A 52,613-nucleotide genomic window follows, 5' to 3' on the forward strand; every position below is an offset into this window, starting at 1 on the left:
GCTAATGACGGTTATGAAGCCGTTCAACTAGCATTTGGTGATGCCAAGGAAAAACACATGACGAAGGCCGAAGTTGGACACATAAAAAAAGCAAATATTGCAGCTCCGAAAAAAACTCTGATTGAATTCAAAGGTTTTGAAGATGTAGCAGTTGGCGCAGAAGTAAAACTGGCTGATGTATTTGCTTTGAACGACACGGTGAAGGTAACCGGAACTTCTAAGGGAAAGGGAACTCAAGGTGTTGTAAAACGCCATGGATTTGCTGGTGGTCCTGCTGGACACGGTTCCAGATTCCAAAGACACCCAGGTTCCATTGGTTCCAACACAACTCCTGGACGAGTGTTCAAGGGTTTGAAAATGGGCGGAAGAATGGGTTCTGAACAGAGCACTGTTCGAAACCTGAAAGTAGTTAAAATTGATGCAGACGCCAACTTGGTATTTGTATCCGGTCCGGTTCCAGGAAGAGAACGCGGAATCGTTACGATAGAAAAAATCGGATAAATAGATAGGTAGAACATGAAAGCGCGTAAATACAATAAAGAAGGCGTATTCGTAAGCGAAGTGGAACTTCCGGCAGAATTATTTGCTACCGGCATTTCGCTTGGAGCCATCTATGATGCGGTAAAAGCTGAAAATGCGAACAATCGACAAGGAACACATTCTACTAAGGATCGTTCTGAAGTTCGCGGTGGGGGAATCAAACCTTGGGCTCAAAAAGGAACTGGTCGTGCAAGACAAGGATCCATTAGAGCTCCTCATTTCGTTGGTGGTGGTATCATTCATGGACCAAAACCAAGAGATTATTCCTCTAACTTGTCACGCAGCGTAAAGAAAAAGGCTGTTCTCTCCATCCTTAACAAAAAGGCAGAAGAAAACAGAATCGCGATCATAGAAGACGTAGAACCTTCTTCTTACTCTACAAAATCCATCTACAACATTTTGAAGAACATGGAAATTGCAGAGAAGGGTAACGTGGGTTTTGTGGTAGCTGGTGAAAACCAATTCCTCAAAAAATCCACTCGCAATATAGAGAACCTCAAATATGTGAACAGCAAACGAGTCGTTTGCCGAGACATCCTCTATAATAACAATTTAGTAATCTCTGAAAGCGCTTTAAAAGAGCTTCAGGCACAGTATTCTAAGAAAGGATAAGACAGTGAACCTAGAGAATGTAATCTTATCACCGGTTGTTACAGAAAAGTCGCAAGACCTTCAAACAATTGGAGAACGTATGGGAAAAAGAACTGTCAAGTATACGTTCAAAGTCCACCCGGATGCGAACAAAACTTTGATCAAACAGGCTCTGAAACAAATGTATAACGTTGTTCCAACTGCTGTAAACGTTGCCGTTTACCGTGGGAAAATGAAACGTTTTAGAAACATGCCGTCCCCAAGACCTCACTACAAAAAAGCCGTAGTGACGTTTGCTGACGGAGCAAATTTGGATTTTGCTAAGGTTTAATTATGGGAATTAGAAAACTTAAACCCACTACGCAATCTAGCCGCTTCTACTCGGTTCTAGATTTCAAAGAAATCACAGAAGTGGTTCCTTACAAACCGCTTACAGCTAACTTTTCTTATAAAGCTGGACGCGACAACAAGGGGCGAATTGCTGTTAGACGCAAAGGTGGACGTAACAAAAGAAAGTTCCGTATCATCGATTTCAAACGTAATAAATTTGGAATCCCTGCAACTGTAAAAACAATCGAGTATGATCCAAACCGTTCTGCGTTTATTGCACTTATTTGTTACGCTGATGGGGAATACCGATACATTTTAGCACCAAACGGACTGAAAGTTGGGGACAAAATTGAATCAGGACCCAATGCAGAGATCAAACTTGGAAATACACTTCCTTTAGATAAAATCCCTGCAGGAACAAACGTTCACAACATTGAACTACATATCGGAAAAGGCGGTCAAATCGCACGCACAGCAGGATCTTTTGCTGTGATCTCCGCTAAAGATGGTGACTATGTATCTCTTAAACTTCCTTCTTCGGAAATCCGTAAGGTTCGTAAAGAGTGCTTAGCAACGATCGGAGAACTTTCCAACAAGGACCATAATTTGGTCATTATCGGAAAGGCGGGTCGTAACCGTTGGTTAGGAAAAAGACCGAAAGTAAGAGGGGTCGTTATGAACCCTGTGGACCACCCACTCGGTGGTGGTGAAGGTAGAACTTCCGGAGGTCGTCACCCAGTGACTCCTTGGGGTAAACCTACGAAAGGATTTAAAACACGTAAGACGAGACCGTCTGACCGTTTTATTGTCCAAAGACGTAAGAAAAACAGGAATAGGTAGGATCTAGATAATCATGGCTAGAAGCTTAAAAAAAGGTCCGTTTATTGACGACCACCTCATGAAAAAAATCACCAAGTTAAACTCTGAAGGGAAAAAAACTCCCTTCAAGTCTTGGTCCAGAAGAAGTACCATTTATCCGGACATGATCGGTCACACGGTAATGATCCATAACGGCAAAGCGTTTGTTCCTGTATATGTAAACGAAAACATGATCGGTCACAAACTCGGTGAATTTGCTCCCACTAGAACCTTCAAAGGTCACGGTGGAGACAAAAAAGTAGCGAAGAAATAGGTAGAGTGATGGAAGCAAAAGCAGTAGGAAAACACCTCAGAATTTCTGCCAGAAAAGCTCGCCTGGTTGCTGATGAAGTTCGTGGATACGATTACAAGGAAGCGATTGATATTTTGCGTTTTACAAACAAAGCAGCAAGTTCAATGATCATCAACCTTTTGAACTCGGCAGTGGCGAACGCCATCCAAATGAATGAAAGTTTGGATCCAAGTTCACTCTACGTTAAAAAAATCTATGTGGATGACGGCCCTATCATGAAACGTTTCCGCCCAAGAGCGCGAGGACGTGCTTCTAGGATCCGTAAACGTTTGAGCCACATCACTGTTGTAGTATCTGAAATCGAAAAGAAGGTTAGTTAATTTATGGGTCAGAAAGTAAATCCAATCGGACTACGAATCGGAATCACACGTAACTGGGATTCAATTTGGTATTCCAAACAAGATTACATTAAAAATCTTCACGAAGATATCAAGATCCGTAGATTCCTTCAGAAGAAATTTAAAAACGCATCCGTTGTTAAGATCATAATCGAAAGATTTCCTGAGAAAATCAACGTGAACCTCCATACTTCTAAACCAGGTATGGTGATTGGTCAAAAAGGCCAAAACATCGAAGCGGTAAAACAAGAACTTAAGAAGTTTGCTGATAAACCGATTGGGATGAACATTATCGAAGTGAAGAAACCGGAAATCATTGCGCAAGCAATTGCTGAAACGGTAGCTCTTCAAATCGAACAAAGGATGCCATTTCGTCGAGTGATGAAAGCGGAACTTCGTCGTGCGATGCGCGGTGGAGTGGAAGGTGTAAAAATTCAAATCTCCGGACGACTCAACGGGGCAGATATGGCAAGAACAGAAAAGTATATGGAAGGACGAGTTCCTCTTCATACTCTACGTGCCAAAATTGACTTTGGATTTAAAGAAGCCCTCACGACTTTCGGTCAGATCGGTGTGAAGGTATGGACTTATACTGGTGACTACTTCCCAACCAATAAGGAAGAGACCGATGAAGACAAATACGCTGTAAAACGTAGAACGAGTTAAGAAGTACTAAAGAGATACGATAATGTTAGCACCTAAACGAGTAAAATTTAGAAAACGCCAAAGAGGGCGCTTGAAAGGTAAGGACGAAAGAGGTTCTTACGTTGCGTTCGGAGAATATGGTTTAAAAGCTATTTCTTCCGGTCGTATTACAGCGCGTCAAATCGAAGCTGCAAGGATTACTATCAACCGCCAAGTGAAACGAGGTGGGAAATTGTGGATCCGTATCTTCCCTCATCTTCCTATCACTAAAAAACCTGCCGAAACTCGTATGGGTAAAGGTAAAGGTAACCCGGAATTCTGGATTGCAGAGATCCGTCCTGGCCGCGTTCTTTTTGAGATGGCGGGTATTGATGAAGAAACAGCAAGAAAAGCTCTTCATTTAGCAGCCTTCAAACTGCCAGTGGAAACTTCATTTGTAAAGAGGAACGTTCTATGAAAGACGATTTTAAGTCACTTTCTCCAGAAGATTTGAAGAAAGAAATTCTCTCCTCTTCCGAAGAAGTTAGAAAAGCAAGATTCCAGTTTGGTGTTACAAGATCTCTTGAGAACCCTAAACTAATCCGCAATCATAAGAAGAGAATTGCCCAAGCATTGACTGTCCTTCGTGAGAAGGAATTAACAGCAAAAGGCAAACTCAAACAAATCGCACCAAAGGCTGGTTCGGCTCCGAAAGTTGCTAAAACTAGCAAAGGTAAGAAGAAGTAGGTTATGGAAGATAAAAACTCTAAAAAGTCTTTAACCATTCAGGGTGTAGTTGTGAGCGATTCTATGGATAAAACCGTAGTGATCGAAATCATCACAAGAAAAGTGCACCCACGGTTTAAGAAGATTATGACCCGTACTTCCCGCGTGAAGGTTCACGATGAGAAGAACGAGTGTCAAGTTGGTGATCGAGTCATCGCTGTGGAAACAAGACCACTTTCTAAACAGAAACACCATAAACTTGTAAAGGTAATTGAGAAGGCTAAATTAGTATGATCCAACAAGAAACTATTTTACAAGTAGCCGATAACTCGGGTGTGAAAAAAGTCATGTGCGTAAAAGTGCTTGGCGGTTCCAAAAAACGCTACGCAACGCTTGGTGACGAAATCATCGTCGCTGTTAAGGAAGCACAACCTGCATACGGTCTTCGTGACGGGCAAGGGAAGAAAGTGCATAACAAAGCGGTTCAAAGAGCTGTTGTTGTGAGAACGAAAAAAGAAGTTCGTCGTCCAGACGGAACTTACATTCGTTTCGATGACAATGCCGTTGCCATCATTGATGACAAAGGGAATCCAAAAGGAACCAGGATCTTCGGACCTGTTGCCCGTGAACTTCGCGATAAAAAATACATGAAAATTATATCTCTCGCGCCGGAGGTTCTCTAGAATGGCAGCTAAATTAGCATATAGAGGCTCCGAGCCCACTAAATTCAAAAAAACGAAAATCAAAAAGGACGATGAAGTTCTTGTGATTTCCGGAAAAGAGAAAGGGAAAAAAGGGAAAGTTCTCGCTATCGATAAACGCAAAGACCGCGTTTATATCGAAGGTGTGAACAAAAGAAAGAGATTCGTAAGACCAACCCAAGAGAACCCTCAAGGTGGTGCGATCGAAATCGAATTCCCAATCCATATCTCCAATGTGATGTTTCACGACACAAAAGCAGAGAACAAAGCGAAGCCTAAGAAGAAAATTAAGGCTGTACGCTTGGGCTTTGCCAAGAAGGATGGTAAATCCGTACGAGTGACTCGACCTGAAGGGAAAGAAGTATAAGTTATGGTACCTAGGCTTAAATCAAAATACGAGAAGGAAATCCGTCCTACACTCCAAAAGTCACTCGGCTTTCAAAGTGTAATGCGAGTTCCCAAACTGGAAAAAATCGTAATCAACGTTGGTATGGGCGAAGCTCACACCAACCCAAAAGCGATGGAAGCTTGTTTGTTAGAAATCGGCCAAATTACTGGCCAAAGACCGGTAAAAACTTTCGCTAAGAAGTCCATTGCGGGTTTCAAAGTGAGAGAGGGAATGGTGCTTGGTTGCAAAGTTACCCTCCGTGGTCATCATATGTATGAGTTCCTTGACAGATTCATTAACGTGGCTCTTCCACGGGTTCGTGACTTTCGCGGTGTAAACCCCAAAGGTTTCGATGGTCGAGGAAATTACAATCTGTCCGTAAGAGAACAGATCATCTTCCCTGAGATTCATTTTGATAAAATCAATACGATCTACGGGATCAATATCACTTTCGTAACGAACACGGAAGTGGACAAAGAAGCGTTCGAATTATTCCAAGCCTTCGGTATGCCTTACCGTTCGGCAGGTAAGTAGGAGATTATTCATGGCGAAAAAATCAATGATGGAACGCCACGCCAAAGAGCAAAAATTCAAAGTGAGAGAGTACAATCGTTGCCCTCTTTGTGGTCGATCACGCGCTTATTTGCGCCGCTTTGATATGTGTCGTCTTTGCTTCCGGGACCTTGCTAGCAAGGCTCAGATCCCCGGTGTGAAAAAGTCCTCCTGGTAATTAGGTTAAGGTAAGATATGAGTCTTTCAGATCCAATCGCAGATATGCTAACAAGAATCAGAAACGCACAACAAGCTAAACATGAGCTTTGTGTGATTCCTGGTAGCAAAATCAAAAAATCCATCCTAGATCTTCTCAAAGAAGAAGGTTTTGTAGATGATGTTCAAACTGTAAAAAATGGAAGTTTTGATGACTTCCAAGTGAAATTAAAATACGACACGGAAAAGAAACCGGTAATTCGTATGATCGAGAGAGTATCCACTCCAGGTCGTCGAGTTTACATCCAATCCGGAGAAATCAGACCGTTCCGAAATAACATCGGAACACTCATCCTTTCGACTTCGAAAGGGGTGATGACTGGAAAACGTGCTCGAAAACTCAGAGTAGGAGGGGAAGTTCTCTGTAAGGTATTCTAGAGAACGATAACACCATGTCTCGAGTTGGAAAAAGTATTATCAAATTGCCTGCAAAGGTAGAAGTGAAAGCAGAAGCTGAGGCTCTTACGATTAAAGGGCCTTTAGGGGAATTAAAAACTCCGCTTTACGAAGGTGTCAGCGCAAATGTTGAAAACGGCGAGTTGGTTTTTACTCGAAAAAGTGAAGACCAAAAGACAGTGGCTCTCCACGGTCTCGTTCGTTCTCTTGCGATGAACTGCGTAAAAGGTGTCACTACTGGTTGGGAAAAAAACTTAGAAATCACAGGGGTTGGTTATCGTGCACAAAAACGCGGTAAAGATCTAGTGATGGCTCTTGGTTATTCACACGAAGTGGTTTTCCCTGAACCTACAGGTATCAAAATTGATGTCGCAGATCAGCTAAAAATCAAAGTATCGGGAATTGACCGACAACTGGTTGGACAAGTTGCGGCTGACATTCGTTCTAAAAGACCTCCTGAACCGTATAAAGGGAAAGGGATCAAATATCAGAACGAATACATCCGTAGAAAGGCCGGAAAGACCGGTAAGAAGTAGAACGTCATGATCAACAAGACAGCTAAAAATACGAAAAGATTGAGACGAGCGGAACGAGTTAGATACAAACTCCGCTCTACATCGGAAAGACCTCGGTTGGTTTTCAACAAAACAAACCGTTACCTCACGGCGCAAATCATTGATGATGCGAAAGGTGTAACACTTGTTTATGCAACCACTTTAGAGAAAGATTTTCCGAAACATGAAAATTCAAAGAAGAGTAAATCGGCAGCGACCGAACTCGGTAAAGTAGTCGCTGATAAGGCGAAAAAAGCAGGAGTTTCCCAAGTGGTTCTCGACCGTTCTGGAATGGTTTACCATGGAAGAATTGCCGCTTTTGCTGATTCTGCCCGCGAAGGTGGATTGGAGTTCTAAATGATGTTAGAAGAAGAAACAAAAGAATTTACTGAGAAGGTCGTTAAAATCGACCGAGTTGCCAAAGTAGTGAAGGGGGGACGTCGTTTCTCCTTCAACGCACTTTCAGTTGTTGGTGACTCTAAAGGAAAAGTAGGAATTGGATTTGGAAAGGCGAATGAAGTTCCAGATGCAATCCGAAAGTCCATTGAATCGGCAAAAAAGAATTTAAAATCCATTCACTATATCGGTCATACCGTTCCTCATGATGTTGTGGGACAGTTCAAATCCGCTCGAGTGATTTTGAAGCCAGCTTCTCCGGGAACGGGGATCATCGCCGGAGCTTCTGTTCGTTCCGTTTTGGAAAGAGCAGGAATCCAAGATGTTTTGACTAAGTCATGGGGTTCTTCAAACCCGATGAACATTGTGAAAGCGACTATGGATGCATTACAACAGTTGGAAACACCGTCAATGGCGGTAAAACGACGTGGTGTCAGCCTCAAACACTTGTTTGGGCAAGATCTATAAAAAGGAATCTGACTATGGAAGAAGTGATCGTAACGCAAGAAAGAAGTTCTATTGGCATCATTCCGATGCACAAAAAAACTCTCATTGCACTCGGCCTTAAAAAGAAAGGTCAATCCAAAAAACACAAAATGACTCCCCAATTGAAAGGGATGTTACGACAAGTAGGTTACTTGTTGAAAGTGGAAAAGGTATAATTGTATGGCACAAGACAGAATTGAACAAGGTCGTGGATTCGGTGCAAAACGTCCGAAAAAATCCACATCTCTAGGAAACAAAAACTTGGTTCCCGTTCCGGAAGGTGCAACAACCTCTCCGAAACGTGTGGGACAAGGTCCAGGATCCGGGATGGGAAAAACTTCCACTCGTGGTTCCAAAGGACAAAGAGCTCGTGCATCTTCCATGAAACGCGGTTTCGAAGGTGGACAGATGCCTCTCCACAAACGTTTGCCAAAACGTGGTTTTACTAATATTTTCTCTGTGGAATTCCAACCAGTCAATTTGATCTCCTTAGCGAAAGCGGGTCTTTCTGGGGAAGTAACTCCTGCCATTCTCAAAGCCAAGAGTTTGATTAAGTCCGAAGTAGGACCTATCAAGTTACTCGGTACTGGAGAAGTGACCCAAGCCATTACCATTACGGTAGATGCTTTTTCTGCCTCTGCAAAAGAGAAAATTGAAAAAGCGGGTGGAAAAGTCATCATTAGAGAAAAGAAAAAAGAAGAGAAAAAAACTAGATAACCTATGTTTCAAACCATCGCTAACATCTTTCGAATCCCGGAATTAAGATCTAAAATCCTATTTACGATCGGTATGTTGTTACTTTTTAGAATGGGAACTCACGTAACCATTCCTGGTATCAATAGTTTGATCGTAACGGGCATTACTGCCGATCCGAGTGAAGGTTTCCTCGGAATGGTGGATTTGTTTGCAGGTGGTGCTCTTCTCAAATTTTCTATTTTTGCACTTGGGATTATGCCTTATATCTCTTCCTCCATCATTATGCAATTAGTTATGGTTCTCATTCCTAGTTTGCAAAAAATGCAAAAGGAAGGAGAAGAAGGCAGAAAAAAAATCCAACAGTACACTAAGTATGGAACCCTCATCCTTTGTGCAATCCAGTCACTTGCGGTGATCCAATTGGCAAATTCTTGGTCTACTGGATCAGGAACGGCCCAAGCAAAGTATCCTGGTCTAATCAATCCATCCGTGGAAGGTTACTTTTTACCGATTGCGATGTTATCCATCACTACGGGAACCGTACTTCTTATTTGGCTTGGGGAACAGATTACGGAACGTGGAATTGGAAACGGAATCTCTCTCATTATTTTTGCAGGGATTATTGGCCGTATGCCGGAAGCGCTCATTGCCATGTTCACTTCCGATACTTCAGATGCTCTTAGCATTCTTATCCTGATCATCATTTTTATTGTTCTCATCTCACTCACAGTGATTTTAACCCAAGGGGTTCGCCGGGTTCCGTTAAATTATGGAAAACAAATGGTGGGTAGAAAGATGGTTCAGGCTCGTAGCCAGTCCATTCCTTTTAAAGTAAACAGTGCCAATGTAATGCCAATTATCTTTGCATCCTCTTTGATTTTATTTCCACAAACAATTGTTCAGTGGTTATCATCTAAGGGTGGTCAGTGGGCAGGTTGGGCAGTGATTATGGACTATTTTAATCCATTTTCACAAATTTGGTATCATGCCCTTTTTTACTATGTGATTTATACATCTCTAATCATTTTCTTTGCGTATTTTTATACAGCGATTCAGTTCAATCCACAGGAACTAGCTGATAACTTGAAAAAATATGGTGGGTTCATTCCAGGAGTTCGTCCAGGAAGCCAAACAAAAGATATGATTGAGAAAATCTTGAATCGAATCACCCTACCGGGTGCTCTTTTCCTTGCTGGTCTTGCTCTTGCTCCGTATCTCATCATTAAGTTTTTAAACCTCGGTTCTAACACCGGTGGGGGAACCTTAGTGTATACTTTCGGAGGAACTTCTCTTCTCATTATGGTGGGTGTGGCTCTGGAAACTTTAAAACAAATCGAAGCCCAACTCCTTATGAGAAATTACGAAGGATTCATGAAGAAGACTAAAATCAAGGGAAGAGTGTAACGAATGAAGAGACTCATTTTTATGGGCCCTCCAGGTGCTGGAAAAGGGACCCAAGCTGATATCATCAAAGAGAAATACCAAATTCCTCAAATCTCTACTGGAGACATACTCCGAGCTGCCGTAAAAAACGGAACCCCTATGGGGATTGAAGCAAAAAAATATATGGACGCTGGAGACCTTGTTCCAGATGCTGTCGTTATAGGCATAATTCGCGACCGTTTGGTCGAATCTGATTGTGCGAATGGATTCATTCTGGATGGATTTCCTAGGACGGTGGAGCAAGCAAAGGCTCTCTCGGAAATCCTCAAAGAGCTCCGCATGGAGCTCGACTCCGTTGTCAACCTAGACGTTCCTGACGAAGAACTCGTCAAACGGTTGCTAGGTAGAGCGATCAAAGAAGGACGCTCGGATGACAACGAAGAGACCATCAAAAACCGTCTGCATACTTACAACACCAAGACGTTGCCCCTGATAGACTTTTATAAAGGCTCTGGGATCCTTCGGCAAATCAATGGTTTGGGAAGTATGGAAGAAATCACTAACACTATTTTAAAATCGATCCAGTAGGAGATAGACCCTGGCTAAGGAAGAAGCAATCACCATCGACGGAACCGTTTTAGAACCGTTACCGAATGCCATGTTCCGTGTGGAACTGGAGAACGGTCACAAGGTTCTAGCACACATTTCGGGAAAAATGCGTATGCATTATATCCGTATATTACCCGGCGATAAGGTTACTGTAGAGCTTTCTCCTTATGACTTAACCAAGGGCCGAATCACTTACAGAAAGAAATAGGGAACTATAATGAAAGTTAGAGCATCAGTTAAAAAAATCTGTCCAGAATGCAAAGTCATTCGCAGAAAAGGTGTAATCCGAGTGATTTGCACGAACCCAAAACACAAACAAAGGCAAAGATAGAAAGATATGGCACGTATCGCGGGTGTTGATTTACCATCAAACAAAAGAATAGTGATCGGTCTTACATACGTATTTGGTATTGGTAAGACATCCTCTCAAAATATCCTGAAAAAAGCAGGAATTGACGAATCTATCAGGGTGAAGGACCTTTCGGACGAACAAGAAGCCGCGATCCGACGAGTCATTGAAGAATCATACCAGGTAGAAGGGGATCTTCGTTCTGAAGTTAACCTTAACATCAAACGATTGATGGACGTAGGTTGTTACAGAGGTTTCCGTCACAGACGAGGACTTCCAGTCAACGGACAAAGAACAAGAACCAACGCTAGAACCCGTAAGGGTGTCAAGAAGACTGTTGCCAACAAGAAAAAGGCACCAGGTAAATAGAGGATTGATCCATGGCTGAAAAAGACGCTAAAAATAAAAAAGATACCAAAAAGGTTAAGAAAAAAGAAAAGAAGAACGTTCCTCGAGGTAAGGTATATATCCAAGCTTCGTTTAACAATACAATTGTATCGATTACAGATATGGTTGGAAACGTTCTTTCTTGGTCTTCTTCTGGAATGATGGGATTTCGTGGATCAAAAAAATCCACTCCCTATGCTGCACAAGTAGCAGCTACCAATGCTGCCGAAAAAGCAATTGAAGCTTCTGGTCTTTCCGAAGTTGATGTGATGGTTTCTGGTCCAGGAATTGGAAGAGAATCTGCCATCCGTTCTTTAACTACGAAAGGGCTTGCAATTAAGCTCATTAAAGACGTAACTCCGCTCCCTCACAATGGGTGCCGACCACGAAAAAGAAGAAGGGTGTAGGAATTATATATGGCACGTTACAGAGGTCCAGTTGTTAAATTGATGAGAAGAGAGGGGCTTAACCTCTTTCTCAAAAATAGTCATACATTACATAAAGAAAAATCTTCCCTTGAAAAGAGAAAGTACCCACCAGGTCTTCCTCCAAAGAAAAAAGGAAAGGTTACTGAATACGGAGCGCAGCTTCGTGAAAAACAAAAAGTAAAACGCGCTTACGGAGTTCTTGAAAAACAATTCCGTAGATACTTTGAAGAAGCAACACACACTCCAGGGATTCCTGGTGAGAACCTACTTCAATTCCTCGAAAGAAGATTGGATAACGTTCTTTATCGTATGGGTTTTGCTGTGACTCGAAGACAAGCACGTAACTTTGTTGCACACAGACATATCTTAGTCAATGGCCACCGAGTAGACATCTGTTCTTACCGAGTGAACATAGGTGATAAAATCGAAATTCGTGAGAAATTCCAAAAGTCTCCGTTTATTGAAGAAAATATCAAACTAGCTCAAGCAATCAATCGTACTGCTTCTTGGGTCAGTGTAGATTATACCAAGTTCTCCGGAGAAGTGTTATCACTTCCAACAAGAGATCATATTGATATCCCTGTGAAAGAACAGGTAATCGTAGAGTTGTACTCGAAGTAAGAATTTAGAGAAGAAGGATACGACATTGTCTCCAAAGAATTTATTAAAAGGTTTCAAAAGACCCAAAAAAATCGAATTCACTACCGATGTGAATACACCAAACTATGGTAAGTTTGTTGCAGAACCTTTCGAAAGAGGAATTGGTACAACGATCGGTAACTCCCTTCGTCGTACGCTTATGTCCTCTATCGAAGGAGCGGCAATTTCCGCGATTCGAATTGAAGGAGTCTCACATGAGTTCTCTTATATCGAAGGTGTTGCAGAAGACGTTACTCGTATCATTCTTAACTTAAAACAAGTTCGAATCAAATACGAGCCTGAAGACAAAGAAGCAAGTAAAGTAATCCACTTAGAACTAAAAGGTGCAGGTTATTTTCGTGCAGCGGATCTCGCTGTAGATTCTTCTATTGAAATCATGAATCCAGACCTTCATATTGCAACTCTCAATGAGGATGCAAATTTGATTATGGATTTGGAAATCCAAAGAGGACGTGGTTACGTTCCTGCTGAGGACAAAAAGAAAGATATCGAAGTTTTGGGAACAATTCCAATCGATTCTATCTTTTCACCAATCCAAAAAGTATTGTTTGAAGTATCGGAAACACGTGTAGCACAACGGTCTGATTACGAAAAACTGACTATGGAAGTTTGGACTGACGGTTCTGTATCTCCAGAAGATGCGGTAGCGCAAGCAGCGAAAATTTTAAAAGATCACCTAACTGTTTTCATTAACTTTGAAGAAGAAATTGAAGAAGAAGAAGAAGAGTTGGATGAAGCTGACGAAAAACTAAAAGCAGCTTTATCTAAACATGTGGAAGAATTGGAACTATCTGTTCGTTCTACTAACGTTCTTCGCAGTTTGGAAATTGACTTCATTGGAGAACTCGTTAAGAGATCAGAAGACGAAATGACTAAATCAAAACATTTCAGCGAACAAAGTTTACAAGAGTTAAAAGCAAAACTTTCCTCTATGGGACTTTCGTTCGGTATGAGAGATTTTTAAGATGAACAAACGTAATAAAGTTAAACAACTCAACAGATCCGCAGATCATAGAAAAGCTATGATTCAAAATATGGTTATCTCTCTTCTTCGTCACGAAAGGATTGAATCTTCCGTTGCGAAATTGAAGGTAGCTCGTTCTTATGCAGAACGAATCATCACGAGAGCAAAACGCAACTTAGATGCTAACCTTGCCAATCTTGATGAACAAAAGAAAAATGCAGCAATCCTGCACAATACACGATATCTTTATAGCCATTTAGGTGACCAGGAAATCGTAACAAAACTTTTGAAAGATTTGGCAAATCGTTATGCAGAAAGAGTAGGTGGATACACTCGAATCATTCGTTTGGTAAACCGTCCTTCTGACAACACCGCCATGGGAATTTTGGAACTTGTGGATCGCAAAACTCAAGATGAGTTAAAAGCAGAAACAAAGGCAAAACGCGAAGAAAAAAAACCCGCTAAGAAAGAAGAAAAACCCAAAAAAGTCAAAAAAGAAAAAGTAGCTTCTAAATAAGATACCTAGACTTTTCTGATTGGGAACAGAGCCTACTCAAACGAGTAGGCTTTTTTTTTATTGCATTCGTTCGGATTTTAATTTAAATTCTACATTCCAAACGCATGACTCCTTCTCTATCCACATCCGATTCTATATGGCATACAGCCTTTAGCTCTAGTCCTATTGGGATGGCTCTCACCGATATGGAGACAGGCCTTTATGTCGATGCCAATGATGTCTATTGTACTTGGCTTGGTCGTACAAGAGACGAGGTCATTGGCAAATCAACTCTTGATTTAGGCATATATTCTAATGCGAATGATCGGGAATCGATATTAGCTGGTTTAAAGAAAGATGGTTATGTGCTGAACTTAGAAGTTCCCCTCATTACAAAACTTGGTGCAACGGTCACTATTCTATTCAGCGGGCGTATTGTGGAAAATGGAAAGTACCTACTTTCTGCAGGGCAAAACATCACAGCCTTAAAAGAAAAAGAATACCTTGCTGCTGTTTTACAGAACGAACTCATCCTTAGCAAAGAGTTATTTGAAAGTGTCTTCCGCTTGAATCCTGCTGCGGTCAGCCTCTCGAATGCGGAGACTGCTGTGTATGACGACGTCAACGAAGCCTATTGTCGACTCATCGGGTATTCGAGAGAAGAGATTATTGGACGTGCCTCCTATGACCTAAACATTTGGATTACCAAATTTGATCGTGCTCGATTGATGGAAGAGCTTATGAAGAAAGGTTGGAGTACGGGAATGGAAGCCAGCATTCGAACAAAGTCTGGAGAAATCCGACATGTAATTTCTGGTAATACCATTTTGCAAACCAAAGGACGGCCTACACTACTTGCCATTCTCATTGATGTAACCGAATCAAAACAAAGTAAAGAAGCCCTGGAATTTGCAGTAAAAGAAAGAACAAAAGAACTCAATCGTATTTTAGAAGACTTACAAAAAACTCAGGATCAGTTGATCCTTTCTGAAAAAATGGCCACCTTGGGACAGTTAGTTGCCGGTGTTGCTCATGAAATTAATAACCCTCTAGCTGCCATTGCTGCCTTTAGTGATCAAATCTACAATCGAATGGGAAATTTTGGCAGTCGGTTGTTTCAAATTAAGGAATGTTTCTCAAAATATTCTGATGAGGAAATCAATGAGATTGTTGCATGGATTATAGAATTATTTACAATCAAACCAAAATCTTATAATTTTTCTGATGCAAGAAAAGCCAAAAAAAACTTAGAAAGTATTTTTATCAATTTAAAGATTGAATCTGCATATGATATGGCAGACCGAATAGTGGATCTTGGAGTTTCTGAATTTTTTTTGGAAAATGAAAGATTTTTACCTTATTTCAAATCCTCCGTACTTTTAGAGTTAGTGTTATCAGAACTAAATACTTTGAGAAGCATTGAGTCCATTCGGTTAGCAGTAGAACGTACTTCAAAAATAGTATATAGTTTGAAGAATTATGGTAGATTTGATCGTAACGAAGCAAAATCGGAAATCAATTTGGTAGATACAATTGAAACGGTTCTTACGCTTTACCAAAGCAAAATGAAATCAGGTGTGGAATGTATTCGTTTGTACAACGTAAAGCCTATCATTGCAGGTTATCCTGATGAACTGATACAAATTTGGACCAATCTCATTTATAACGCATTACAAGCTATGGCTTTCAAAGGTACTTTAACCATCCAGGTGGAAGAGTTGGAAAAGGAAGTGGTGGTACGCGTGAAGGATACTGGCTCAGGAATTCCACTGGCCATTCAAAAGAGAATTTTTGAACCTTTTTACACTACCAAAGAAAAAGGGGAGGGAACGGGGCTTGGTCTAGGGATTGTAAAACAATCTGTAGAAGAAAGACACCATGGCCGGATCCAATTTCAATCGGAACCCGGCAATACAGAGTTCCAAGTGACCCTTCCTAAAACCTAGCCAACTGCATTTGTAACTTTTCGGCAATCAAATCGAAGTCTTCGTTTTGAATTACTGTTCGGTAGGCCGCGGCTACAATTGGATGTCTTTTTTCGTCTAGTTGGATGAGATTGGGTAATACTTTTAATCCATAGAAGCCGTTGGTGATTTTTTCCGGTCTTGTTCCGTATGCCAAATCATACCCATACTTTCTATCCCTTGTATCGGATCCGAAACAAGCCAACATAAAGTCTGTCATCCCCGATAATCCGTTGAAGGTAGTAGGATCCCCGCCTAATAAAACTCCAATCGACACCATTTCATTAAAAAAACGATTACTCAAATGAAATAGTGTATTATCAACATTCCCACCTAACTCTCGTTTGAAATATCCTTCCACTAGACCCATGGCAAGAGCATAAATTGTTTTTAGAGCTCCACCCAATTGAACACCTTTTGTATCCCTAGAATTGATAGCAGTTCTTGTAAAAACATAGTTATTGGTGAGAAGTTCTTTCAGTTTGGGGATGAGTGAGTCTTCGAATGCAGAAATTTCAAATCCTGAAATTTTACGTTCCATAATTTGGTCTGGGTAACAAGCACCTGAAACAACCGCAAGGCGATCCCTTTCTATCAGTAACAATTCATGAAGGTCCTCTAAAATGAGGCCTTTTTTGGAACCGGTAAATCCTTTGATCACATTGACCATAGGGGATTTGTTTTTTTGGAGGTAAGTTCTGATTTTGGAATAAATGGAATCAAATTCCCAAGGATTGGTACCTTGGATGAATAGTGTCGCTGATTCCAAAACTTCTGGTTTGTCCGAAAACTCGATATTTGGTGGTAGTTTGTATATGGGGTAATGGATCACATCTCTTCTTTCTTCATTACTTTGTTTTACCATTTCAGAATCTGGACTATAGATAGTGACTTTCACGTTTTTGTTTGCCATTACACAAGCAAAGGCAACAGACATATTGGAGGATCCAATGATCACCACATGTTCCTCAGGTTTTTTCGAAATAGTGATGAGTTGGTTGGTTTCTCTCACATCTCCTTTGTATAAGTTACGGTAGGTTCCGTGTTTGTGTTTGTTTAAATTACTTCCTACAAGTAGGGCCAGGTTATCAATGATGAACTGTTTTTTGTCTCCGGTTCCTGGAAAAGAAATTTGTTCAATGTGAGAAGGAAATGTTAACATTTCCTTTTTTGTGAGTTCCCCCACAAGGACTGGTTTTCCAATCACAAGTTTTCCTACAGCTTGGTTAAACAGTAACCCTTCGATTGGGAGAATTTTTTCTGTTCCTTCTAATGAGATGGGTAAGATGACTTTATTAGCAACATAATGGTACACTGTGTCCACAAATGGCATAAGCCTTCCATCGCGAGACCTGGTTCCTTCAGGGAATATTGAAATTACTTTTCCATCGGACTGCAATTTCTGCGAATTACGGAAAGCTCGCATATTGATTTTGGTCATCACATCGGAAAGGGATGGATTGTCTGCCATATCCTTTTTAGAACAAACAAGAAGGGTTCCAAACATATAGAGTCCAAGGCGTGTGAAGTCTGGTTCGAAAGCCAAACGTCCCGCAATGAAGACTAAGGATTCAGCAATCTTTCTTCCTTCAGGACCTGCATTGTACAAAAGAGTAAAAATCGCCGGTGCATCTAGATGACTTAAGTGGTTGGAAATCAGAGTGACAGGATACTTTCCAATGACTCCATCGAGGAGTTTTAAGTTTTCGATGCCTTCTACTTTGAATTTCTTCATGATGGGATCGAGAAACTTCAACATAAAGTCGCGAGGTTCGGGACGAATGTCCGTATATACACCAATTTCTTCCAATCGTTCTGGTTCTTGGAAAATTTCCATGACCTTTGGTTTCGGTGTGCTTTGCGAAAGAACTAAAAACTCTTCTAAAATGGACTTTGCTTCAGATTCGGTGAGTCCCGATTTTACAAATAGGTGGATGTTCTCAAAAAATTCTTTATGCCAGCGACCCAAAGTGGCTTCTTTTTCTGTCATGTATGCCTCTAAACCGACATTAAATTACTGAAAACTTTCGATTTGTCTATTCGATTTTTACAATTGATTGCGTAAATCCAGGATTTCTCTAAACTGACTTCTTGGGTGATCGAGATCCCGGTATGAATCAAAAAAACAAATCAATTTCCTCGGAACAAAAATGGATTCCGGATGGATTTCATTTTTTAGGCCCCGAAGAAAGCAAAAACCGGCGGATTTTACTACAAACATTTTCGGAACTTTTTGAGAAAGAAGGGTATTCCGAAATCAATCTTCCTTCTTTTGATTATTCTAATTCTTTTCGCTCTCATTTGGATCATGGTCTAGAGAGTTTGCTAGTTGCTAAAGATTGGGATGGGAACGAACTCTCTCCTGGTGTTGATCTAACTCTACAAGTAGTGAAGGGAATGGCAGCTCGTTCCCATTGGGAAGAGAACCAAAATGTGTTTTACTTTGCTCGTAAGATTCGTGACCACAAAAAACGAAATGCGTCCAGAAGAGAGATCTTACAAATCGGAGTTGAGTCTTTAGGAAAGAGTGACCCAAAACATATCATCTCACAAATCCAAATCTTAAAAAAACTTTGGATAAGTTCTGTACCGAAAACTCCATTTACCATCGTATTTGGGCATTCCTCTTTTTTCAGATCCGTCTTGGAAATTTTAGGTTGGAATGAAGAACAAACAAAGGTTCTACGCCAACTCTTATATACAAAGAATGTTCCTGAACTTGTCTCCCTAGCAGCAAGAGAAAACACAACGGAGGCACATATGCAGATGATCCAGCTGCTCCTTCGTCCCATCCCAGTGGCTGAGATGGGAAAATTCAAAGAAACGCTGCAAAAGATTTTAAATCCCAGAGAGTGGGAAATTCTGAAAGTTGATTTAGACTCGATCATTTCATTTTTTGGAGAATGGACTCGGTCTATGGAAGGAATACCGAGCATTTGGGATCCATCTCTTGTTCGTGATCTTTCTTATTATACTGGCTTTATGTTTCAAGGATATGTAGACCGAGATCCAGAACCGGTCTTTGCCGGTGGTGTTTATAACGAATTATATGAAAGTTTTACCGGAATGAATAGGGATGCCTGTGGTTTTGCCCTACATCTCGATTCCATTGAAGAAATAGTAAATAAAGTTAAATGAGGGAATTATGCCTGCAAATTTAGTTGTCGGAGCACAATGGGGTGATGAAGGAAAAGCAAAGGTAATTGATTACCTTTCGAAAGATACAGATATCATTGTCAGATACCAAGGCGGAGCGAACGCCGGTCATACGGTGGTGGTGGGTGGAAAAAAATACATTTTCCATCTTGTACCTTCGGGAATTATTTATGACAATACCACTTGTGTGATTGGGAACGGGGTTGTTCTCGATCCTGAATATTTTCTTAAAGAGTGTGCTGATTTAGAATCTCACGGATTCCGAGTGAAAGAAAAATTGCTCATCAGTGATTCTTGTCACATTCTTTTGCCTTACCATCGTTTGATTGATGAAGCAAGGGAAGCTGGGTCTTCACCAGAAAGAAAGATAGGTACCACAAAGAAAGGAATTGGAATGTGTTACGCTGACAAGATGCTTCGTAACGGAGTTCGTGCGGGTGACCTTCTCGATAAAGAAAATTTAAAAAGAAAACTCACCCACATCTTGGAAGTGAAAAACCAAGAATTAGTGAAGTATTATGATTTGGAACCAGTGAATATCAACGAAATGTATGATTTTCTTTTGGACTTCGCTGACAAAATCGGCAAAAACATCGTTAACACAGTATATTACCTAAATTCTGAATTAGAAAAAGGAAAACGAGTTCTTTTAGAAGGAGCCCAAGGGACTGGTCTTGATATTGATTTTGGAACCTATCCTTATGTAACTAGTTCCAATCCCACTACGGGAGGAGCACTTGCCGGTTCTGGAGTAAGTTTCCGCTATTTAAAAGATGTGATTGGGATTACCAAAGCCTATGCCACTCGAGTAGGAGAGGGACCATTCCCTTCCGAAATTTTTGGAGAACCAGGTGACGTCCTACGGAAGTTAGGCGGTGAGTATGGATCCACTACAGGAAGACCAAGAAGATGTGGTTGGTTTGATGTACAAATGATCAAACACGCTGTAACTGTGAATGGAATCAATTCTCTTGTACTTACAAAAATTGATGTTCTCAGTCATTATGATTCAATTCCTGTTGTGATTGGTTATGAACTCAAAGGTAAGAAGTTGGATTTTTTCCCATCCCAAGGACTAGAAGACGTTAAACCGTTGTTTGCTGACTTCAAAGGTTGGAAAGATGATATTTCTGGAATCAATTCCTTCTCTAAGTTACCTCCACTTTGCCAAGCATATATCAAGTCCTTACAAGAGTTGGTAAATACTAAGATTGGTATTGTTTCGACCGGACCAGATCGCGAACACACGATCATCATGGATTAAAAAAAACGAGGCGCTTTGAATCTTTTTTTTAAGTAGTTGTTGACCGAGAAAGGTCGTTCGATATTCTTGGCTACAGAACGAGTCGTTAGCTCAGCTGGTAGAGCAATTCCCTTTTAAGGAATGGGTCCGGGGTTCGAATCCCCGACGACTCACATAAGAGTTCTTAAAACTCTGTTTACTTTGTTCTCAATCGGTGCCATCGTCTAATGGTTAGGACACAAGGTTTTCATCCTTGCAATCGGGGTTCAATTCCCCGTGGCACTACCAAACATACCTCCTTCAAATAACATTCTTCACAAACTCGCTTCTGATATGATGCTTTGCATTTCTCAATAATGCCTACCCTTGTTAGATAGAAGTCGTATAACAAAGGATCGTCGGGTTTGATTTTTAGAAAAAAATCTTTAATGAGATAGGCATCACTCGATCTAAAACTTTTTCGAGAGGTGATTCCTAAAATTTGGATTAACTTCTGGATATGTACATCTAAAGGAAAAGGGATTTGGTTTGGTTTTATCTTTTGGTAGATTCCGAAATCAGGATAAGACGTTCTTACCATCCATCTTAAAAATAAGGATAGGCGTTTTTTGGGGGATTTTGTAGTGGATTTTCCAACTAGAAATTGCAGTCCATAAGTCAGCGGTTTTTTTCCCAATGTGGTTTGGAGTTCTTTCTCCCAAAACCTTTGAAAATTTTGAAGGGAGGATTCTTCCTGGAACTTGCCCGCCTGGTCTAAGAATTTAGATTCCCAAAGGGGCGATTTGTTATTTGATTCCGAAATTAACCTAACCAGCGTTTGAAAGAAGGTTTGGTTGTCTTTTTTTGTTTGGAACCGGTAACCTTGCATTTTTTGGAGAAGGGTTTGGTAATTGGATCCAGCTTCCCGTAAGGTTTGGAAAGGAGAAGGGCCAAGAAGTGTAAACAATGGCCTTAAGAACCCTTGGATACTTTTTACATTCCCATAAGCAAATAAACAGGAAATCAATGAAACCACTTCGATATCCAATGGGTCTTTGTATTGTTTCGGAAAACAAATGGGATCTGTTTCTAAATACGTAAGGTTTTGGTATTTGTTTTTAAGAGCTTCTAACTTCGAATGTAGAAGTTCAAAGTCAATCTGCATTCTTCATTGCAACATAAGTTCTGGAAGTTAATTTTCTTCCAATCCTTTCTTCCATAAACTGGCTTGCCTGAATGACAGAACCCAATTGAATCCCAGTATTATAACCTTCTTTATGTAAAAAATAAACCAAATCCTCTGTGGCTACATTTCCTGCTGCTCCTTTGGCATAAGGGCAACCACCGAGTCCACCTGCGGAACTGTCGAAACTCCGAATACCCATACTCAGTGCTTGTTTGATATTCGCGATTGCCATTCCGTAAGTATCATGGAAATGTCCTGCAAAGTAAGAGTCTGGGATTTTTTTTAAGAGAACTTCTAAAAGTGTTTCTACTTCCGAAGGAACTGCTACCCCAATGGTTTCTCCCAAAGAGATTTCATACACTCCTGCCTCTAGCAGACGTTCTGCGATCTCAAGTGTCTGTTCTGGTTTGATTTTTCCTTCGTAAGGGCAAGCAATCACAGTAGAAATATACCCGCGCACTTTGATCCCATCTGTCTTTGCCATTGTAAAGATCGGTTTAAAAAAATCTAAACTCTCTTGAATTGTCATATTGATATTTTTTTTGGTAAATGTTTCTGATGTAGCCGTGAAGACGGCAACTTCTTTAAAACCGGAATCTTTGGCTCCTTCATAACCTTTGGCATTGGGAGTGAGGCAAGAAAATTGGACTTGGTTTTGGAACTTAGGAAGGACGAGGTCCGCAAGTTCTTTAGCATCTCCCATTTGGGGAATTCGGTCTTTACGGACAAAGGAAGTGAGTTCTATATTTTTGATTCCGCTTTCTACTAGACGAGATACGAATTCGAATTTATCCTGAGTAGAGAGAATGGTTTTTTCGTTTTGCAGTCCATCCCTTGGTCCTACTTCTGTGATTTTAATTTGTTCCAATTCCCAAATCTCCTTCTCTTTATACTCCTGCTTAAAAATTAGAAACGCAATGATTTTCTGGAGTGAAACTTATGTTTGCTCTTAAAAATATTTCTGTTCGTGTGTCAGGTCGTTCCTTATTACAAAATATCAACTTGAGTGCGGAACCCAAAGAGATCACGGGACTTATAGGAAAATCAGGATCAGGGAAATCCACTTTGTTTCGTTTGGCCCTTGGACTCCTAAAAAAGGAAGACGGTTATGATTGGGAAGGGTCTATTTCGTGGAAGGGCGAAATTTTATCGATCAAACACAATCCAAAACTCCAACCAGTATTTCAAGACCCATTGGCAAGTTTTTCTCACATAGGCACTATGCGAGAGTTATTACTCGAACCGACTCGCATCAGAAATCAATTTTTCTTAAATAAACAACAGAAATCTATAGAATGGGAACGGATAGAATCTTTCTGTGAAAGGTTTGATCTTCCGAAAGAATTATTAGATAAAACAAAACAAGAATTAAGTGGCGGTCAGTTGCAAAGATTTGCTATTCTTCGTGCCTTACTCACGGCACCCGAATACCTGCTTTTAGATGAACCAGTTACAGCACTTGATGTGCTTGTACAAAAAAAAATTGCAGAAGAATTAAAAGAAATCAATACGAAAGAAAATCTTGGAATGTTTTTTGTTTCCCATGATTTAGGATTTTTGTCTTATATGTGCGATAAAATTTTTGTTTTGGATGGAGGTGAAATTGTAGAATTTGGCCCGACAAAAGAAATACTTTCTAATCCAAAATCAAAACTATTGCAAAGTTTACTTGTGGCAAGAAATCATTCATTTGCCGGTGCTGCTTCTTCTTCCGAATCATCTAACTGAGTTCGTTTGGCCTCAGCAAATTTTTTGGCAATGTCTCTTCGTCTCGCAATTACTTTTGAAGATACTGTCGCAAAAAAAGGATCATTGGTAAAACTTAGCATCTTTGTATATTCTTCTTCCGCAGTTTCATAATCCGTTACCTTGGACGCTGTTTCTGCAAAATAATAATGAAATTTTTTATCGTAAGGTTTTGGTTTTCCTTCTGCTGTAGTGAGAGTAGTTCTGTTAAAAATTTTATAAGCGATATGGAAATTTCCTTTTTCCATTTCCAAACGAGCAAATCCTAATTTTACATTGGGACTTTCTTCTTCGATCGTTAGTGCTTTTTTTAAATACAGTAAGGCTCGATTCTTTAATCCTGTAGCCAAATAATGATCAGCAAGACGAATTAAGGCTTCCGTATCATAAGGATTTTTTTCAACAGCTAATTTGTAATTGAGGATGGCATAATAAACTTGCCTTGTGATTTCCGATAGAATGGCGATGTGAAGGTAGGTTTTGAAATACTCCGGCATTTCTGCTTTGGCATATTCAAATTCCACTATTGCCAATTCATACTTCATCTCTAAGGAATAGAGTCTTCCTAAATTGTAACGGAAGGGAAAAAATTGGGGATCAAACCGAACCCCAGCTTCCAGGCGTTTGATCACTTCTGCCCTGGCATTCGGTTTCCCGTTGAACAAAAGTTCCATTGTGTCATTGTTCCATTTCCCCGAATTGGTAATGGTATCTGTTCCGTAAGTGAAACTACCGTTGGATTTTGGCGGCTCCCCTTGGAAGAGTTTTCCACGTGCGAGAATGAAATCTTCTTTGTGGTAGATAAAGGAACCATTGGGAAAATCCGAGGTATCAAATTCCTGGTCTTTACCCCAAAGGATCTCAGGGTATTCCTGGTTCCCTATGAGTTTTTGTCCCCAAATCAGTGTAGGGAATAAAAACAGAAGTGCGAGACTGAAGCTATGGAAGAACATGGTGTAGAATGAACCAAACCCTTTTGGAAACAAAAGCGCTTACTATTACTGTCGGCGAAAAGGTCTTACTGAGAGAGATCAATCTTTCTTTTTTTCAGACTGGGCTTGTCGCAGTTCTTGGTGAGAATGGTGCGGGAAAGTCCACCCTCTTAAAAGAAATCTATCACCACTCACTTTCTTCTTCAAAATGGGATTGGACCCAAGGCAAAAAAAAAATAACCTATCTTGGTCATGAACTTGGATTTTATTCCTCTCTCAGTTTAGAGGAAAATTTGGATTATTTTTCCAAGTTAGATGGATTGCCTCCCGATCTCAGGAAACGAAACCTACTTTTAGAAGCTTTTCGTTTGCAAAAAAGAATTTGGGATCCAATCCATACCTTTTCGCGGGGAATGAAACAGAAAGTAGCCATTCTTCGTGCCTTACTATCTTCTGCAGAAGTGGTTTTATTTGATGAACCATTTACAGGTTTAGATGCAGAATCCTCAAAAGTTTTGAGTGCACTTTTAAATGAAGAATCAAAATCAAGACTCATTCTAATTGTTCTCCATTCCGTTCCCAAAGAATTGCAATGTAGCAAACATTTACAAATTGAGAAGGGGAAAGTGTTTGTTACTGACCTTACTTAAAAAAGAATTTTATCTGATTGGCCGTTCGCTTGGGGGAGTGGTTTCCCTTTTTACCTTAAGTGTATCCGTTGTATTTATTTTTTATACCTCGATTGAAGTGAATGAAATGTTGTCCGAAAGAAGCATTCGCGGAATCAAATGGGCCATTATTTTTTTACTCAACTTCGTGATTGTAAGCCAAAGTCTTTGGGAAGAAAGAGAATCCATGGGTTGGGAGGCCAGTCTTTCCTTTGTCAGTCCCATTTCTATGTATTTGGCTAAATCCCTTGCCATTTGGTTTTGTACCATTTTAGTGAATGGAGCCCTTGTCCTTGTTCTTTCTGTTTTCTTTCAAAATATGAGTATAGAAAGGTATTGGGGAGAGTGGTTATTTGCCAACTTGGGAAGTGGGTGTTTGGTCTTTCTTGGAGTTTCACTCGGACTCATTGCCTTTGAAAGTCGTTTGAAAGAAATTATCATTCCTCTTTTACAACTTCCTTTTTCCATCCCCCTGTTCCTATTCGGATTGGAAGCGGAACATCGGTATTGGCTGGAACCAGGGTTTTACCTACCTTCCGTGGGGTTACTTTTGTTTTTTATGTTATTTTATGCTACACTTGGTTCGGTGATGATTGAGATTCTTAGGAATGAGCATTAAGACCTTGTTTTCTCCTAGAATTTCTTTCTATCTCTGAAAATCTGGAAAAAAATGGAACGTAAAATTCGGATATTTCCCCCTGTTATTGACATTGGTTTTTATCTCGTCGTTTGTACGTCGCTTATCTTTGCCGTCATTACTTCGTTAGTGTACCCTAACGTCATTTTGGAGCAGGGTTTAAGTCACAGGATATTTTACTTTCATGTTCCAGTCGCCTGGGTTGCGTTATATGGCCCCATACTTTCCTTTGTTTTTTCTTTGATTTTCCTTTTCACTCGGAATCTGCTTTGGGACAGGCTTGCTTTTACGGCAAACCAACTTTCTTTTTTATTTGCCGTTGGCGTTTTGTTTTCTGGTCCTATTTGGGCGTATAGTGCCTGGGGAGTTCCTTGGGATAAAACAGATGCTAGGTTGCAGTCTTTTTTTATTCTTTGTATTTCTCTTTTAAGTTATTTTATCTTTCGGTATTTAGTTCCTGCTAAAAATAAAAAAGCAATCCTATCTGCTTATCTTTCTGTACTTTGTGCAGTGAGTGCCATCCTTACTTGGGGAGCCATTCGATGGATCGAAAACCCAGGGAACCATCCAGGGAGTGTGCTCGGGAAAGGGGGAATGGATTCGGATATGAAACAAAGTATGTGGCTTGGCGTCTTAGCCTTCCACTTCCTATTTCTTTTCCTTTTTCTTGTTTCCAACCGCACTGAAAAAATCCAAGATATCAGATCCAAACTGAAATCGGAATTGGAATAAACCATGGGCACAGAAGAATCGGCGCATACCATCCTCATCGTAGATGATGTTCCAGAAAATGTGGAACTTTTGAAATACCTTTTGCAACAAGAAGGTTTCAAAACCTATACCGCATTTTCTGCAGAAGAAGCGCGCCTTGTTCTATTAAATACCGCCATAGACACACTTTTGTTAGATGTAAATATGCCCGTTCAGGATGGGTTTTCCTTTTGTCGGGAACTTCGTACGATGGATCAGTTCAAACTGCTTCCAATTCTATTTATCACATCGATAGAAAGAGAAGTGGGATTTCAAGAAGCGATGAAAAATGGTGGGGATGATTTTATCAACAAACCATTTAACAAAAGAGAATTGGTAGCAAAAATTCATTCCGTGATTCGTTTGAAAGATTTACAGGACGAGTTGTACAGACAAAAAAGTAAATACGAAAAAGAATTACAAACTGCAAGAAGAGTCCAAGACCAACTAATTCCCGAAAAAAGTTTTATTTGGAATGGAATCAAAGCTCAAACTTTGTTTCATCCCTATTTACAAATTGGTGGTGACTTTGTTGATTCTTGGATCGAAGAGAAAAAACTCCACATTGTGATTGCTGATTGTTCGGGGCATGGACCAAGTGCAGCCCTCATTGGTGCCATGTTTAAGATGCAACTTTTTAACTTGGTATCTAGTATGGGACTACGGGAACGTGTGGAACACCTGCGAAAAAATATGGAGTTAGTTTTACCAGAAGACTATGCCATTACCTTTTGTTATGCGATCCTTGACCAAGATTTGAAACTTTCTTATATTAATGGCGGGCATCCCGCACCGATTGTATATATAGATGGAGAAACCAAATTCTTAAAAGGAATGAGCCCTATGATTATGGGTATCAATTTTGTGACCAATGATGAAGTACAAACCGTTCAGTTAAAAACTGGATCTTTGTTTTTTATGTATACGGATGGGGCAAGTGAAGCAATGAACCCAAAATCTGAATACATTACAGAAGAGGGAATGAAAGAGATATTCCATGAATCTGTAAAAGTTGGTACTGATATTTTACCAACCGTACAAAATAAGATTTTAGAATTCTGTGGATCTTCCACTCCAAGTGATGATATGGCTATGGTGTGTATACAATTATGATTCCAACTCCCAGTTATAAGGGTAAAGTAAGAGATGTTTTTGATTTAGGAGATTCACTCCTACTTGTGGCCACTGACCGTATCTCTGCCTTTGATGTTGTGTTTGAAGAGCCCGTTTTAGATAAAGGAAAAATTCTAACACGAATTTCCACAGCTTGGTTTCGCCAATTTCCGAATATTGAAAACCATTTGATCACAGATGATTTCACTCAGTTTCCTCCTCCTTTCCAAAAAGAAGATTCCCTCCAAGGTAGATCAGTTCTTGTCAAAAAAGCAAAACGGATCAATTTCGAATGTGTGGTGCGTGGTTATTTGACTGGATCCGCTTGGAAGGAATACAAATCGGAAGGAACCATTGCCCATGTTGCTTATCCAAAAGGCCTACAAGAATCGTATCGATTTGAAACACCTATCTTTACACCGGCTCGGAAAAATGATTCCGGCCACGATGAAAATGTAAGTGAATCCACCATGGAAAAAGAAGTAGGAGAAACACTCTATTCTGAACTGAAAAGTCTCTCTCTTGCTATTTATAACAAAGCCCATGTTCTTATGGCAAAACAAGGAATCCTTCTTTGTGATACTAAATTTGAATTTGGACTCATCGATGGAAAACCGATCCTCATCGATGAAATCCTCACCCCAGATTCGTCCAGGTATTGGGACGCATCCACTTACGAACTCGGAAAAACTCCCGCCAGTTTTGATAAACAAATCCTCAGGAATTGGCTCGAATCGACAGATTGGGACAAAAATCCACCGGCTCCCCATTTGCCCGAATCCTTGATCCTGGAACTACGTAAAAAATACTTGGAATTGGAAGATAAAATCACGCTATGTTTGTCGCAAAAATAAATGTTACCCTCAAAGAATCCGTTCTTGATCCGCAAGGACAAACGGTTCTCCGCACCTTGCATGACCAAGGGAAAAATACTGTTACCGACTTAAGAGTGGGAAAATACATCGAAATGAAAATCGATGCGAGCTCTCAGTCAGTGGCAGAAGCACTTGCAAAAGAAATTTGTGAATCTGTGCTCGTCAACCAAGTGATTGAGGCCTACCGTTTGGTTGTGGAGAAATTATGAAGGTTCGGGTGGTCACCTTTCCTGGTTCCAATTGTGATAAGGATGTAGGGACAGTACTTGCCACAGAATTTGGTGCTACCGTAGATTACACTTGGTATAAGGATTCTTTTACGGACCTTCCGGACCTTGTGGTCCTTCCCGGTGGATTTTCTTTTGGTGACTACTTACGTTGCGGTGCCATGGCTAAATTTTCCAATGCTATGGAATCAGTAGTTTCTTATGCAAAAAAAGGGGGAAAGGTTTTAGGAGTTTGTAATGGATTCCAAATATTAACAGAATCGGGACTGCTTCCCGGTGCGCTCCTACATAACAGAACCCTAAAATACATTTGCAAAGATGTAGAACTCATTCCTGTCGCAGAAAACAAAATTGCGAAAGGTCTTCAGGGGCATTTAAGCATTCCCATTGCTCATGGAGAAGGTGCCTATTTTGCTGATTCAGAAACATTAGAACGATTAGAAAAAAATGGCCAAGTGGTCTTTCGTTACAAAGAAAATCCAAATGGATCCTTACATGATATCGCAGGGATTTGTAATGAAGCGGGAAATGTATTAGGTATGATGCCTCATCCAGAAAGAGCAGTGAATCCCTATACGGGAAAGATGGATGGAAAACAAATCTTAGAAGCTCTATTAAAAAAATAAAAATTTTGTAACCTTTTCTTGCTTTTTCGTCTGATTGAATTACAAGGGAAGGTATGCGATTTCAAGAAGACTCAATAGATTGCGTGGACTTCATCCTAAAGAAGGATGAAGTATTGACCATCATCTTAGGTGGAGGGAAAGGAACTCGTTTATTACCACTTACGGAAAAAAGATCCAAACCTGCTGTGAGTTTTGGAGGAAAATACCGACTCATTGACATTCCCATTTCTAACTCACTTAACAGTGGTTTTGAAAAGATTTTCATCCTTACCCAGTTCAATTCCTATTCTCTAAACCGCCATATCAACAGAACTTACGCAACGAACAACATCCACCAAAAGAGTTTTGTGGAAATCATAGCTGCCGAACAAACAGTATCAAGTGCCAATTGGTTTGAAGGAACAGCGGATGCCGTAAGGAAAGTCCTTCCTTATATCAGAGAACAAAAACCCAAATACGTTCTTATATTGTCTGGGGACCAATTGTACAATATGGATCTTTCTGATTTTATGCAGAGTCATTTGATGGATCCAGAAACAGAAATTTCTGTGGCTACCAATGCCATTGCGGAAGACCAAATTTTTGGACTTGGCATTGTGAACGCGGGAGTGGGTGGGTTCATCCAAGAATTTATAGAAAAACCACAAGACCTAACCCAAGTGGAATCATGCCGCACTAAAAATGGATCCTTCCTTGCCAATATGGGGATTTATATTTTTAATACCTCCACATTGATTGATGTATTAGAAGATCGGAATATGGCCGATTTTGGAAAGGAGATCCTTCCTAAGGCCATACGAGAAAGAAAGGTAAAAGCGTATACTTACGACGGTTATTGGGAAGATATCGGAACCATCAAAGCTTTTTACGAAGCCAATTTGATGTTAACAGACCACATTCCTAAGTTTAATCTTTATTTGGAAAAAACTCCTATCTATACAAGAGCTAGGGCACTTCCTCCTTCCAAAATCATCCAAGCTGTGGTCAACCAAGCTCTCATTTCGGAAGGGACCATTCTTAACCAATGTGAGGTGCACCGTTCCATCATTGGGGTGCGCCAGCTCATCGCTTCGGGAACCAAAATCTATGACTCCATCATCATGGGCCTTGATCACTACGGATACTTCGATCGTAAGTCAGGAAAAATTCCTATTGGAATTGGACCTAACTGCGAAATACGACGGACAATTGTCGATAAAGACTGCGCTATTGGAGCCAACGTTCGGCTGTTAAACGAACAAAATCTGCAAGAATATGAAGATGAGTATGTGCGGATTCGGGAGGGAATTATTGTCGTTCCGCGCCATACTGCCATTCCCGACGGTTATACAATCTAAGTCAAATTGACATATTTCGGGCAAATGTACGTCAAAATTACCTGATATTGTCTCAAATTTAGGGATTTTGACTTGTCAGTTTTGAACTTAGTTCTAGTCTGGACGAAAGGGAACCATGTTCACAACGGAATCAACGGAAGGAAACCAGTTTTGGAACGAGACATACTTTGTCCCTCATTTCCAACCCATCGTCAATGCGATCAATCGCTCGATTTCTGCCTACGAAGTACTGGGTAGGCAGTTCAATCCGGAAAAAAACACCTACCACTCTTTAGGTGGGCTTTTCCACAATCGGGACCAGGATCCGGTTCCGGTCTACAATATTGACCGCATCCTTAGGGAAAAGGCAGTACAAACCTTAAAAGAAAGTTCGTTACGAACCAAACTATTCTTCAATATGATGCCAAACTTTCTTTCCCGTGTGCATCATACCGATCTATTTGCAGAAAACTTCCATATCATCCAACTCATCGAAAAGTATGGAATTGATCGCAACCAAGTAGTGATTGAAATCACGGAAGATGAGTTTGATGGATCCATAGATCGCCTCATTCAAATTGTCCAAATCTTTCGGGACTACGGTCTGAAAATTGCCATCGATGATTTGGGGACGGGATTTTCTAATTTAGAACGGATTGGATACCTTCACCCTGATATCATGAAGGTGGACATTCGCATTATGAGAGAAAGTTTGAATAAAAATTCATTCAAACAAGTTCTCGGTGCCATTTCAGAAATGTCTCAAAAGCTTGGAAGCCAACTTCTTTTTGAAGGGATTGAAACAGAAGAAGAGGTGAACCTTGCCCTTTCTATGGGAGCAAATCTTTTGCAAGGTTACTATTTCTCGACCCCAAACCCACACTTTCTAAACCGTAATACTTTTTCTGATAAAATGAAAACAGTTTTAGAAAACTTCTCTAGTGTTCGGTCCCGGGAACTTCGGGAAAAGGGTGTCAGGGAACAAAGGATCATTGACCAACTCCAAGACCTTTTTTACGAACTTTCGGATACCAAAGAAGATGATTTTTCCTACCGATTTGGCCAAATCCTTGGCTCGTTGCCAAGAGAAATCCTAAAGGTCTTTGTTTGTGATGCAGAAGGCTATCAAATCACTCCCACTTACGATTTGGATCGAATGAACGGCGGGTATTTGGAACGTTCTCGTCAAATTGGAAACAATTATGCTTGGAAACCTTATTTTCTCAAACACAAAGAGGAATCGGAACGGTTCCGTAAAAAATGGGGTGTCACTTACCCTTTGTATGATATTTCGAACCAAAACCAATATGTGATTTTTACCTTCTCGCTTATGGATGGAAAGATCCTGATTGCCCAGGTAGGTTGGTCGGAATAGAATCTTGTTTTTTTTGAGTGGTGCTTTTTCCTGGTAGAAGGGATTCGTCTAAAATATAGAATCATTCTAAATATATACAAAACAGGATACCACCTTGTCCGCTATTCTCGAAATTAAATCTCTACATGCCAATGTAGGGGACAAAACGATCCTCCGGGGGGTTAATCTGACCATAGGTCCTGGCGAAGTCCATGCCATTATGGGACCCAATGGATCTGGAAAGAGTACTCTTTCCAATGTCATTCTCGGCCATCCGAAATATTCAATTACTTCTGGAGACATCCTCTTTCGGGGGGAGTCCATTTTAAATAAAACAACAGATGAAAGAGCAAGGCTCGGATTATTTTTATCCTTCCAATACCCAACTGCCCTACCGGGTGTTACTATCGGAAATTTTTTAAAATCCATCCTCAAGGCACATAGAGGAAAAGACGTTCCAGTAAAAGAATTCAAACAAGAATTAAAACAATCCATGGATCTACTCGAAGTTCCCCAGTCGTTTATCGGTCGTTATGTGAATGATGGTTTTTCTGGTGGCGAAAAAAAACGGGCTGAAATTTTACAAATGAGTTTGTTAAAACCAGTTCTTTCCATTTTGGATGAAACTGATTCTGGTCTTGATATAGATGCTCTTCGTATTGTTTCGGAAGGAATTAATTCCAACAGAAATCCGGAACGTTCCATTTTACTCATCACTCACTACCAACGTATGTTGAACTATATTGTGCCGGATTTTGTACATGTATTTGCAGATGGAAGAATTTTAGAAACTGGTGGCAAAGATCTTTCCTTAAAATTAGAAGAAGTGGGTTATGATTGGATTTTGGAGAGAGAAGGAGTCAAATGAATTCCTCACTCACGAGAAATCGATTGGTTCTCTCAAAAGAACGAACAAAAGTATTTCGCAAGTCCATTTTAGAAATTTGGAACCAATTAGAAATTCCGACCGATTCCAATGAGTCTTGGAGAAAATTTCCCTTAGGTGCAGTGGATTGGAAGGAATTACAATTTGATCCCAAAGATATTTTTTCCGCGTCTGAAGAAAACTCCACAGAATCTTTGTTATCCGAGGAAGTGATCGATGGAATCCTTTCTGATATTTTAAAATACATACCGAAAGATTATTTTGCTTATTTAAGTTTGCTTGCCGCACCAAGTTATGAACTCATTCTTGTGGACGAAGGCGAGAGTGAGTTTGGTTTTGAAGAATTGGGAGATTTGCCAAAGTTTTCTGTTCGTATCTTTTATTTGAAATCGGGTCGAACTGCAAAAACGGAAATACGATTAGAAAACATTCACGAAACTGACGCCCTACATATGACTTCTTCTTTAGACTTTTATATCGCAGAAGAGTCGTCCTATTGGGAAATTTTAGATAGAGAATCAAGTGATTTAGATTTATACCGGTTTCGTAATGTTTCGATACTCTCTCGATCTGACTCTCAAGTGAAATTTCACCATTTCCCCATCGGGGGTTTTCGTTCGAAATTGTTTTTACATGCCCACTTACTGGGAAAAGGTGCGGAAGTGATTGTGGATGGAGTTTCTGCCCTTGGGGGAAGAAATCTCAAAGATTTGGAAATGGAAATGTACCACCATGCGGATCATACCACAAGCAAAATCAGTTATAAGGCAATCGTTACAGACAAATCTCACCATATTTTTACAGGAAATTTGATTATTCCACCAAACTTAAAAAAGGTGACTGCACACCAAGAATCATTTAATCTTTCTTTAAATAAAAAAGCAAGAGCCGAAGCAAATCCAAAATTGGAAGTGCTCGCAGAAGATGTATCTTGCACTCACGGAGCCACAGTGGGTGATATTGATGAAGAACAGTACTTTTATCTTCTTTCTCGTGGTTTAACTCCTGCCGAGTCCAAGTCCTTACTTGTGACTGCTTTTTACGGTGAGACCATCCATTCCATTGGTTTTTCTGAAGAAGTGAAATTGTCATTGGAATCTCAGATCAGAGAGATTCTTGTAGGAGGCAAATAATGGCCTTTAAAAAGTTAATCTCTGTAACGGATGTAAAGGAAGGTAGTTTGGTCGTTGTCAAAACCCGCCATTTCCCTGTAGTAGTGACTCGAGTTGAGGGAGAATATTACGCCTTTGAAGATTCTTGTACTCATGATGGAGAAGAAATCTCTTGTGGAAAATTGGAAGGTTGTGTTATCACTTGCCCCAGACATTTTGCGAAATTTGATGTCCGCAGTGGAGAGGTATTGGCCCTGCCTGCTACAGAACCACTGGTGATCTTTCCTGTTCGAGTAGTGGGTGATGATTTGGAAGTGGATTTGGAGGCTGTATGAGTTTAGATCCTTACCAAATACGAAAAGACTTCCCAATTCTTTCTCGCATTTTACCAAACGGAAAACCCCTGGTGTATTTAGACAATGGGGCATCCTCACAAAAACCAAAATCGGTCATTGATGCAACTAACGACTATTATACAAATGATAATGCTAATATTCATAGAGGTGTGTATTACCTTTCTCAACATGCCACCGAACTTTTTGAACGTACAAGAATCAAAACTTCTCATTTTTTCCAGGCTCAATGTGCCAAGGCAATTATCTTCACTCGTGGAACAACAGATTCGATAAACCTCGTCGCACAGGCCTGGGGTAGAACCAATATTGGAGAAGGGGATGAGATTGTTTTATCTGTCCAAGAACACCACTCCAATTTAGTACCTTGGCAAATGTTAGCCTTAGAGAAAAAAGCTTTTTTAAAATTCATTCCGATTCAGGAAGATACCACTTACGACTTATCAAACCTAAATGAGATCATCACCAAACGAACAAAACTCGTTGCGATAAGCCAAATGTCCAATGTGACAGGTACGATCCACGACCTAACAAAGATTATCGATCGAGTTCGGCAAGTGGGAGCCAAAATTTTGGTCGATGGGGCACAGGCTGCCTGCCATATGCCAATTCATTTGGTAGATATGGATGTTGATTTTTATGCTTTTTCTGGCCACAAAATGCTCGGTCCCACAGGTGTCGGAGTGCTCTTTGGCAAAGAAGAAATTTTGGAAGCAATGCCCCCTTGGCTTGGTGGTGGGGATATGATTGAATCTGTGGAACTAGAAAGTTCTACCTATGCGGCTCTCCCTGCAAAACTGGAAGCTGGTACTCCAAATATCGCAGGTGTGATTGGATTTAGTCATGCATTAGATTATTTACAAAAAATAGGAATGAAGAATATCAAAGAACACGAACGGATGTTAACCGAATATGCCTTAGAAAGGTTAAATCTGATTGGTGGACTTCAAATTTATGGAACGGAAGATTTAGACAAAAGAGGGGGAGTGGTTTCATTTACTATGGATGGAATCCATCCACATGATGTCGGCTCCATCTTAGACGAGGAAGGAGTTGCCATTCGAGTGGGTCACCACTGCTGTCAACCACTGATGAAACAATTAAACATTCCTGGAACCTGTCGTGCTTCGTTCTATCTTTACAATACAAAAGAAGATATCGATGCCTTAGTTCATTCTATTGATAAAGTAAAATCAATATTCGGTCGTGTCGCAAGAAAGTAACTTAGAAGATTTCCTGCGTTGGAAATCCTTTGCAGTTTGGAAAAAACCAGAGGGAGAACATCGAATAGTAAAAGGACTGAATCCTCTCTGTGGGGATGAAATTATATTTTACTACCAATGGGAAAAGGACAATTCCCTCCAAATTTTAGGAATCGGTGGTGAGTCTTGTTCGATTTGTTCTGCGGCTGCAGGACTCCTCTTTAAAAATAAAACAGCACTTAAGCAGAAGGATTTTCAGTCTTACTTACAAGAGAGAAAAAATTTTTTAGATGGGGTGGATTCTCGCTTGTTTCAAGATCCAGAAGAGATATCCTTTTTTAAAACCCTTCGAACCCATCCTGGTCGTTATCGTTGTGGGCTTTTGCCCTGGCAAACCTTAGTAAAATTGAGTGAGGAAATGATATGATACGTGATCCTGAAACAGAAAAAGAATGGGAAGTATTCCATAGTGTTCGCATGGTAGAAGATCCAGAAATTGGAATTTCACTGATTGAACTAGGTCTTATTTATGATATCAAAGTGGAAGGGGAAAAAGCGGACATCACCATGACCTACACTTCTCTTGCTTGTCCTGCAGGTCCGCAGATGAAACAAGACATTGAAAACCATGCACTCCGTGTAGACGGAATTACTGAAGCTGTTGTCCATGTGGTTTGGAATCCGAAATGGGAACCTCGTGCCATGGCAAGTGAAGAAGCTAAAATGCAAATGGGGATCTTCGATTGAATTTTAAATTTGGAACTAGGATTCTACTGGTTCTCTTACTTTCGTTTAACGGTTGTGAGTCGATTTCTTTCCTCCAAAATTCGTTTCAATCCAAACCTACAAATGCTTTTGTTATTCCACAAATTGAAGGTGCTTCTGATAAACGCGACCGGTATGAATTTACTGGAAAAGAAATCATTATCGCTTCAGACCATCCATTGGCTTCTCAAGCAGGAATGGAGGTTTGGAAACAAGGTGGAAATGTGGTGGATGTATTTGCCGCTGCAAGTTTTGCCATCTCTGTCCTTCGTCCTCACTCTACAGGGTTATTTGGCGGTGGATTTGCTGTTGTTTATTTACCATCAAAAGGGAAGTGGGCCTATGATTTTCGGGAACGTTCCCCAAAAAAAGGTGTATCCTCATTTTATTTGAACGAGGATGGGACTGTCATCCCAGAGAAAACTCTAAAAGGAGCTTATAGTGCTGGAGTTCCAGGAACGGTGCAAGGGATTTTACAAATCCAGAAACAACATGGAAAACTACCATTAAGTTCTGTTATTGCACCTGCAATTCGTTATGCGAGAAATGGGTTTTCAGTTTATGGGGATTTAGCTTTTGCCGTCTCTAAAACTTGGTCTCAAATGAACCCGACCATGCAAATCGTTTTTGGGATTGATAACCGTCCCATAAGGGAAGGAGAACTTCTTTTGCAAGAAGATCTTGCCAAAACATTAGAACGAATCGTTGAAAATGCAGAAAAGGAATTTGTGGATGGGAAAACGGTTCAGTTGGTTTCAGATTACTATTCCGAGTTTCAAGAATTTATCACAGCCGAAGATTTTAAAAATTACCAAGTAAAGGTAAGTGAACCTTTGGCAAGTAATGTTTGGGGACATACCCTTCTTACCATGCCTCCCCCTAGTTCAGGGGTCCATCTTGTGACAATGATGCATTTGTATTCCGAAATGCAAAATCGTAATTCATTTCCCAAGGGAGATGTAGGAGAAATGATTCGTATTACGGAAGCTATGCGAGTGGCTTACCGAGATCGTGCGGAACTTGGTGGAGATCCTCTATTCACAAATATTCCTGTTTCTAAACTTTTGTCGCAAACATATGCCAAAGAGGAGACAAACGAAATTGAAAGGAAAGTTGTTTCTGGAAGTTGGCCTTCTCCGAGTGATGAAACGAAAAAACCAGAATCTTATAACACCACGCATATCTCTATTCTTGATAAAGAAGGAAATGCAGTTTCTACAACCCAGTCTGTGAATGGAATCTTTGGTGCTGTCCAAATGGTCAAAGGAACAGGACTTATTTTAAACAATACCATGGACGATTTTGCCGTGGCTCCAGGAGTGCCTAACCTGTATGGCCTAGTTGGTTCTAAAGCCAATTCAATCGAACCTGGGAAAACTCCCCTCTCTAGTATGAGTCCAAGTATCCTTCTCGAACCATCGGGAAAAACAAAGATAGTGATTGGTGCCCCCGGTGGTTCTCAGATTCCTACTTCTATTTTTAATACACTCTACCGGTATTTGATTCAAAAACGTGATCTTTATGAAAGTGTTTCCTATCCACGGATCCACCACCAGTTTAGGCCCGATCGGATTTTTTTGGATCCGGAAATAAAAGACAGTTATCCTCAGTCGGAATTACCCTTTTATCAAGTCCAATATATTAGGCATCGTGCGAAAGTATTTGCCATAACGAGAGAGGGGGACCGCTTGATCGGCGTGTCTGATCCCAAAGGGGAAGGAGTCCCTTTAGGTTTTTAAACCATGAAACGAAAGTTATTAACATCAACAAAAAAGAATTCAACCAATAGTTTATTATCAAAAGAATATAGAGCCTGTTTGCTAAGCGCCAAACATGGATTAGAAAGGGAAAGTGTGAGGGTGGATGGAAAATCGCAAATTTCGCAAAAACCACATCCAAAAGCCTTAGGATCAAGCCTTACTCATCCGTTAATCAAAACGGATTTTGCCGAAGCGCAAATTGAGTATGCTACCAATATTCACAAATCCATTCCCGATGCCTTAAAAGAACTTACTGAGTTACATGCCTTTACTGCAAAGAACTTAGAATCGGAATACCTTTGGCCATTCAGTATGCCACCAATTTTACCTGCTGAGAATAAAATTGAAGTAGGAAATTATGGAACTTCAGCAGAAGGGCGGAAAAAAACCATCTATCGCAATGGCCTTGGGCATCGGTATGGAAAAAAAATGCAAACCATCTCTGGGGTTCATTACAATATCTCTTTCGATACTTGTTTATTGTCCATTGTCTCGGAAAAAAGATTTAAAAAACCATTAACTCCTGAAACAAAATCACAAATCTATTTTGATACCATTCGGAATTTTTATAGAATTTCTCCCGCATTATTATATTTATTTGGTTCATCAAGTTTAACAGACATAACATTTACGGAAGAGAATAAACAGATTAAAAAAAGTGATTCAAAAACCCTCAAAGCTCCATTTGCAACTACACTGCGATTGTCTAGCATTGGTTATACGAGCAAAGTCCAGGGGAAATATCCTATCTCCGTTAATTCTTTGGAAGAATATGCGTATGGGATGTGTCATGTAGTTTCCAAGTCCTATTCTCTCTACAAACAGTATAATGGGAAACCAACGAACCAACTCAATGACCATATTTTGCAGTTAGAAAACGAATACTATTCTCTCGTTCGACCCAAACAAGTTCCGAAAGGAGAGGAAAGGGTAGTGGATGCACTTGTGGAAAGAGGTGTAGAGTATTTAGAAATCCGTCTTTTGGATTTGGATCCATTTTCACCCATTGGTGTTGAAGAAAACCGCCTTTATTTTTTACATTTAGTTTTACTCTATTGTATGTTAAATGAATCACCTAAATCTGATTTGGCGGAAATGGCAGATTGGAGAAAAAACCAAGAAGTGACCACTTGGTTTGGAAGAAAAGAAGATACAAAGGTTCAATTTTTAGGAAAGGAAATCCCATTACGGGAATTGGTTTACCAACTTTTTGTGGAAATCCAACCCATAGCCGACCTTTTAGATGAAAATGATGCAAGCGGCCCCTTTAGTAAAGCTTGGGAGGCACAGTGGGAAAAATGGGATGATCCTAGTCATTTAGGGTCAGAGATGTCTGAGTTAGATTTAGAAATTCATAAATCAAGTTTCCGTGAGTTTGGGCTCACACTTGCCAAATCACATAAGGAAGAATTGTTACAGTATTCCCTTTCTCCTAACAAAATCAAATACTTCGAAGACCTAAGTGTTCAGTCGATTTACGAACAACAAAAGATCGAAACATTGGAAGGAAGCCATTTAAAGAAAAATCAAAAACCCATCCAAATCAAACCTTTAAAACTGTGTAGTGGAGTTTGAAAAAGTGAACGATACAAAAGCCTTGCCTTCTGGTTTTGAAGATTTAGAAATTTCCACACAAATCATCATTCGGGATGCAATGGCTCGGGGCATTACAGTTGAAATGGTAGATAGAAAAGAAAACTTTCTACGGCTGAAACAAGGGTCGCATATAGAATTTGTCAAAGAGGCAAGTAAAACCCGTTTAGATAGCCTTATGACTTATCTAGTGATGGAGAATAAAATTGCCTCCAAATTGGTGTTAGATGAAAATGGGATTCGTGTTCCGATAGGAAGAAATTATTCTTCATTAGAAGATGCGCTTAAAGATTATGAATTCTTTTTAGACAAAAAGAAGGTGATCAAACCTGTTACCACTAACTTTGGATTAGGAATTGGAATTTCTAACCCAGGGGATTCCAAAGAAAAATTTACAAACTTCGTGCAAGTGGCCCTCGGACTTTCCAGTTCCATTATCATTGAGGAATTTATTGAAGGCCCTGAGTATCGGTTTTTAGTATTAGGTGAAGAAGTGATTGCTGTTTGCAACCGAGTGCCAGCCAATGTGGTGGGTGATGGGAAAAGCTCCATCAGGCAATTGATTGTTAAGAAAAATGAAGATCCCAGGCGCGGGGAAGGCCACAAAACCGCTTTGGAAAAAATACAAATGTCTGCTGTGGAAGAAGCCATCTTAAAAGACCAGGCTTTGGATTTTGACTCGATTCCAGATTTGGGTAAACAAATTTTTCTTAGGAAAAATTCCAATATTTCTACAGGCGGAGATTCCTTGGATATGACCGATGCAGTACATCCAGAATTCAAATCCATTGCTGTTTCTTGTGCAAAGGCGGCAGGTGCTGTGATTTGTGGGATTGATATCATTTCCTCACAAATAGAATTGAAACCGGATCCAAAAACTTATGCCATTCTTGAAATCAACTTCAATCCGGTTTTATACATCCATGAATTTCCTTATTCCGGCAAACCAAGGTTTGTGGGAGATAAGATCTTAGATTTACTTGGATTTACTTGATCTTTTATATGCTGACTTAGAATCTTTAAGTTTGTCTGTTTTTTTTTAAATAGATTCTAGAGAGGATATGCACTTAAGGTTTGTTTGTTGATGGATTCAATTACCAAGACCTAGTTTATTTTTTAAGAATATTTGGATCTGAGGTAGGCAATGATATCTGCGGATTCATACATTTGTACAGACCCATCCACAAGAAAAGGAACTTGGGACTGGCCTCCGAGTCGTACCACTTCGGCCCTGCCCGGTGTCCCGTAGGATGCCTCTACAAATTCTATATCCTTACCCAAGACAAGCCCAAGGGATTCGGCAGCGCGAATCACTCGTTGGCAGTAAGGGCAAGTGTCATACTGGTAGAGGCGAATCATGAAATTAGCCCGCTTTTTTTGTTAGTTCACCCGACTGGGCCATTTGGATGGTGATGTCATGACCACCAACAAATTCACCCTTAATATAAAGTTGAGGGATGGTGGGCCAGTTGGTGTATTCTTTAATTCCTTCTCTGATTTTCATATCAGATAGAACATTAAACGAACCGAAAGGAATTCCAAGTTGTTTTAGGGTTGTTACAACACCTGCAGAGAATCCGCATTGTGGCATTTCTGGTGTTCCTTTCATAAAAAGAAAAACATTTTCTGATTTTATTAAGGATTCAATTTTATCCTTTAACTCTTGTTCCATGGTTATTCGCTCCTAGTTTCCAATGCCAATGCATGGATTTCTTCTTTTAATTCATCTTTCAAAGTGGCATAGACCATACGGTGTTGTTCTATGAGACCTTTGCCAGTAAATCCGGCAAAAGTAACCACAGCTTTGATATGGACTCCATCCCGATAGGGATCTAAAATTTCCACTTTGCAGCCAGGTAGGCCATCTTCAATTTTCTTTTGGATTTCAGGGATTGTCATCCTATAGCTTTCCTCCCATCCAAGATTGGTGGGCTTTGATAAATTCAAGATATTCCTTAGGCACTTCCGGTAAAACAGAATTCTTTACCGATGGCAGTGAAAGTAGAGTTTCACTCCATTTTTGGATTTTTGGAAAATCTCCAAGTAAATAGAATTCTCTGTTATGGTCTGCCAAAAATTGCATACGCATAAAGAACGGGGCGAAGGCAGTGTCTACTAAATGCATTTTGGAACCAGAAAAGTAAAAGGTCGAACCAGTGGGCGTGGGAAGTCCTGCTTCTAAAATTTTGAATTTGGAAAGGAGTTCGTCCCTTTTTTTATCTGAGTCTATTTTTTCTTTGGCCATTGTCCATCCGTACTGGTCCACAAGAAGGGCACTGGCAAATTCTGTCCAGGAACGGTGTTTGGCTCTTTGGATGGGATCTGTCGGGTGAAGCGCTGGTGTATTGGTTTCATCTAAATATTCATTGATCACTGCTGATTCAAAAATCACATCGTCTCCTATCTGTAAGACGGGAACTTTTCCAAAAGGAGAAATCTTTAAAAACCACTCTGGTTTGTTTGTTAGGTCAATGTATTTGATATCGTAATCTACTTTTTTCTCTAAAAGATTAATCACAGAACGTTGGACAAAAGGGCAAAGTTTAAAACTAACAAGAACGGGTTTGGTCATATCAATTAGACTGGTGTTCGGGAGAAGATAGATCCATTTCTAATGCGTGGAGGCCTTTTTTAAATTCCTCCCCAAGTTCGGCGTAGACCGCTCGGTGGTTTTCCACAGTGGACTTACCTATAAATTTGGAGGAGACCATTTGCAATCGGAAATGGGTTTCCTTGGATCCTTTTGTCATACCGGGATGTCCCGCATGTTCCAGGGAAACATCGGTAAGACTAAAACTTTGAGGTGCAAATTGATTCTTTAGGATGGATTCCATCCGAGTTTGTCTTGATTCTTTAGTTTCTGATTCCATAACCAATTTTCATTAACCTCACATTGATAAAAAAGAGTACAGCCGAAAGTAAAATGATAAAGCCAAACGAAAAATATAAATTCACATCAGTAACCCCGATAAATCCATAACGAAACAAATTTACCATATAAAGGATAGGATTACAATAGGAAACGGTCTGCCAAAATCCAGGAAGGTTTTTTACAGAGTAAAACACACCGCCGAGGTACGTTAAAGGGGTGAGGATAAAGGTGGGGATGATGGTGACATCATCAAATTTTTTGGCAAAAAGAGCATTAAAAAATCCACCAAGGGAAAACAAAATCGATGTCATTAAGACTGTGAATAGGATCACTAAAGGATTATGAAATCTAAGGTTTGTAAAAAATAGGGAAGTAAGTGTAACTAGAGATCCCACAAAAAGTCCCCGAACCACACCACCAAACGTATAACCTATTACGATTGTATATGGTGAAGTGGGTGATACGAGTAACTCTTCTATATTTCTTTGAAACTTACTGGAAAAAAACGAGGATACAACATTGTTATAGGAATTGGTGATGACACTCATCATGATAAGACCTGGTACAATAAATTCAATGTAAGTGAAATCTCCCACTTTTCCAATTTGGCGTCCGACTAGCTCACCAAAGATTAAAAAATATAAAGCCATCGTGATGACTGGTGGGATTAGCGTTTGGACCCAGATACGGATGATGCGAATCCATTCCCTTCTAACAATGGTTTGTAAAGCTGTAAAGTTACTTTTCCACATATTTAGTTTTTTCCTGTAAGAGACAAAAAAAGTTCTTCTAATCGATTGGATTTGTTTCTAAGACTCAAAACTTCCAAATTCAGTTTGGTAAGTTCAGTAAAGAGTTGGTTCACAGATGCTTTTTTATCCAATTGCACTTCGAGAGTATGGTCATCCAACCATTCCCAATGAAATTTTTTGGACATAGGTTTTGATTTGAAGGATTTTTTTAAATCAATGATTAAGGTTTCTTTATCCAAACGATGCAGTAACTTTTTCATCGAGGTGTTTTCTACAATTTCTCCTTTGTCAATGATGGCTATGTTTTTACAGAGGGATTCTGCTTCTTCCAAATAATGGGTGGTAAGAATGATCGTTTTTCCCGCTTGGTTGAGTTCTTTCAAAAATTCCCACATAGACCTTCGGATTTCAATGTCGACACCTGCTGTTGGTTCATCTAAAATAAGAAGTTTTGGATCATGCACTAAGGCTCTGGCAATCATAAGCCTCCGTTTCATTCCCCCACTGAGTTGACCCGCGGCTGACTTTCGTTTATCATAAAGTGATAATTTTTCTAAGTAATATTCAACTTTGTCTTTGGCTTCTTTGTAAGGCATTCCATAGAAACCAGCTTGGTTGATAAGAATCTGTTCTACGGCTTCAAAGATTCCAAAATTAAATTCTTGGGGAACAATTCCTAAATAGGTTTTCGCTAGATCTGGATTTGCGTCGATATCCACTCCGAAGATTTTTGCTTTTCCCCCTGTTTTGTTGATCAGGGAACTCAAGATTCCAATGGTAGTTGATTTTCCAGCGCCGTTCGGTCCAAGCAGGGCAAAAAAGTCTCCTGATTCAACTTTTAAATTGATGGAACGAAGAGCCCTCACTCCATTCGGATAGGTTTTTTCTAAACCTTCCAATTCGATTGCATATTCTTGCATTTATTTTCCTACTAGTTTTCTTGTTAGGTGGTGCGTGGGATATTTTTTGTTTTCCCTATTTTCTTTTCTTAAGAGTTTTTGTTCCTCTTCTGGTAATAAGACTATTTTTTTACATTCTTCGGAGCAACAATTTAGGAGTTCTTTGGCACAGTCCTCACATTGGACAAGAAGGACATGGCATCCCAGGTTTGCACAATTGGTATGGCGGTCACTGGGTTTTCCACAAACATAACAAACGGTCAAAACATCTTCTGTGATTCTTTCTCCGAGCCTATCATCAAAGACAAAATTTTTACCTTTGAATTTAGAGGTGATTCCTGCATCTTGCACTGCTTTTGCGTAATTGATGATTCCCCCCTGGAGTTGGTGCACATGGGAAAACCCTTTGTATTTTAAGTAGGCACTTGCTTTTTCACAACGAATCCCACCCGTACAGTAAAGTAGAATTTTTTTCTCTTTTTCTTCCTTTAAGATACCTTCGACGATTGGTAATTCTTCTCGGAAAGTACCTACATCGGGTAATATGGCATTTTCAAAATGACCCACTTCGGATTCATAATTATTGCGAAGGTCGACAACAATCACGCCCGGTTCTGCGAGAGCCGCGTGAAATTCTAAAGGTGTTAGGTGGGTTCCTACATCCGAGGGATCAAACTGGGAATCATCCAAACCATCCGCTACAATTTTTTTGCGTACTTTGATCGCCAGTTTGATAAAACTTTCCTTTTTGTCTTCTACCGCATCGTTGAAATAGATTTTATTGAGCTCTGGGATGGAATCTACAATCGCCCTTAGTTTGTCATAGTTATCAACAGGTATAGAAAACTGTGCATTGATTCCTTCCTTTGCTAAATAAATTCGCCCAAGGATTCCTAAGTCTTCAAAAACATCATAGAGTTTGTTTCGGAAAGCAAGTGGGTCTTCAATTTTTACATAACGATAGAAGGAGATCACTCTTCTTTCTCTTGAATCTGTGGATACTCGTTTGAGTAAGGTATCTTTATCATAACGATTGAATAAAAATTTTTTCATTTTTTTATCCTCTTTAGTTTTTCTTCTCTTACTTTCCGGAAGGCATTTCTTGTGATTTCAGAAATAGCAGGATGAATGTAAATCATTCCTAAATAGTCGTCTAACTTTGCTTTTAGATACATTCCAAGAACAATTTGGTGGAGAAGATTTGCTGCTTCCTCTCCAATGATATGGGCACCCAGTACCTCTTCTGTTTCTACTGAAACTAGAACTTTGACAAAACCTGAGTTAGACATTCTTGCCATTCCTGTAGCACTTGAGGAATAGGGGTTGATTCCTTTGTAATAAGGAATGTTCTTTCGGATTAGATCTTCTTCTGTAAATCCAATACTTGCTATTTGTGGATGGGTAAAAACTGCTTCGGGCATTGGTGGATACTTGATGGGTGCATTCGTTTTTGAAACATACAAATGGTCGTATAAGTATTCCCCTTCGAAGTTGGCACTGTGGCGAAAAAAATACCTTCCAATCACATCTCCAAAGGCATAGATCCCAGGCTCTGTTGTTTCCAAGTGATCATTTACAAGAATGTAGCCTACATCATTGGTTTTGATATTTGTTTTTTCCAAACCTAAATCATCTGTATTTGGGCGGATCCCCGTTGCTACTAACAATCGTTCTGCTGTATGGATTGTTTCTTTTCCTTCTTTTGTTTTTCCTATGACCTTAAATTCTCCGTTTGTATATTCAACCTTATCGATTTGGTAATGGGATTCAATAGAAAAGGGGAGATGGTTTGAAAGTTCTTTTTTGATATCTCCATCGGCAGTTCGTAATATCTCGGTTCGGGTGAGCCCTGTGACCTTACATCCATAAGCCTGGTAGGCGGCACCAAGTTCCAAGGAAATAAAACCTGCTCCAATGATGAGCAGTGATTTTGGAAATTGGTCTGGTGAAAGGGCTTCTCTTGATGTCCAAAAAGGGATGGTTTTGAGACCAGGAATTTCGGGGATACTTGGTCTTGTGCCAGTCACAACAAATATATGTTTGGCGGTATAAGTTTCATTTCCATCAGAGAGGACACGGTTGTCCACAAACCGGACTTGTTTGGGATAGAAGTCGATATTTGGATTTTTGTCATAGGCAATGGGAATAGAATCGGAATCTTGTTTTACCGTTTCATTCACTCGTCGAAAGATTTTGTCCACATCGGCAATGGGCCTTTCCTTAAAATGCACTGGAAACTTATCCGTATCTTCTGTGATACGAATGAGTTCAGAAGGATAAATGATCATTTTGGAGGGAATACAACCTCGGTTGAGGCAGGTTCCCCCTGGACTTTCTTTTTCAAATACTGCCACGCGTTTGCCTAGGAGCGAGGGGGGAGTGACGAGTTTGGTTCCGGCACCGGCACCAATGACAATGATGTCATATTCTTTCATACCAATTCCAGCTTGAAAATTCGACAGTTTTCTGTAAATGAAGCAAAATCTCTTTTGGCAAATTTAGAAAAAACTGCGAATATTTTTTTCCGGTTCAAATGGATTTGTAGACTCCTCCGTCGGCTCGGACCGAGGCTCCATTGATCATGGAAGACAGGTCGCTTGCAAGAAAGAGAATCACATGGGCAATTTCTTCCGGTTTGGCAAACCTTTGGGCAAGGGAAGTCGGGCGGTTTTCCACAATAAAATCTTTAGCCATCGCCTCATTTGTTTTTCCTTGGGTTTTTGCCAAACTTTGGATGAAATCTTCCACACCCTCCGAAAGTGTCGGACCTGGTAAAACAGAATTCACTCTAACTTGGGTTCCTTTACAAACTTCTGCACTGCCTCGGGAAATAGAAAGTTGAGCGGTTTTACTCATCCCATAATGCACCATCTCAACGGGAATGTTCAGAGCCGATTCACTGGAAACAAATACGATGCGACCATAGTCTCTTTCTAACATTCCTTTCAAATAATGTTGTGTGAGGATAGCCCCACTTAAGACATTGGTTTCATACATCTTTATCCAATCTCCTCTTGTGATTTCAAAAAAAGATTTGGGTTCAAAATAACCGGCGTTATTGATTAGAATATCCACCTCTTTAATTTCTTTCGTAAGTTTCTGAATTCCTTCCTCTAAAGCCAGATCGGCAGAGACTCCTGCCAACTTTGCCTCAGGTTGGATGGATTTGATTTCCGTAATTGCTTTTTCCACTGCAAGATCCGATCTTCCATGAACAAATACAAGAGCACCTTCCTTCGCAAATTGGATTGCCGTTTGGAATCCAATCCCTTTGGTAGATCCTGTTACTAAAACTTTTTTATCTTTAAGACCTGTATTCATTTTGTAATTCCTCTCCGTAAAATTTTACCAATATTTTTTCCTGATTGTAGTTGTACTCTCTTTGGGGTGATGGTACAGTCTTCAATGTTTGAAATACAGACCTGTTTTGTTTGGGATCAAATATAACATGATTAGTTTTCATCTATTTCTCACTTTAAAAACGAATCTACTGATAAGATTTGTTTGTCTACTGAAGTTAGAGCTAAATAGTAACAAACCATATATACCATTTGGATTCCTACAATTTCCCATTTTTCTAACAAACACATTCCAAAAATAAGAGAACACATGAGTAGTCCCGCAAGTAACAAACTCCATTTTGTATTCCAACCAATGAGGATTAAAACACCTAATAGGAGTTCCAGTGGTGGGATCATAAATCCCATAAATGTAACGAGAATGGAAGGAATGGGAGTTGTAGAAAATAATCCCTGAATCCATTCCCTAAAGACTCCATAGTGACTTCCCATTCTTACGATGCCATGCCCAAGAAGGTTGGCTCCAATTGCGATTCTTAACACTAGACTTGCTAATGCGATTCCGTTTGTTTCTATTGCATTCATTTCGTCGGTCTCTTATTCTTGGAAAATCTGTAAACAAAAAATATCCAATAGGATCTATAGTTGACAGATTGAATACTAATCGTATACAATGATTGGATGAATGTATCGATTCGAGACCTGGAAGACTTAAAAACCTTCGTTTTTGTGGTTCAAGAGCGCAGTTTTACGCAAGCCGCAACCAAAATGGGAGTGACGAAGGCAGCGATTGCCAAACGGATTTTAGGATTGGAAAAGACTTGGAAGACCCAACTTTTTTATCGCAATACAAGAAAGGTCGTTCCCACAAGAGAGGCGGAGTTGATTTTTCAAAAGGTAAGCTCCATTCTAGAAAGTGTAAAGGAATTAGAAAATTCATTGGCCAACAAAGACGAGTTAGAGGGAACCCTTCGGGTAACTTGTGTAAGCTCTATGGCTAACAATTTTGTTTCCGAACTGATTGTAAACTTTCAAGAACAAAACCCTAAAATAAAAATACAACTAATCGTTACCGACAGTCTCCTCGATCTTATGGAAGAATCAATAGATATTGGAATTCGTGTCGGACTGGAAATTCCAGTAAACCTTGTTGGTACTTATCTATTTAAAAATCGAATCCTAGCGGTTGTGAGTCCAGACTACCTGAATACGAACCTAGCAATACAGTCACCAAAGGATTTGGAAACACATAATCTTTTGTATTTAGATTTACATAAAGATTTACGATTTTTTGGTACAGAACTTTCGTTAGCTAGTGTGACAAAGAATAGAAATTTTCTATCCAATGATGCGGGTAGTTTGGTGCAAATGGGATTAAGGGGGAAAGGTGTTCTTTTCCGATCTTTCTGGGATATTGAAGATTATGTAAAATCTGGTAAACTCATTCCAATTTTACAGGATTTTTCTTTAGATACTTTTGGAAGTGTTTGGGTTGTACATCCTATGAACCGCACACCGTCCCGTAGAGTGATGGTGTTTCGAAATTTTTTAGAATCGGAATGTAGGCGCAGGTTCAATCAATAAAGGGATTTTTAACAGACTGGAATCTTTCGATGATTTCATTCTTTCTGATTTCAAAGGTATCCGGTGGATCTAGTTTGTTCCATGATTCATAGAGTTTTCGTCTTCCTTCTGGAATCACAATTCCATACTTCCATTCCATATAAAAATATGTTCGGGCAATGTCCCCACGTATGTTTGGTTTGGGTTCTGCCGTTTGTTCTTTGAAATTAACTTCAAAATCACATAATCCGTAATTTCTCTCTTCTCCTTCAATTTCACCATAAGAGAAAATACCACGGTCTGCATTGATCTCTCCAGGAACTGGAACGATATTGTGTAAATCAGCTTCTATTTGGTTGAATTCAGGATCAGTGGCTTGGCAACATTTACGTCCGCGCACGTGTTTTCCATTTAGCTCGCAGTCTTTTTTGGTCCAACATTCTCTGTCTTTTCCAAAACTGTGAGCAGGAACAATATGTTCCCATTCAATCCATGTTTGACGGTGATTGTCTTTTCTGCTTGCGAGCCCGCAAGATTCAAAATCGATTTTGAGTCGACCGGGGACTTCTATGTCATCAGAAAATCTGCAACCGCAGTAAAAATCAGTTCCTACTTTTTTATAAAATCGTTTTAAGATTCGTTTTGCTTTTTGAAAGTCAATGGTTCGATTGTGTTTCTCTCTGACTGATTCGGTTTCTTCCGATTGAGAATATAGAAAAATACTCACCAAACAAAATAGGAAAATGAAAATGCTGAAATATTTAATCTGTTTCAAGGTAAAACAACTGTCGCAAAGTCTAGTGTCAAATTGTTGGAATCAATCAACTGTCCTTGCGAAGAAAAGCTCATTGGCAGATTTTTAAATTTAGCTTGGATTTTGTAAAATACAAAATTTACCATTGATCCCTTAGTCTACGCAAAGTCAAAAATACAGAACGTTCATCACTAAAACTTTCCTTTAATTCCGTTAGTCGGTCTTTAACTGAATCTGTATTTCTTCTAAAAAAGGGATTTAATTTCTTTTCTGCACCAATTTCCGATACCTGGAAGGGTTTTAAAGAAGTTTTGTAGGAATTGCGAAATTCATTTTCTGGATCTATATGGCAAGAAAACTTTAGATTGTTATCCCAATAGTCATGGCCTGGATACAACAAACAAGTGTCAGGTAGTGTTTCAAAGCGAGATTGTATGGTGTCATATAATGCATTCGGATCTCCCCCGCGAAAACAATTACCCACACCTGCGTTGAATAAAGTGTCGCCAGAGAAAATTCCAAGAATTGTATTCGGATTTTTTCGAACAAAGCTTAGATGAGAAAATGTATGCCCTGGAGTGTCCCAAACCACAAGTGATTCTTCTTCGGCTGAAAAGACGATATCCCCTTCCTTTAGAATTTGATCCAGTCCAGGAATTTTATCTTTGGCATTGGTATGCCCGTAGATGATAGCTTTTGTTTCTTCCTTTAGTTCTAAATTCCCTTGGGTATGGTCACCATGTTCATGGGTATTCAGAATTCCTTTGATTTTAACACCGAACTGTTTCGTATAGGTTAAGATGGATTTGGCATCGAAGGGATCAATGACATAGGCTTCGCCTGTTCGATTTGAATAAACAATATAACTAAAGTTGCGAAGTGGTGAATGAGTGAAAATGGGAAGGATTTCTATCATTTGATTTTATCCTTCCCGATCTATATTTTTAATAGAGGATCCGAGTTCGGATGGAATGTTTGTGAGCTTTGATTTTATCTTTTAATTCATTGCCCAAGTTTTTATCAATTTCCATACTCAAATAACCAATATTAGATGAAGTACTTAAGTTTTGTGTTAGAATATTCCCACCCATATCAGAGATGATCGAGTTGATATCTCTCAAAAACCCTGGTTGGTTTTGGTGGATATTTAGAATCCTGTGGTAACCCGACTTCAAACTTCCTAGTTCTATGTTTGGAAAATTTACAGAAAATGTAGTGGATCCGTTATTAACGTATTTTAAAAGTTTTTCTGCGACTTCTGATCCAATATTTTTTTGTGCTTCTTCTGTTGACCCACCCACATGCGGGGTAAGGATTACATTCGGTAGACCTTGGAGTGGGCTAACGAAAGGATCATCATTGGACTTTGGTTCCTCTGGAAATACATCCACACCAGCACCGGCAAGTTTTCCTGACTTTAAACCTTCTACTAGTGCATCAATTTCTAAAACTTTTCCACGAGAAAGGTTCAATAAATAAGCTCCTTGTTTGACAAGGTTTAGGTGTTCTTTACGGAATAGATTTTTTGTTTCGTCTGTTTCCGGTACATGAAAGGTAATAAAGTCAGATTGTTTGAGAACTTCTTCATACGTATGTACAGAAGAAGCATTTCCTAGAGGAAGTTTGGAAATGATATCGTAAAAGATCACCTTCATTCCCATTGACTCAGCAAGAACAGAGACTTGGGAACCGATATGTCCGTAACCAATGATCCCTAAGGTTTTACCTCGGACTTCAAAACAGCCCTTTGCTATTTTATTCCATTTTCCAAGGTGGACATCGCGGGACTGGTCTGTTGCCTTTCTTGCAAGCATAATGATTTCAGCGATGACAAGTTCCGCCACAGACCTGGTATTGCTGTAAGGAGCGTTGAAGACTGGAATGGCACGTTTTTCTGCTTCTTCTAATTCCACTTGGTTGGTTCCAATGCAGAAACAACCCACAGTCATTAATTTTTTCGCATTCTGAAGGGCTTTCATTGTAACATTTGTTTTGCTACGAATGCCCAAAACATGTACATCGGAGATTTTCTCGATGAGTTCGGCTTCTTCCATCGCATCTTTGACGAGGGTAACGTCAAAACCGTCTCGGTGGAAAAGTTCGTATGCATCCTTGTGGATGTTTTCCAGAAGTAGGACTTTTATTTTTCCTTTGGGATAAGATACCATAGGAACAGGATTTTTTCCTTTGCTAAACCTTGCACCTCGAAAAAGGTTGAGCTTACCATGGAAAGAATCTTGTCCTTAACCCGAATTTCCTTCATTTTCCTCACTTTTCTGGTTTTTGTTTCCTGCTCTGGGACCAAGGCCTATGTAGTCACACCGGAACCAACTTTGGAGCAACAAACAGCCATTTCAAATGAGCTTTGTTTGCGAAAAGCTTTACTGGTTTTCGGAAAACGTCCTTGTGTGTATTTTAAGGCGGAAAGGGACAATACCACAGGTTCCGTTCAATATTTTTTCCTCTATGAAATTGGAACATTTGACGTAGACCTTCCTATCGGTGTCTCCTTAAAGTTAGGTGAGACTTGGTACAACTTAAAACGAACCAATACAGATTATTCTGATACAATTGTGATTAGTTCTGCGATTTCTCCAGAGATCATTCCAAAAGTAGGAGAGAGCCAAACCATTGGGATTAGTTATACAAACCGAAAGGAAACCTTTAACTACTACTTGAGTTCGGGCCAAACCGCATCCTTCCAATCGAATCTTTCCAAATTGATTCGCACCATCGAATCAGAGCCAAAACTAAATATAGGCAAAAAGTAAAAAATTTCTTATCTCTCAAGAATAGAGAAAAGCCTCTTTGGATTCAATCCTTAGAGGCTTTTTTTATACTTCCAACGAATCACTAAAATGATTTTGGCATCCGTCGTTTTGATTTTAGATCAGTGATTTTTCTATTCTGGTCTCATGAGAGGAAACAAAATGGTATCGCGAATGGAATGAGAGTCAGTGAGTAACATCACAAGCCGATCGATTCCAATGCCAAGCCCACCTGTAGGGGGAAGACCATATTCCAAAGCTCGGATATAATCATCGTCCATC

At 39.9% G+C, this 52,613-nt stretch carries 72 protein-coding genes and 2 tRNA genes (2 of these 74 cut by a window edge); 55 read left to right on the plus strand and 19 right to left on the minus strand.

Annotated elements, in window-relative coordinates; all coding sequences use genetic code 11:
* From rplC to LEP1GSC203_RS09570, 30 genes are all read left to right on the plus strand, one after another.
* Nucleotides 1–501, plus strand: the 3' portion of a protein-coding gene (gene rplC / locus LEP1GSC203_RS09440) for a 50S ribosomal protein L3 (RefSeq protein ID WP_002974191.1). 123 nt of this gene lie to the left of the window's left edge; 501 of the gene's 624 nt are visible here — the last part of the coding sequence; the start codon falls outside the window, past its left edge; its stop codon occupies nucleotides 499–501.
* A gap of 15 nt (nucleotides 502–516) precedes the next feature.
* Nucleotides 517–1,152: a 50S ribosomal protein L4 gene (rplD, locus tag LEP1GSC203_RS09445; RefSeq protein ID WP_002973655.1), complete on the plus strand. Its 636-nt coding sequence runs from the start codon at nucleotides 517–519 to the stop codon at nucleotides 1,150–1,152.
* A gap of 4 nt (nucleotides 1,153–1,156) precedes the next feature.
* Entirely contained in the window at nucleotides 1,157–1,462 is a 306-nt protein-coding gene (locus LEP1GSC203_RS09450; protein WP_002973792.1) for a 50S ribosomal protein L23, read from the plus strand.
* Nucleotides 1,463–1,464: 2 nt separating this feature from the next.
* Nucleotides 1,465–2,301, plus strand: coding sequence for a 50S ribosomal protein L2 (rplB, locus tag LEP1GSC203_RS09455; RefSeq protein ID WP_002973908.1), 837 nt, complete (start codon nucleotides 1,465–1,467; stop codon nucleotides 2,299–2,301).
* Nucleotides 2,302–2,314: 13 nt separating this feature from the next.
* A complete protein-coding gene (gene rpsS / locus LEP1GSC203_RS09460) occupies nucleotides 2,315–2,593 on the plus strand; it encodes a 30S ribosomal protein S19 (RefSeq protein ID WP_002974021.1) in 279 nt (92 codons plus the stop codon).
* 8 nt (nucleotides 2,594–2,601) lie between these two features.
* Nucleotides 2,602–2,952, plus strand: a complete 351-nt coding sequence (rplV, locus tag LEP1GSC203_RS09465; protein WP_002974367.1) for a 50S ribosomal protein L22 — start codon at nucleotides 2,602–2,604, stop codon at nucleotides 2,950–2,952.
* 3 nt (nucleotides 2,953–2,955) lie between these two features.
* Nucleotides 2,956–3,636, plus strand: a complete 681-nt coding sequence (gene rpsC / locus LEP1GSC203_RS09470) for a 30S ribosomal protein S3 (RefSeq protein ID WP_002974431.1) — start codon at nucleotides 2,956–2,958, stop codon at nucleotides 3,634–3,636.
* A gap of 22 nt (nucleotides 3,637–3,658) precedes the next feature.
* Nucleotides 3,659–4,072: a 50S ribosomal protein L16 gene (gene rplP, locus LEP1GSC203_RS09475; protein WP_002974545.1), complete on the plus strand. Its 414-nt coding sequence runs from the start codon at nucleotides 3,659–3,661 to the stop codon at nucleotides 4,070–4,072.
* Nucleotides 4,069–4,341 carry a 50S ribosomal protein L29 gene (gene rpmC, locus LEP1GSC203_RS09480; protein ID WP_002973697.1) on the plus strand — a complete coding sequence of 91 codons (273 nt, stop codon included), beginning with the start codon at nucleotides 4,069–4,071 and terminating at the stop codon, nucleotides 4,339–4,341. The genes rplP and rpmC overlap by 4 nt, the downstream gene beginning before the upstream one ends.
* Nucleotides 4,342–4,344: 3 nt before the next feature.
* The gene (gene rpsQ, locus LEP1GSC203_RS09485) at nucleotides 4,345–4,614 is read left to right on the plus strand and encodes a 30S ribosomal protein S17 (protein WP_002973931.1); all 270 of its coding nucleotides are present in this window, start codon (nucleotides 4,345–4,347) and stop codon (nucleotides 4,612–4,614) included.
* On the plus strand, nucleotides 4,611–5,003 hold the full coding sequence (gene rplN, locus LEP1GSC203_RS09490; RefSeq protein ID WP_002974152.1) for a 50S ribosomal protein L14: 393 nt from the start codon (nucleotides 4,611–4,613) through the stop codon (nucleotides 5,001–5,003). The genes rpsQ and rplN overlap by 4 nt, the downstream gene beginning before the upstream one ends.
* A gap of 1 nt (nucleotide 5,004) precedes the next feature.
* Nucleotides 5,005–5,388 carry a 50S ribosomal protein L24 gene (gene rplX, locus LEP1GSC203_RS09495; RefSeq protein WP_002974254.1) on the plus strand — a complete coding sequence of 128 codons (384 nt, stop codon included), beginning with the start codon at nucleotides 5,005–5,007 and terminating at the stop codon, nucleotides 5,386–5,388.
* Between the two features lie 3 nt (nucleotides 5,389–5,391).
* On the plus strand, nucleotides 5,392–5,943 hold the full coding sequence (rplE, locus tag LEP1GSC203_RS09500) for a 50S ribosomal protein L5 (RefSeq protein ID WP_002974124.1): 552 nt from the start codon (nucleotides 5,392–5,394) through the stop codon (nucleotides 5,941–5,943).
* Nucleotides 5,944–5,953: 10 nt separating this feature from the next.
* A complete protein-coding gene (locus LEP1GSC203_RS19580; protein ID WP_012476296.1) occupies nucleotides 5,954–6,139 on the plus strand; it encodes a type Z 30S ribosomal protein S14 in 186 nt (61 codons plus the stop codon).
* 17 nt (nucleotides 6,140–6,156) lie between these two features.
* Entirely contained in the window at nucleotides 6,157–6,555 is a 399-nt protein-coding gene (gene rpsH, locus LEP1GSC203_RS09505) for a 30S ribosomal protein S8 (protein WP_002973604.1), read from the plus strand.
* Between the two features lie 14 nt (nucleotides 6,556–6,569).
* Nucleotides 6,570–7,109, plus strand: a complete 540-nt coding sequence (gene rplF, locus LEP1GSC203_RS09510) for a 50S ribosomal protein L6 (RefSeq protein ID WP_002973724.1) — start codon at nucleotides 6,570–6,572, stop codon at nucleotides 7,107–7,109.
* A 6-nt stretch (nucleotides 7,110–7,115) separates the two neighbouring features.
* Entirely contained in the window at nucleotides 7,116–7,484 is a 369-nt protein-coding gene (gene rplR / locus LEP1GSC203_RS09515; protein WP_039926661.1) for a 50S ribosomal protein L18, read from the plus strand.
* 3 nt (nucleotides 7,485–7,487) lie between these two features.
* Nucleotides 7,488–7,991, plus strand: a complete 504-nt coding sequence (gene rpsE / locus LEP1GSC203_RS09520) for a 30S ribosomal protein S5 (RefSeq protein ID WP_002973816.1) — start codon at nucleotides 7,488–7,490, stop codon at nucleotides 7,989–7,991.
* Nucleotides 7,992–8,005: 14 nt separating this feature from the next.
* Complete coding sequence (rpmD, locus tag LEP1GSC203_RS09525; protein ID WP_002974048.1) at nucleotides 8,006–8,185, plus strand: 50S ribosomal protein L30; 180 nt, start codon at nucleotides 8,006–8,008, stop codon at nucleotides 8,183–8,185.
* A 4-nt stretch (nucleotides 8,186–8,189) separates the two neighbouring features.
* A complete protein-coding gene (gene rplO, locus LEP1GSC203_RS09530; protein WP_002974171.1) occupies nucleotides 8,190–8,726 on the plus strand; it encodes a 50S ribosomal protein L15 in 537 nt (178 codons plus the stop codon).
* A gap of 3 nt (nucleotides 8,727–8,729) precedes the next feature.
* Nucleotides 8,730–10,109: a preprotein translocase subunit SecY gene (gene secY / locus LEP1GSC203_RS09535; RefSeq protein WP_002974039.1), complete on the plus strand. Its 1,380-nt coding sequence runs from the start codon at nucleotides 8,730–8,732 to the stop codon at nucleotides 10,107–10,109.
* 3 nt (nucleotides 10,110–10,112) lie between these two features.
* Nucleotides 10,113–10,676 (plus strand): adenylate kinase, encoded by a 564-nt coding sequence (locus LEP1GSC203_RS09540; protein ID WP_002973886.1) that lies wholly within the window; start codon nucleotides 10,113–10,115, stop codon nucleotides 10,674–10,676.
* A gap of 10 nt (nucleotides 10,677–10,686) precedes the next feature.
* Nucleotides 10,687–10,905 (plus strand): translation initiation factor IF-1, encoded by a 219-nt coding sequence (infA, locus tag LEP1GSC203_RS19585; protein ID WP_012476295.1) that lies wholly within the window; start codon nucleotides 10,687–10,689, stop codon nucleotides 10,903–10,905.
* 9 nt (nucleotides 10,906–10,914) lie between these two features.
* Nucleotides 10,915–11,028: a 50S ribosomal protein L36 gene (rpmJ, locus tag LEP1GSC203_RS19590; protein ID WP_002974084.1), complete on the plus strand. Its 114-nt coding sequence runs from the start codon at nucleotides 10,915–10,917 to the stop codon at nucleotides 11,026–11,028.
* 6 nt (nucleotides 11,029–11,034) lie between these two features.
* Nucleotides 11,035–11,415, plus strand: coding sequence for a 30S ribosomal protein S13 (rpsM, locus tag LEP1GSC203_RS09545; protein ID WP_039937686.1), 381 nt, complete (start codon nucleotides 11,035–11,037; stop codon nucleotides 11,413–11,415).
* Nucleotides 11,416–11,426: 11 nt separating this feature from the next.
* Nucleotides 11,427–11,840 (plus strand): 30S ribosomal protein S11, encoded by a 414-nt coding sequence (gene rpsK / locus LEP1GSC203_RS09550; RefSeq protein ID WP_002974369.1) that lies wholly within the window; start codon nucleotides 11,427–11,429, stop codon nucleotides 11,838–11,840.
* A gap of 9 nt (nucleotides 11,841–11,849) precedes the next feature.
* A complete protein-coding gene (rpsD, locus tag LEP1GSC203_RS09555; RefSeq protein WP_002974505.1) occupies nucleotides 11,850–12,482 on the plus strand; it encodes a 30S ribosomal protein S4 in 633 nt (210 codons plus the stop codon).
* A 25-nt stretch (nucleotides 12,483–12,507) separates the two neighbouring features.
* Complete coding sequence (locus LEP1GSC203_RS09560) at nucleotides 12,508–13,485, plus strand: DNA-directed RNA polymerase subunit alpha (RefSeq protein WP_002974165.1); 978 nt, start codon at nucleotides 12,508–12,510, stop codon at nucleotides 13,483–13,485.
* Nucleotide 13,486: 1 nt separating this feature from the next.
* Complete coding sequence (gene rplQ / locus LEP1GSC203_RS09565; RefSeq protein WP_039937689.1) at nucleotides 13,487–14,002, plus strand: 50S ribosomal protein L17; 516 nt, start codon at nucleotides 13,487–13,489, stop codon at nucleotides 14,000–14,002.
* A 104-nt stretch (nucleotides 14,003–14,106) separates the two neighbouring features.
* Nucleotides 14,107–15,927 (plus strand): PAS domain-containing sensor histidine kinase, encoded by a 1,821-nt coding sequence (locus LEP1GSC203_RS09570; RefSeq protein ID WP_002974082.1) that lies wholly within the window; start codon nucleotides 14,107–14,109, stop codon nucleotides 15,925–15,927.
* On the opposite strand, the gene LEP1GSC203_RS09575 is transcribed toward LEP1GSC203_RS09570, so the two are convergent.
* Nucleotides 15,917–17,935: a 1-acyl-sn-glycerol-3-phosphate acyltransferase gene (locus LEP1GSC203_RS09575; protein WP_002974192.1), complete on the minus strand. Its 2,019-nt coding sequence runs from the start codon at nucleotides 17,933–17,935 to the stop codon at nucleotides 15,917–15,919. The two genes, LEP1GSC203_RS09570 and LEP1GSC203_RS09575, sit on opposite strands and share 11 nt — an antisense overlap.
* A gap of 122 nt (nucleotides 17,936–18,057) precedes the next feature.
* Between LEP1GSC203_RS09575 and LEP1GSC203_RS09580 the strand changes: the two genes are divergently transcribed.
* From LEP1GSC203_RS09580 to LEP1GSC203_RS09595, 4 genes are all read left to right on the plus strand, one after another.
* A complete protein-coding gene (locus LEP1GSC203_RS09580) occupies nucleotides 18,058–19,083 on the plus strand; it encodes an ATP phosphoribosyltransferase regulatory subunit (RefSeq protein ID WP_002973742.1) in 1,026 nt (341 codons plus the stop codon).
* A 7-nt stretch (nucleotides 19,084–19,090) separates the two neighbouring features.
* Complete coding sequence (locus tag LEP1GSC203_RS09585; RefSeq protein WP_002973590.1) at nucleotides 19,091–20,365, plus strand: adenylosuccinate synthase; 1,275 nt, start codon at nucleotides 19,091–19,093, stop codon at nucleotides 20,363–20,365.
* 79 nt (nucleotides 20,366–20,444) lie between these two features.
* Nucleotides 20,445–20,517: transfer RNA gene (locus tag LEP1GSC203_RS09590), tRNA-Lys, on the plus strand.
* A 40-nt stretch (nucleotides 20,518–20,557) separates the two neighbouring features.
* A tRNA-Glu gene (locus LEP1GSC203_RS09595) sits at nucleotides 20,558–20,632 on the plus strand.
* On the opposite strand, the gene LEP1GSC203_RS19595 is transcribed toward LEP1GSC203_RS09595, so the two are convergent.
* Together LEP1GSC203_RS19595 and LEP1GSC203_RS09605 are read right to left on the minus strand one after the other, a co-directional pair.
* Nucleotides 20,592–21,488, minus strand: coding sequence for a TIGR02757 family protein (locus LEP1GSC203_RS19595; RefSeq protein ID WP_084764956.1), 897 nt, complete (start codon nucleotides 21,486–21,488; stop codon nucleotides 20,592–20,594). The genes LEP1GSC203_RS09595 and LEP1GSC203_RS19595 overlap by 41 nt on opposite strands.
* Nucleotides 21,478–22,377 carry a hydroxymethylglutaryl-CoA lyase gene (locus LEP1GSC203_RS09605; protein WP_002973579.1) on the minus strand — a complete coding sequence of 300 codons (900 nt, stop codon included), beginning with the start codon at nucleotides 22,375–22,377 and terminating at the stop codon, nucleotides 21,478–21,480. The genes LEP1GSC203_RS19595 and LEP1GSC203_RS09605 overlap by 11 nt, the downstream gene beginning before the upstream one ends.
* 71 nt (nucleotides 22,378–22,448) lie before the next feature.
* On the opposite strand from LEP1GSC203_RS09605, the gene LEP1GSC203_RS09610 reads away from it, so the two are divergent.
* The gene (locus tag LEP1GSC203_RS09610) at nucleotides 22,449–23,237 is read left to right on the plus strand and encodes an ABC transporter ATP-binding protein (protein WP_002974410.1); all 789 of its coding nucleotides are present in this window, start codon (nucleotides 22,449–22,451) and stop codon (nucleotides 23,235–23,237) included.
* Here LEP1GSC203_RS09610 and LEP1GSC203_RS09615 read toward each other — a convergent pair.
* Entirely contained in the window at nucleotides 23,192–24,208 is a 1,017-nt protein-coding gene (locus LEP1GSC203_RS09615) for a tetratricopeptide repeat protein (protein WP_002974479.1), read from the minus strand. The genes LEP1GSC203_RS09610 and LEP1GSC203_RS09615 overlap by 46 nt on opposite strands.
* An 8-nt stretch (nucleotides 24,209–24,216) precedes the next feature.
* On the opposite strand from LEP1GSC203_RS09615, the gene LEP1GSC203_RS09620 reads away from it, so the two are divergent.
* The 18 genes from LEP1GSC203_RS09620 to gshAB all read left to right on the plus strand — a co-directional run bounded on the left by LEP1GSC203_RS09620 (nucleotide 24,217) and on the right by gshAB (nucleotide 40,418).
* Nucleotides 24,217–24,837 (plus strand): ABC transporter ATP-binding protein, encoded by a 621-nt coding sequence (locus tag LEP1GSC203_RS09620; RefSeq protein WP_002974321.1) that lies wholly within the window; start codon nucleotides 24,217–24,219, stop codon nucleotides 24,835–24,837.
* Nucleotides 24,818–25,474, plus strand: a complete 657-nt coding sequence (locus tag LEP1GSC203_RS09625) for a heme exporter protein CcmB (RefSeq protein WP_002973870.1) — start codon at nucleotides 24,818–24,820, stop codon at nucleotides 25,472–25,474. Before LEP1GSC203_RS09620 ends, LEP1GSC203_RS09625 begins: the two co-directional genes overlap by 20 nt.
* A 51-nt stretch (nucleotides 25,475–25,525) precedes the next feature.
* Nucleotides 25,526–26,224 carry a cytochrome c biogenesis protein CcsA gene (gene ccsA, locus LEP1GSC203_RS09630; RefSeq protein WP_002974119.1) on the plus strand — a complete coding sequence of 233 codons (699 nt, stop codon included), beginning with the start codon at nucleotides 25,526–25,528 and terminating at the stop codon, nucleotides 26,222–26,224.
* Nucleotides 26,225–26,227: 3 nt separating this feature from the next.
* Nucleotides 26,228–27,355: a PP2C family protein-serine/threonine phosphatase gene (locus LEP1GSC203_RS09635; protein ID WP_002973665.1), complete on the plus strand. Its 1,128-nt coding sequence runs from the start codon at nucleotides 26,228–26,230 to the stop codon at nucleotides 27,353–27,355.
* Complete coding sequence (locus tag LEP1GSC203_RS09640) at nucleotides 27,352–28,209, plus strand: phosphoribosylaminoimidazolesuccinocarboxamide synthase (protein ID WP_002973699.1); 858 nt, start codon at nucleotides 27,352–27,354, stop codon at nucleotides 28,207–28,209. Before LEP1GSC203_RS09635 ends, LEP1GSC203_RS09640 begins: the two co-directional genes overlap by 4 nt.
* On the plus strand, nucleotides 28,191–28,439 hold the full coding sequence (gene purS / locus LEP1GSC203_RS09645; protein ID WP_002974385.1) for a phosphoribosylformylglycinamidine synthase subunit PurS: 249 nt from the start codon (nucleotides 28,191–28,193) through the stop codon (nucleotides 28,437–28,439). The genes LEP1GSC203_RS09640 and purS overlap by 19 nt, the downstream gene beginning before the upstream one ends.
* Nucleotides 28,436–29,083 (plus strand): phosphoribosylformylglycinamidine synthase subunit PurQ, encoded by a 648-nt coding sequence (gene purQ / locus LEP1GSC203_RS09650; protein ID WP_002974526.1) that lies wholly within the window; start codon nucleotides 28,436–28,438, stop codon nucleotides 29,081–29,083. The genes purS and purQ overlap by 4 nt, the downstream gene beginning before the upstream one ends.
* Nucleotides 29,084–29,136: 53 nt before the next feature.
* A complete protein-coding gene (locus tag LEP1GSC203_RS09655; RefSeq protein WP_002973594.1) occupies nucleotides 29,137–30,420 on the plus strand; it encodes a sugar phosphate nucleotidyltransferase in 1,284 nt (427 codons plus the stop codon).
* 115 nt (nucleotides 30,421–30,535) lie between these two features.
* A complete protein-coding gene (locus LEP1GSC203_RS09660) occupies nucleotides 30,536–31,774 on the plus strand; it encodes an EAL domain-containing protein (RefSeq protein ID WP_002973756.1) in 1,239 nt (412 codons plus the stop codon).
* 94 nt (nucleotides 31,775–31,868) lie between these two features.
* The gene (gene sufC / locus LEP1GSC203_RS09665) at nucleotides 31,869–32,621 is read left to right on the plus strand and encodes a Fe-S cluster assembly ATPase SufC (protein ID WP_002973734.1); all 753 of its coding nucleotides are present in this window, start codon (nucleotides 31,869–31,871) and stop codon (nucleotides 32,619–32,621) included.
* Entirely contained in the window at nucleotides 32,618–33,772 is a 1,155-nt protein-coding gene (locus tag LEP1GSC203_RS09670) for a SufD family Fe-S cluster assembly protein (protein WP_002973601.1), read from the plus strand. The genes sufC and LEP1GSC203_RS09670 overlap by 4 nt, the downstream gene beginning before the upstream one ends.
* Nucleotides 33,772–34,086, plus strand: a complete 315-nt coding sequence (locus tag LEP1GSC203_RS09675; RefSeq protein ID WP_002973777.1) for a Rieske (2Fe-2S) protein — start codon at nucleotides 33,772–33,774, stop codon at nucleotides 34,084–34,086. Before LEP1GSC203_RS09670 ends, LEP1GSC203_RS09675 begins: the two co-directional genes overlap by 1 nt.
* Complete coding sequence (locus LEP1GSC203_RS09680; protein ID WP_002973647.1) at nucleotides 34,083–35,327, plus strand: cysteine desulfurase; 1,245 nt, start codon at nucleotides 34,083–34,085, stop codon at nucleotides 35,325–35,327. Before LEP1GSC203_RS09675 ends, LEP1GSC203_RS09680 begins: the two co-directional genes overlap by 4 nt.
* Nucleotides 35,311–35,733 (plus strand): iron-sulfur cluster assembly scaffold protein, encoded by a 423-nt coding sequence (locus LEP1GSC203_RS09685; RefSeq protein ID WP_002974445.1) that lies wholly within the window; start codon nucleotides 35,311–35,313, stop codon nucleotides 35,731–35,733. Before LEP1GSC203_RS09680 ends, LEP1GSC203_RS09685 begins: the two co-directional genes overlap by 17 nt.
* Nucleotides 35,730–36,053: a metal-sulfur cluster assembly factor gene (locus LEP1GSC203_RS09690; protein WP_002974324.1), complete on the plus strand. Its 324-nt coding sequence runs from the start codon at nucleotides 35,730–35,732 to the stop codon at nucleotides 36,051–36,053. Before LEP1GSC203_RS09685 ends, LEP1GSC203_RS09690 begins: the two co-directional genes overlap by 4 nt.
* Nucleotides 36,050–37,810: a gamma-glutamyltransferase gene (gene ggt / locus LEP1GSC203_RS09695; protein ID WP_002974288.1), complete on the plus strand. Its 1,761-nt coding sequence runs from the start codon at nucleotides 36,050–36,052 to the stop codon at nucleotides 37,808–37,810. The genes LEP1GSC203_RS09690 and ggt overlap by 4 nt, the downstream gene beginning before the upstream one ends.
* Before the next feature lie 3 nt (nucleotides 37,811–37,813).
* Nucleotides 37,814–39,406 (plus strand): glutamate--cysteine ligase, encoded by a 1,593-nt coding sequence (gshA, locus tag LEP1GSC203_RS09700; RefSeq protein ID WP_002974081.1) that lies wholly within the window; start codon nucleotides 37,814–37,816, stop codon nucleotides 39,404–39,406.
* Nucleotides 39,407–39,410: 4 nt separating this feature from the next.
* Nucleotides 39,411–40,418, plus strand: coding sequence for a bifunctional glutamate--cysteine ligase GshA/glutathione synthetase GshB (gene gshAB / locus LEP1GSC203_RS09705; RefSeq protein WP_002974125.1), 1,008 nt, complete (start codon nucleotides 39,411–39,413; stop codon nucleotides 40,416–40,418).
* 122 nt (nucleotides 40,419–40,540) lie between these two features.
* Here gshAB and LEP1GSC203_RS09710 read toward each other — a convergent pair whose 3' ends face one another.
* From LEP1GSC203_RS09710 to LEP1GSC203_RS09760, 11 genes are all read right to left on the minus strand, one after another.
* Complete coding sequence (locus LEP1GSC203_RS09710) at nucleotides 40,541–40,783, minus strand: glutathione S-transferase N-terminal domain-containing protein (RefSeq protein ID WP_002974104.1); 243 nt, start codon at nucleotides 40,781–40,783, stop codon at nucleotides 40,541–40,543.
* 4 nt (nucleotides 40,784–40,787) lie between these two features.
* Nucleotides 40,788–41,096, minus strand: coding sequence for a Grx4 family monothiol glutaredoxin (gene grxD / locus LEP1GSC203_RS09715; RefSeq protein ID WP_002974306.1), 309 nt, complete (start codon nucleotides 41,094–41,096; stop codon nucleotides 40,788–40,790).
* A 2-nt stretch (nucleotides 41,097–41,098) separates the two neighbouring features.
* Complete coding sequence (locus tag LEP1GSC203_RS09720) at nucleotides 41,099–41,323, minus strand: BolA/IbaG family iron-sulfur metabolism protein (RefSeq protein WP_002974177.1); 225 nt, start codon at nucleotides 41,321–41,323, stop codon at nucleotides 41,099–41,101.
* Nucleotide 41,324: 1 nt separating this feature from the next.
* Nucleotides 41,325–41,996, minus strand: a complete 672-nt coding sequence (locus tag LEP1GSC203_RS09725; RefSeq protein ID WP_002974520.1) for a glutathione S-transferase family protein — start codon at nucleotides 41,994–41,996, stop codon at nucleotides 41,325–41,327.
* Between the two features lies 1 nt (nucleotide 41,997).
* Complete coding sequence (locus LEP1GSC203_RS09730; RefSeq protein ID WP_002974417.1) at nucleotides 41,998–42,294, minus strand: BolA family protein; 297 nt, start codon at nucleotides 42,292–42,294, stop codon at nucleotides 41,998–42,000.
* Nucleotides 42,278–43,048, minus strand: coding sequence for an ABC transporter permease (locus LEP1GSC203_RS09735; RefSeq protein WP_002973747.1), 771 nt, complete (start codon nucleotides 43,046–43,048; stop codon nucleotides 42,278–42,280). The genes LEP1GSC203_RS09730 and LEP1GSC203_RS09735 overlap by 17 nt, the downstream gene beginning before the upstream one ends.
* Before the next feature lie 2 nt (nucleotides 43,049–43,050).
* On the minus strand, nucleotides 43,051–43,968 hold the full coding sequence (locus LEP1GSC203_RS09740; RefSeq protein WP_002973657.1) for an ABC transporter ATP-binding protein: 918 nt from the start codon (nucleotides 43,966–43,968) through the stop codon (nucleotides 43,051–43,053).
* Nucleotides 43,969–45,000: an oxygen-dependent tRNA uridine(34) hydroxylase TrhO gene (gene trhO, locus LEP1GSC203_RS09745; protein ID WP_002974008.1), complete on the minus strand. Its 1,032-nt coding sequence runs from the start codon at nucleotides 44,998–45,000 to the stop codon at nucleotides 43,969–43,971.
* Nucleotides 44,997–46,382, minus strand: coding sequence for a dihydrolipoyl dehydrogenase (locus LEP1GSC203_RS09750; protein ID WP_002974278.1), 1,386 nt, complete (start codon nucleotides 46,380–46,382; stop codon nucleotides 44,997–44,999). The genes trhO and LEP1GSC203_RS09750 overlap by 4 nt, the downstream gene beginning before the upstream one ends.
* A gap of 94 nt (nucleotides 46,383–46,476) precedes the next feature.
* Nucleotides 46,477–47,268 (minus strand): SDR family NAD(P)-dependent oxidoreductase, encoded by a 792-nt coding sequence (locus LEP1GSC203_RS09755; RefSeq protein ID WP_002973749.1) that lies wholly within the window; start codon nucleotides 47,266–47,268, stop codon nucleotides 46,477–46,479.
* A gap of 149 nt (nucleotides 47,269–47,417) precedes the next feature.
* Nucleotides 47,418–47,831, minus strand: a complete 414-nt coding sequence (locus tag LEP1GSC203_RS09760) for a MauE/DoxX family redox-associated membrane protein (protein ID WP_002973831.1) — start codon at nucleotides 47,829–47,831, stop codon at nucleotides 47,418–47,420.
* A 96-nt stretch (nucleotides 47,832–47,927) separates the two neighbouring features.
* Here LEP1GSC203_RS09760 and LEP1GSC203_RS09765 point away from each other — a divergent pair, with 96 nt between their 5' ends.
* A complete protein-coding gene (locus LEP1GSC203_RS09765) occupies nucleotides 47,928–48,830 on the plus strand; it encodes a LysR family transcriptional regulator (RefSeq protein WP_002974386.1) in 903 nt (300 codons plus the stop codon).
* Here LEP1GSC203_RS09765 and LEP1GSC203_RS09770 read toward each other — a convergent pair.
* The 3 genes from LEP1GSC203_RS09770 to serA form a co-directional block, all read right to left on the minus strand.
* Nucleotides 48,820–49,584, minus strand: coding sequence for an endonuclease (locus LEP1GSC203_RS09770; RefSeq protein ID WP_002974211.1), 765 nt, complete (start codon nucleotides 49,582–49,584; stop codon nucleotides 48,820–48,822). The two genes, LEP1GSC203_RS09765 and LEP1GSC203_RS09770, sit on opposite strands and share 11 nt — an antisense overlap.
* 118 nt (nucleotides 49,585–49,702) lie before the next feature.
* Nucleotides 49,703–50,479, minus strand: coding sequence for a hydroxyacylglutathione hydrolase (locus LEP1GSC203_RS09775; protein ID WP_002973575.1), 777 nt, complete (start codon nucleotides 50,477–50,479; stop codon nucleotides 49,703–49,705).
* Nucleotides 50,480–50,507: 28 nt separating this feature from the next.
* Nucleotides 50,508–51,731: a phosphoglycerate dehydrogenase gene (serA, locus tag LEP1GSC203_RS09780; protein WP_002973706.1), complete on the minus strand. Its 1,224-nt coding sequence runs from the start codon at nucleotides 51,729–51,731 to the stop codon at nucleotides 50,508–50,510.
* A 57-nt stretch (nucleotides 51,732–51,788) separates the two neighbouring features.
* On the opposite strand from serA, the gene LEP1GSC203_RS09785 reads away from it, so the two are divergent.
* The gene (locus LEP1GSC203_RS09785; RefSeq protein ID WP_002973786.1) at nucleotides 51,789–52,334 is read left to right on the plus strand and encodes a hypothetical protein; all 546 of its coding nucleotides are present in this window, start codon (nucleotides 51,789–51,791) and stop codon (nucleotides 52,332–52,334) included.
* Nucleotides 52,335–52,465: 131 nt separating this feature from the next.
* Here the strand turns inward: LEP1GSC203_RS09785 and lysS are convergent, their stop codons facing one another.
* A protein-coding gene (gene lysS / locus LEP1GSC203_RS09790; protein WP_198008575.1) for a lysine--tRNA ligase crosses the window boundary here: on the minus strand, nucleotides 52,466–52,613 show its end. The gene runs 1,337 nt beyond the window's last position; the window shows 148 of its 1,485 coding nt (coding positions 1,338–1,485); its start codon lies off the right edge, out of view; its stop codon occupies nucleotides 52,466–52,468.

The organism is Leptospira terpstrae serovar Hualin str. LT 11-33 = ATCC 700639 (genome assembly GCF_000332495.1).
In the GTDB taxonomy this organism is placed as follows: Bacteria; Spirochaetota; Leptospiria; order Leptospirales; family Leptospiraceae; genus Leptospira_A; species Leptospira_A terpstrae.

What these genes read in the sequence shown, in the direction of transcription:
- rplD (WP_002973655.1), top strand. Translation starts at nt 517, where the DNA reads ATGAAAGCGCGTAAATACAATAAAGAAGGCGTATTCGTAAGCGAAGTG.
- rplB (WP_002973908.1), top strand. Translation starts at nt 1,465, where the DNA reads ATGGGAATTAGAAAACTTAAACCCACTACGCAATCTAGCCGCTTCTAC.
- rpsS (WP_002974021.1), top strand. Translation starts at nt 2,315, where the DNA reads ATGGCTAGAAGCTTAAAAAAAGGTCCGTTTATTGACGACCACCTCATG.
- rplV (WP_002974367.1), top strand. Translation starts at nt 2,602, where the DNA reads ATGGAAGCAAAAGCAGTAGGAAAACACCTCAGAATTTCTGCCAGAAAA.
- rpsC (WP_002974431.1), top strand. Translation starts at nt 2,956, where the DNA reads ATGGGTCAGAAAGTAAATCCAATCGGACTACGAATCGGAATCACACGT.
- rplP (WP_002974545.1), top strand. Translation starts at nt 3,659, where the DNA reads ATGTTAGCACCTAAACGAGTAAAATTTAGAAAACGCCAAAGAGGGCGC.
- rpmC (WP_002973697.1), top strand. Translation starts at nt 4,069, where the DNA reads ATGAAAGACGATTTTAAGTCACTTTCTCCAGAAGATTTGAAGAAAGAA.
- rpsQ (WP_002973931.1), top strand. Translation starts at nt 4,345, where the DNA reads ATGGAAGATAAAAACTCTAAAAAGTCTTTAACCATTCAGGGTGTAGTT.
- rplN (WP_002974152.1), top strand. Translation starts at nt 4,611, where the DNA reads ATGATCCAACAAGAAACTATTTTACAAGTAGCCGATAACTCGGGTGTG.
- rplX (WP_002974254.1), top strand. Translation starts at nt 5,005, where the DNA reads ATGGCAGCTAAATTAGCATATAGAGGCTCCGAGCCCACTAAATTCAAA.
- rplE (WP_002974124.1), top strand. Translation starts at nt 5,392, where the DNA reads ATGGTACCTAGGCTTAAATCAAAATACGAGAAGGAAATCCGTCCTACA.
- LEP1GSC203_RS19580 (WP_012476296.1), top strand. Translation starts at nt 5,954, where the DNA reads ATGGCGAAAAAATCAATGATGGAACGCCACGCCAAAGAGCAAAAATTC.
- rpsH (WP_002973604.1), top strand. Translation starts at nt 6,157, where the DNA reads ATGAGTCTTTCAGATCCAATCGCAGATATGCTAACAAGAATCAGAAAC.
- rplF (WP_002973724.1), top strand. Translation starts at nt 6,570, where the DNA reads ATGTCTCGAGTTGGAAAAAGTATTATCAAATTGCCTGCAAAGGTAGAA.
- rplR (WP_039926661.1), top strand. Translation starts at nt 7,116, where the DNA reads ATGATCAACAAGACAGCTAAAAATACGAAAAGATTGAGACGAGCGGAA.
- rpsE (WP_002973816.1), top strand. Translation starts at nt 7,488, where the DNA reads ATGTTAGAAGAAGAAACAAAAGAATTTACTGAGAAGGTCGTTAAAATC.
- rpmD (WP_002974048.1), top strand. Translation starts at nt 8,006, where the DNA reads ATGGAAGAAGTGATCGTAACGCAAGAAAGAAGTTCTATTGGCATCATT.
- rplO (WP_002974171.1), top strand. Translation starts at nt 8,190, where the DNA reads ATGGCACAAGACAGAATTGAACAAGGTCGTGGATTCGGTGCAAAACGT.
- secY (WP_002974039.1), top strand. Translation starts at nt 8,730, where the DNA reads ATGTTTCAAACCATCGCTAACATCTTTCGAATCCCGGAATTAAGATCT.
- LEP1GSC203_RS09540 (WP_002973886.1), top strand. Translation starts at nt 10,113, where the DNA reads ATGAAGAGACTCATTTTTATGGGCCCTCCAGGTGCTGGAAAAGGGACC.
- rpmJ (WP_002974084.1), top strand. Translation starts at nt 10,915, where the DNA reads ATGAAAGTTAGAGCATCAGTTAAAAAAATCTGTCCAGAATGCAAAGTC.
- rpsM (WP_039937686.1), top strand. Translation starts at nt 11,035, where the DNA reads ATGGCACGTATCGCGGGTGTTGATTTACCATCAAACAAAAGAATAGTG.
- rpsK (WP_002974369.1), top strand. Translation starts at nt 11,427, where the DNA reads ATGGCTGAAAAAGACGCTAAAAATAAAAAAGATACCAAAAAGGTTAAG.
- rpsD (WP_002974505.1), top strand. Translation starts at nt 11,850, where the DNA reads ATGGCACGTTACAGAGGTCCAGTTGTTAAATTGATGAGAAGAGAGGGG.
- rplQ (WP_039937689.1), top strand. Translation starts at nt 13,487, where the DNA reads ATGAACAAACGTAATAAAGTTAAACAACTCAACAGATCCGCAGATCAT.
- LEP1GSC203_RS09570 (WP_002974082.1), top strand. Translation starts at nt 14,107, where the DNA reads ATGACTCCTTCTCTATCCACATCCGATTCTATATGGCATACAGCCTTT.
- LEP1GSC203_RS09575 (WP_002974192.1), bottom strand. Translation starts at nt 17,935, where the DNA reads ATGACAGAAAAAGAAGCCACTTTGGGTCGCTGGCATAAAGAATTTTTT.
- LEP1GSC203_RS09580 (WP_002973742.1), top strand. Translation starts at nt 18,058, where the DNA reads ATGAATCAAAAAAACAAATCAATTTCCTCGGAACAAAAATGGATTCCG.
- LEP1GSC203_RS09585 (WP_002973590.1), top strand. Translation starts at nt 19,091, where the DNA reads ATGCCTGCAAATTTAGTTGTCGGAGCACAATGGGGTGATGAAGGAAAA.
- LEP1GSC203_RS19595 (WP_084764956.1), bottom strand. Translation starts at nt 21,488, where the DNA reads ATGCAGATTGACTTTGAACTTCTACATTCGAAGTTAGAAGCTCTTAAA.
- LEP1GSC203_RS09610 (WP_002974410.1), top strand. Translation starts at nt 22,449, where the DNA reads ATGTTTGCTCTTAAAAATATTTCTGTTCGTGTGTCAGGTCGTTCCTTA.
- LEP1GSC203_RS09615 (WP_002974479.1), bottom strand. Translation starts at nt 24,208, where the DNA reads ATGTTCTTCCATAGCTTCAGTCTCGCACTTCTGTTTTTATTCCCTACA.
- LEP1GSC203_RS09620 (WP_002974321.1), top strand. Translation starts at nt 24,217, where the DNA reads ATGAACCAAACCCTTTTGGAAACAAAAGCGCTTACTATTACTGTCGGC.
- ccsA (WP_002974119.1), top strand. Translation starts at nt 25,526, where the DNA reads ATGGAACGTAAAATTCGGATATTTCCCCCTGTTATTGACATTGGTTTT.
- LEP1GSC203_RS09635 (WP_002973665.1), top strand. Translation starts at nt 26,228, where the DNA reads ATGGGCACAGAAGAATCGGCGCATACCATCCTCATCGTAGATGATGTT.
- LEP1GSC203_RS09640 (WP_002973699.1), top strand. Translation starts at nt 27,352, where the DNA reads ATGATTCCAACTCCCAGTTATAAGGGTAAAGTAAGAGATGTTTTTGAT.
- purS (WP_002974385.1), top strand. Translation starts at nt 28,191, where the DNA reads ATGTTTGTCGCAAAAATAAATGTTACCCTCAAAGAATCCGTTCTTGAT.
- purQ (WP_002974526.1), top strand. Translation starts at nt 28,436, where the DNA reads ATGAAGGTTCGGGTGGTCACCTTTCCTGGTTCCAATTGTGATAAGGAT.
- LEP1GSC203_RS09655 (WP_002973594.1), top strand. Translation starts at nt 29,137, where the DNA reads ATGCGATTTCAAGAAGACTCAATAGATTGCGTGGACTTCATCCTAAAG.
- LEP1GSC203_RS09660 (WP_002973756.1), top strand. Translation starts at nt 30,536, where the DNA reads ATGTTCACAACGGAATCAACGGAAGGAAACCAGTTTTGGAACGAGACA.
- LEP1GSC203_RS09670 (WP_002973601.1), top strand. Translation starts at nt 32,618, where the DNA reads ATGAATTCCTCACTCACGAGAAATCGATTGGTTCTCTCAAAAGAACGA.
- LEP1GSC203_RS09675 (WP_002973777.1), top strand. Translation starts at nt 33,772, where the DNA reads ATGGCCTTTAAAAAGTTAATCTCTGTAACGGATGTAAAGGAAGGTAGT.
- LEP1GSC203_RS09680 (WP_002973647.1), top strand. Translation starts at nt 34,083, where the DNA reads ATGAGTTTAGATCCTTACCAAATACGAAAAGACTTCCCAATTCTTTCT.
- LEP1GSC203_RS09690 (WP_002974324.1), top strand. Translation starts at nt 35,730, where the DNA reads ATGATACGTGATCCTGAAACAGAAAAAGAATGGGAAGTATTCCATAGT.
- gshA (WP_002974081.1), top strand. Translation starts at nt 37,814, where the DNA reads ATGAAACGAAAGTTATTAACATCAACAAAAAAGAATTCAACCAATAGT.
- LEP1GSC203_RS09710 (WP_002974104.1), bottom strand. Translation starts at nt 40,783, where the DNA reads ATGATTCGCCTCTACCAGTATGACACTTGCCCTTACTGCCAACGAGTG.
- grxD (WP_002974306.1), bottom strand. Translation starts at nt 41,096, where the DNA reads ATGGAACAAGAGTTAAAGGATAAAATTGAATCCTTAATAAAATCAGAA.
- LEP1GSC203_RS09720 (WP_002974177.1), bottom strand. Translation starts at nt 41,323, where the DNA reads ATGACAATCCCTGAAATCCAAAAGAAAATTGAAGATGGCCTACCTGGC.
- LEP1GSC203_RS09725 (WP_002974520.1), bottom strand. Translation starts at nt 41,996, where the DNA reads ATGACCAAACCCGTTCTTGTTAGTTTTAAACTTTGCCCTTTTGTCCAA.
- LEP1GSC203_RS09730 (WP_002974417.1), bottom strand. Translation starts at nt 42,294, where the DNA reads ATGGAATCAGAAACTAAAGAATCAAGACAAACTCGGATGGAATCCATC.
- LEP1GSC203_RS09735 (WP_002973747.1), bottom strand. Translation starts at nt 43,048, where the DNA reads ATGTGGAAAAGTAACTTTACAGCTTTACAAACCATTGTTAGAAGGGAA.
- LEP1GSC203_RS09740 (WP_002973657.1), bottom strand. Translation starts at nt 43,968, where the DNA reads ATGCAAGAATATGCAATCGAATTGGAAGGTTTAGAAAAAACCTATCCG.
- trhO (WP_002974008.1), bottom strand. Translation starts at nt 45,000, where the DNA reads ATGAAAAAATTTTTATTCAATCGTTATGATAAAGATACCTTACTCAAA.
- LEP1GSC203_RS09750 (WP_002974278.1), bottom strand. Translation starts at nt 46,382, where the DNA reads ATGAAAGAATATGACATCATTGTCATTGGTGCCGGTGCCGGAACCAAA.
- LEP1GSC203_RS09755 (WP_002973749.1), bottom strand. Translation starts at nt 47,268, where the DNA reads ATGAATACAGGTCTTAAAGATAAAAAAGTTTTAGTAACAGGATCTACC.
- LEP1GSC203_RS09760 (WP_002973831.1), bottom strand. Translation starts at nt 47,831, where the DNA reads ATGAATGCAATAGAAACAAACGGAATCGCATTAGCAAGTCTAGTGTTA.
- LEP1GSC203_RS09765 (WP_002974386.1), top strand. Translation starts at nt 47,928, where the DNA reads ATGAATGTATCGATTCGAGACCTGGAAGACTTAAAAACCTTCGTTTTT.
- LEP1GSC203_RS09775 (WP_002973575.1), bottom strand. Translation starts at nt 50,479, where the DNA reads ATGATAGAAATCCTTCCCATTTTCACTCATTCACCACTTCGCAACTTT.
- serA (WP_002973706.1), bottom strand. Translation starts at nt 51,731, where the DNA reads ATGGTATCTTATCCCAAAGGAAAAATAAAAGTCCTACTTCTGGAAAAC.
- LEP1GSC203_RS09785 (WP_002973786.1), top strand. Translation starts at nt 51,789, where the DNA reads ATGGAAAGAATCTTGTCCTTAACCCGAATTTCCTTCATTTTCCTCACT.